General features: G+C 73.3%; 48 protein-coding genes (1 of these 48 running past the window's edge). 35 read left to right on the top strand and 13 right to left on the bottom strand.

What is annotated here, in order from left to right:
- Positions 1-827, top strand: partial view of a DUF4192 domain-containing protein gene (locus AB0P03_RS21945; protein WP_363630333.1) — the 3' portion only. 751 nt of this gene lie to the left of the window's left edge; only the last 827 of its 1,578 coding nucleotides appear in the window; the start codon falls outside the window, past its left edge; its stop codon occupies positions 825-827.
- A 61-nt stretch (positions 828-888) separates the two neighbouring features.
- On the opposite strand, the gene AB0P03_RS21940 is transcribed toward AB0P03_RS21945, so the two are convergent.
- Positions 889-2,202: an alpha/beta fold hydrolase gene (locus tag AB0P03_RS21940; protein WP_363630331.1), complete on the bottom strand. Its 1,314-nt coding sequence runs from the start codon at positions 2,200-2,202 to the stop codon at positions 889-891.
- 765 nt (positions 2,203-2,967) lie between these two features.
- Between AB0P03_RS21940 and AB0P03_RS21935 the strand changes: the two genes are divergently transcribed.
- From AB0P03_RS21935 to AB0P03_RS21905, 7 genes are all read left to right on the top strand, one after another.
- Entirely contained in the window at positions 2,968-5,091 is a 2,124-nt protein-coding gene (locus tag AB0P03_RS21935) for a glycogen debranching N-terminal domain-containing protein (RefSeq protein ID WP_363630379.1), read from the top strand.
- Positions 5,092-5,197: 106 nt separating this feature from the next.
- On the top strand, positions 5,198-5,956 hold the full coding sequence (locus AB0P03_RS21930; protein ID WP_350880113.1) for an NUDIX domain-containing protein: 759 nt from the start codon (positions 5,198-5,200) through the stop codon (positions 5,954-5,956).
- Positions 5,957-6,184: 228 nt separating this feature from the next.
- On the top strand, positions 6,185-7,660 hold the full coding sequence (locus AB0P03_RS21925; protein WP_363630329.1) for an ATP-binding cassette domain-containing protein: 1,476 nt from the start codon (positions 6,185-6,187) through the stop codon (positions 7,658-7,660).
- Positions 7,661-7,663: 3 nt separating this feature from the next.
- Complete coding sequence (locus AB0P03_RS21920; RefSeq protein ID WP_363630327.1) at positions 7,664-8,587, top strand: hypothetical protein; 924 nt, start codon at positions 7,664-7,666, stop codon at positions 8,585-8,587.
- Positions 8,588-8,705: 118 nt separating this feature from the next.
- Entirely contained in the window at positions 8,706-9,638 is a 933-nt protein-coding gene (locus AB0P03_RS21915; RefSeq protein ID WP_363584519.1) for a FadR/GntR family transcriptional regulator, read from the top strand.
- 454 nt (positions 9,639-10,092) lie between these two features.
- Positions 10,093-11,730: an RNA polymerase sigma factor gene (locus AB0P03_RS21910; RefSeq protein WP_363584517.1), complete on the top strand. Its 1,638-nt coding sequence runs from the start codon at positions 10,093-10,095 to the stop codon at positions 11,728-11,730.
- A gap of 171 nt (positions 11,731-11,901) precedes the next feature.
- The gene (locus AB0P03_RS21905; RefSeq protein ID WP_363584515.1) at positions 11,902-12,831 is read left to right on the top strand and encodes a serine protease; all 930 of its coding nucleotides are present in this window, start codon (positions 11,902-11,904) and stop codon (positions 12,829-12,831) included.
- A 193-nt stretch (positions 12,832-13,024) separates the two neighbouring features.
- Here the strand turns inward: AB0P03_RS21905 and AB0P03_RS21900 are convergent, their stop codons facing one another.
- The gene (locus tag AB0P03_RS21900; protein WP_363584513.1) at positions 13,025-13,258 is read right to left on the bottom strand and encodes a hypothetical protein; all 234 of its coding nucleotides are present in this window, start codon (positions 13,256-13,258) and stop codon (positions 13,025-13,027) included.
- A 537-nt stretch (positions 13,259-13,795) separates the two neighbouring features.
- Here AB0P03_RS21900 and AB0P03_RS21895 point away from each other — a divergent pair.
- From AB0P03_RS21895 to AB0P03_RS21870, 6 genes are all read left to right on the top strand, one after another.
- Positions 13,796-15,907: a DNA topoisomerase IV subunit B gene (locus AB0P03_RS21895; protein WP_363584511.1), complete on the top strand. Its 2,112-nt coding sequence runs from the start codon at positions 13,796-13,798 to the stop codon at positions 15,905-15,907.
- 163 nt (positions 15,908-16,070) lie between these two features.
- Positions 16,071-16,556, top strand: a complete 486-nt coding sequence (locus AB0P03_RS21890; RefSeq protein WP_363630326.1) for a CcdC protein domain-containing protein — start codon at positions 16,071-16,073, stop codon at positions 16,554-16,556.
- Between the two features lie 54 nt (positions 16,557-16,610).
- Positions 16,611-17,771, top strand: coding sequence for a histidine kinase (locus AB0P03_RS21885; RefSeq protein WP_363584507.1), 1,161 nt, complete (start codon positions 16,611-16,613; stop codon positions 17,769-17,771).
- A gap of 73 nt (positions 17,772-17,844) precedes the next feature.
- Positions 17,845-18,540, top strand: a complete 696-nt coding sequence (locus AB0P03_RS21880; protein ID WP_363584505.1) for a response regulator transcription factor — start codon at positions 17,845-17,847, stop codon at positions 18,538-18,540.
- 125 nt (positions 18,541-18,665) lie between these two features.
- A complete protein-coding gene (locus tag AB0P03_RS21875) occupies positions 18,666-19,226 on the top strand; it encodes a DUF485 domain-containing protein (RefSeq protein WP_363630324.1) in 561 nt (186 codons plus the stop codon).
- Between the two features lie 32 nt (positions 19,227-19,258).
- On the top strand, positions 19,259-20,980 hold the full coding sequence (locus tag AB0P03_RS21870; RefSeq protein ID WP_363630377.1) for a cation acetate symporter: 1,722 nt from the start codon (positions 19,259-19,261) through the stop codon (positions 20,978-20,980).
- Positions 20,981-21,047: 67 nt separating this feature from the next.
- Here AB0P03_RS21870 and AB0P03_RS21865 read toward each other — a convergent pair whose 3' ends face one another.
- Together AB0P03_RS21865 and AB0P03_RS21860 are read right to left on the bottom strand one after the other, a co-directional pair.
- Positions 21,048-21,737 carry a response regulator gene (locus AB0P03_RS21865; RefSeq protein ID WP_363630322.1) on the bottom strand — a complete coding sequence of 230 codons (690 nt, stop codon included), beginning with the start codon at positions 21,735-21,737 and terminating at the stop codon, positions 21,048-21,050.
- On the bottom strand, positions 21,737-23,332 hold the full coding sequence (locus tag AB0P03_RS21860; protein ID WP_363630321.1) for a sensor histidine kinase: 1,596 nt from the start codon (positions 23,330-23,332) through the stop codon (positions 21,737-21,739). Before AB0P03_RS21860 ends, AB0P03_RS21865 begins: the two co-directional genes overlap by 1 nt.
- 219 nt (positions 23,333-23,551) lie before the next feature.
- On the opposite strand from AB0P03_RS21860, the gene AB0P03_RS21855 reads away from it, so the two are divergent.
- The 3 genes from AB0P03_RS21855 (at position 23,552) to AB0P03_RS21845 (ending at position 26,438) form a co-directional block, all read left to right on the top strand.
- The gene (locus tag AB0P03_RS21855; protein WP_063349366.1) at positions 23,552-24,376 is read left to right on the top strand and encodes an ABC transporter ATP-binding protein; all 825 of its coding nucleotides are present in this window, start codon (positions 23,552-23,554) and stop codon (positions 24,374-24,376) included.
- The gene (locus AB0P03_RS21850; RefSeq protein WP_363584495.1) at positions 24,366-25,241 is read left to right on the top strand and encodes an ABC transporter permease; all 876 of its coding nucleotides are present in this window, start codon (positions 24,366-24,368) and stop codon (positions 25,239-25,241) included. The genes AB0P03_RS21855 and AB0P03_RS21850 overlap by 11 nt, the downstream gene beginning before the upstream one ends.
- 120 nt (positions 25,242-25,361) lie before the next feature.
- A complete protein-coding gene (locus AB0P03_RS21845) occupies positions 25,362-26,438 on the top strand; it encodes an ABC transporter substrate-binding protein (protein WP_350880086.1) in 1,077 nt (358 codons plus the stop codon).
- Positions 26,439-26,589: 151 nt separating this feature from the next.
- On the opposite strand, the gene AB0P03_RS21840 is transcribed toward AB0P03_RS21845, so the two are convergent.
- Both AB0P03_RS21840 and AB0P03_RS21835 read right to left on the bottom strand, forming a co-directional pair.
- Positions 26,590-27,492: a sucrase ferredoxin gene (locus tag AB0P03_RS21840; protein WP_363584493.1), complete on the bottom strand. Its 903-nt coding sequence runs from the start codon at positions 27,490-27,492 to the stop codon at positions 26,590-26,592.
- Positions 27,493-27,587: 95 nt separating this feature from the next.
- Positions 27,588-30,038 carry a DNA topoisomerase IV subunit A gene (locus tag AB0P03_RS21835; RefSeq protein ID WP_363584491.1) on the bottom strand — a complete coding sequence of 817 codons (2,451 nt, stop codon included), beginning with the start codon at positions 30,036-30,038 and terminating at the stop codon, positions 27,588-27,590.
- Between the two features lie 250 nt (positions 30,039-30,288).
- Here AB0P03_RS21835 and AB0P03_RS21830 point away from each other — a divergent pair, with 250 nt between their 5' ends.
- The 3 genes from AB0P03_RS21830 to AB0P03_RS21820 all read left to right on the top strand — a co-directional run bounded on the left by AB0P03_RS21830 (position 30,289) and on the right by AB0P03_RS21820 (position 34,544).
- Positions 30,289-31,650 (top strand): pitrilysin family protein, encoded by a 1,362-nt coding sequence (locus AB0P03_RS21830; RefSeq protein ID WP_363584489.1) that lies wholly within the window; start codon positions 30,289-30,291, stop codon positions 31,648-31,650.
- Between the two features lie 20 nt (positions 31,651-31,670).
- Positions 31,671-33,035, top strand: a complete 1,365-nt coding sequence (locus AB0P03_RS21825; protein WP_350880226.1) for a pitrilysin family protein — start codon at positions 31,671-31,673, stop codon at positions 33,033-33,035.
- A 315-nt stretch (positions 33,036-33,350) separates the two neighbouring features.
- Entirely contained in the window at positions 33,351-34,544 is a 1,194-nt protein-coding gene (locus AB0P03_RS21820) for an RtcB family protein (protein WP_363630319.1), read from the top strand.
- A gap of 62 nt (positions 34,545-34,606) precedes the next feature.
- Here the strand turns inward: AB0P03_RS21820 and AB0P03_RS21815 are convergent, their stop codons facing one another.
- On the bottom strand, positions 34,607-34,888 hold the full coding sequence (locus tag AB0P03_RS21815; protein ID WP_360258304.1) for an HPr family phosphocarrier protein: 282 nt from the start codon (positions 34,886-34,888) through the stop codon (positions 34,607-34,609).
- Positions 34,889-35,121: 233 nt separating this feature from the next.
- Between AB0P03_RS21815 and AB0P03_RS21810 the strand changes: the two genes are divergently transcribed.
- From AB0P03_RS21810 to AB0P03_RS21795, 4 genes are all read left to right on the top strand, one after another.
- Entirely contained in the window at positions 35,122-37,947 is a 2,826-nt protein-coding gene (locus tag AB0P03_RS21810) for a GNAT family N-acetyltransferase (protein WP_363630375.1), read from the top strand.
- A 92-nt stretch (positions 37,948-38,039) separates the two neighbouring features.
- Positions 38,040-38,639, top strand: coding sequence for a DUF5998 family protein (locus AB0P03_RS21805; protein ID WP_063349374.1), 600 nt, complete (start codon positions 38,040-38,042; stop codon positions 38,637-38,639).
- 35 nt (positions 38,640-38,674) lie between these two features.
- Complete coding sequence (locus tag AB0P03_RS21800; protein WP_363623254.1) at positions 38,675-39,862, top strand: nucleotide pyrophosphatase/phosphodiesterase family protein; 1,188 nt, start codon at positions 38,675-38,677, stop codon at positions 39,860-39,862.
- Between the two features lie 61 nt (positions 39,863-39,923).
- Entirely contained in the window at positions 39,924-40,577 is a 654-nt protein-coding gene (locus AB0P03_RS21795) for a thymidine kinase (RefSeq protein ID WP_063349376.1), read from the top strand.
- An 18-nt stretch (positions 40,578-40,595) separates the two neighbouring features.
- On the opposite strand, the gene AB0P03_RS21790 is transcribed toward AB0P03_RS21795, so the two are convergent.
- Positions 40,596-41,336: a VOC family protein gene (locus AB0P03_RS21790; RefSeq protein ID WP_363630317.1), complete on the bottom strand. Its 741-nt coding sequence runs from the start codon at positions 41,334-41,336 to the stop codon at positions 40,596-40,598.
- Positions 41,337-41,518: 182 nt separating this feature from the next.
- Here AB0P03_RS21790 and AB0P03_RS21785 point away from each other — a divergent pair, with 182 nt between their 5' ends.
- Positions 41,519-42,394: a sulfurtransferase gene (locus tag AB0P03_RS21785; protein WP_363630315.1), complete on the top strand. Its 876-nt coding sequence runs from the start codon at positions 41,519-41,521 to the stop codon at positions 42,392-42,394.
- Between the two features lie 90 nt (positions 42,395-42,484).
- On the opposite strand, the gene sepH is transcribed toward AB0P03_RS21785, so the two are convergent.
- Entirely contained in the window at positions 42,485-43,543 is a 1,059-nt protein-coding gene (gene sepH / locus AB0P03_RS21780; protein ID WP_363630313.1) for a septation protein SepH, read from the bottom strand.
- Positions 43,544-44,060: 517 nt separating this feature from the next.
- Here sepH and AB0P03_RS21775 point away from each other — a divergent pair.
- The gene (locus AB0P03_RS21775) at positions 44,061-44,945 is read left to right on the top strand and encodes a hypothetical protein (protein WP_363584475.1); all 885 of its coding nucleotides are present in this window, start codon (positions 44,061-44,063) and stop codon (positions 44,943-44,945) included.
- Here AB0P03_RS21775 and AB0P03_RS21770 read toward each other — a convergent pair whose 3' ends face one another.
- Together AB0P03_RS21770 and AB0P03_RS21765 are read right to left on the bottom strand one after the other, a co-directional pair.
- A complete protein-coding gene (locus AB0P03_RS21770) occupies positions 44,946-46,268 on the bottom strand; it encodes a D-arabinono-1,4-lactone oxidase (protein WP_363630311.1) in 1,323 nt (440 codons plus the stop codon). It abuts the gene before it with no gap.
- 104 nt (positions 46,269-46,372) lie between these two features.
- Positions 46,373-47,641, bottom strand: a complete 1,269-nt coding sequence (locus AB0P03_RS21765) for an MFS transporter (protein WP_363584471.1) — start codon at positions 47,639-47,641, stop codon at positions 46,373-46,375.
- Positions 47,642-47,768: 127 nt separating this feature from the next.
- Between AB0P03_RS21765 and AB0P03_RS21760 the strand changes: the two genes are divergently transcribed.
- Together AB0P03_RS21760 and AB0P03_RS21755 are read left to right on the top strand one after the other, a co-directional pair.
- On the top strand, positions 47,769-48,926 hold the full coding sequence (locus AB0P03_RS21760) for a ferrochelatase (RefSeq protein ID WP_363584469.1): 1,158 nt from the start codon (positions 47,769-47,771) through the stop codon (positions 48,924-48,926).
- 32 nt (positions 48,927-48,958) lie between these two features.
- A complete protein-coding gene (locus AB0P03_RS21755; protein ID WP_363623268.1) occupies positions 48,959-49,777 on the top strand; it encodes an inositol monophosphatase family protein in 819 nt (272 codons plus the stop codon).
- Positions 49,778-49,918: 141 nt separating this feature from the next.
- On the opposite strand, the gene AB0P03_RS21750 is transcribed toward AB0P03_RS21755, so the two are convergent.
- Positions 49,919-50,104, bottom strand: a complete 186-nt coding sequence (locus AB0P03_RS21750) for a hypothetical protein (protein ID WP_030057688.1) — start codon at positions 50,102-50,104, stop codon at positions 49,919-49,921.
- 442 nt (positions 50,105-50,546) lie between these two features.
- Here AB0P03_RS21750 and AB0P03_RS21745 point away from each other — a divergent pair, with 442 nt between their 5' ends.
- The 4 genes from AB0P03_RS21745 (at position 50,547) to AB0P03_RS21730 (ending at position 54,602) form a co-directional block, all read left to right on the top strand.
- Positions 50,547-51,200, top strand: a complete 654-nt coding sequence (locus tag AB0P03_RS21745; RefSeq protein ID WP_188296105.1) for a response regulator transcription factor — start codon at positions 50,547-50,549, stop codon at positions 51,198-51,200.
- A 123-nt stretch (positions 51,201-51,323) separates the two neighbouring features.
- Positions 51,324-52,607 carry a HAMP domain-containing sensor histidine kinase gene (locus AB0P03_RS21740; protein ID WP_363630309.1) on the top strand — a complete coding sequence of 428 codons (1,284 nt, stop codon included), beginning with the start codon at positions 51,324-51,326 and terminating at the stop codon, positions 52,605-52,607.
- A 238-nt stretch (positions 52,608-52,845) separates the two neighbouring features.
- Complete coding sequence (locus tag AB0P03_RS21735; protein ID WP_363630308.1) at positions 52,846-53,829, top strand: acyl-ACP desaturase; 984 nt, start codon at positions 52,846-52,848, stop codon at positions 53,827-53,829.
- Between the two features lie 473 nt (positions 53,830-54,302).
- Positions 54,303-54,602, top strand: coding sequence for a DUF4193 domain-containing protein (locus AB0P03_RS21730; RefSeq protein WP_030057692.1), 300 nt, complete (start codon positions 54,303-54,305; stop codon positions 54,600-54,602).
- Between the two features lie 294 nt (positions 54,603-54,896).
- Here the strand turns inward: AB0P03_RS21730 and AB0P03_RS21725 are convergent, their stop codons facing one another.
- Entirely contained in the window at positions 54,897-55,346 is a 450-nt protein-coding gene (locus AB0P03_RS21725) for a DUF3093 domain-containing protein (protein WP_350880051.1), read from the bottom strand.
- A gap of 138 nt (positions 55,347-55,484) precedes the next feature.
- Here AB0P03_RS21725 and AB0P03_RS21720 point away from each other — a divergent pair, with 138 nt between their 5' ends.
- The 3 genes from AB0P03_RS21720 (at position 55,485) to AB0P03_RS21710 (ending at position 57,400) form a co-directional block, all read left to right on the top strand.
- Positions 55,485-56,063, top strand: coding sequence for a PaaI family thioesterase (locus tag AB0P03_RS21720; protein ID WP_063351415.1), 579 nt, complete (start codon positions 55,485-55,487; stop codon positions 56,061-56,063).
- On the top strand, positions 56,060-56,527 hold the full coding sequence (gene dut / locus AB0P03_RS21715; protein ID WP_363584461.1) for a dUTP diphosphatase: 468 nt from the start codon (positions 56,060-56,062) through the stop codon (positions 56,525-56,527). The genes AB0P03_RS21720 and dut overlap by 4 nt, the downstream gene beginning before the upstream one ends.
- A gap of 69 nt (positions 56,528-56,596) precedes the next feature.
- Positions 56,597-57,400, top strand: coding sequence for a DUF3710 domain-containing protein (locus AB0P03_RS21710; protein ID WP_363584459.1), 804 nt, complete (start codon positions 56,597-56,599; stop codon positions 57,398-57,400).
- Positions 57,401-57,671: the final 271 nt, after the last annotated feature.

The raw sequence follows: 57,671 nt of genomic DNA, 5'->3' as shown, positions 1-57,671 counted from the left end.
CCGACCTGCTCGACCAGGCCTTCGCCGAGTTCGCAGCCGGGGCCCGGGAGCTCGACGAGGAGCGGGCGGCCCGGCTGCTGGTCGCCCTGCGGGACCGCCTCACCCGGGATCGCGGAGTCGAGTACGCCCGGCCCGCCGAGCTCGCGCCCGCCGAGCGGCTCTGGCGCTTCCTCGCCCGGCGCGCCGTGTCGCCCTACGAGGGCTGTGCGGTGGCCCCGCTCACCCTGTTGGCCTGGGCCTCCTGGGTGGCGGGGGACACCGCGACGGCCCGCGTCGTGCTGGGCCACGTCCTCCGGCTCGACCCGTCCTACCTGCTGGCCGAGCTGCTGTACGAGTCGTTGAACGACGGTATGACGCCCGATGCGCTGCTCGCGGCGGTCGAGGCGCAGCGTCGGCGGCGCGAGGCGGGTGGACCCGTGCCGGCGCCCGGTGGCGAACCGGGACCGGCGCCCACCGAGGGCCTGGGTGGTAACCAGGCTGGCCGCGGTGGGCCGTCGGGGCTGCCCGGGCCGGCGGGGGCCTCACGCCGCCGCCGGCCCGCCCGCCGGAAGGCCTCGAAGGCGGCTCAGGCCACAGCGGCGGCGGCCGAGCACGGCCCCGTCGGCCCGGCCGGCCCCGCCGAGCCGGCTCCGCGTCCGGACAGTCCGGGCCCGCTCGCCCTGCTACCGGTGCCCGGGTGCGCTCCGGTGCCCCGGCAGCGGTCCGCCCGGGGTCTGCGGCTCGGCCGGACAGCGGTGTCCCGGGCCGCCGCCGCACCGTCGGCCGCCGGGCGCCACCGGTGCCGGGGCGTCCGCCGGGCGGCGAGGGGAGCCCACCATGCGCGCTGACCTCGCCGGGCGTCCGTCAGGGGCCGTCCGGAGCCTCGCCGCCCGGCCCGGGCGGGCTTCGCTAGGCCTCGCCGTGCGCCAGCTTGATCAGGCGGTCGAGCACCTTGCCGCCGCTCGCCCGAAGGCCGTCGTGCTCCCACTCGTTGGTGATCCAGGTCCGCAGACCGCGCACCGCGCGGGCGGTCGCCAGCGAGTCGGCGGTGTCCACGTACATGTCGTCGTGGTAGACCGCCGCCACGACGGGGACGGTGTTGGCGGCCAGCCGCGCCGGGTCGTACAGGTCGGGCCAGTCGGTGCGGGCGGCCAGCAGGTCCGCGGTCTCCTTCAGCGGGCGCAGCGCCGGGTCGGTGTCGAACATCCAGGGGTAGATCATCTCCCCGGTGAACAGCACCGGTGCGCCGGAGTCCAGCGCCGCCCGGGCGTCGAACTGCGGGAACTCCTTGCGGACCCGATCGGCAGACCAGGCGGTGCCGCCCTGGTCCACCGAGCGCTGGCCGTAGATCGACTCGTGCAGCACGGCGTACAGCGGGCCCTCCGCGAAGGAGAGCTTGGCCTGGACACCGGCCAGGAAGGTGTCGGACAGCTCGGGGCCGGCCGCGCCGTCCACCCAGGCTTCCTCCAGCAGGTAGTGCAGGGAGCCGGAGCCGCTGCCGCCGCCGAGCATCGGTCCGAGGGCCTGGAACGCCTCGACGGTCAGCAGTCCGCCGTCGGGCAGCGTCGCGGGGGCGGCGGCGAGGTGCGCGGCGATCCGCCGTACCGCCTCGACGTCCTGCGGGAACCTGGCGTAGTGGTCCTCGTTCTTGTGGACCACCCGCGGGTAGGCGGCACGGTAGACGTCGTCCGCCGAACTGCCGAGGCCGGACAGACCGCCGGTGATGAAGGCCTCGGTCAGGCCCTCGGGGGCGAAGGAGAGGTAGGTGAGGGTGCAGAAGCCGCCGAAGCTCTGGCCGAGCACGCTCCAGCGCCGGTCCGCGCCGAGCAGCTGGTGGCGGATCAGCTCGGCGTCCCGCACGATCGAGTCCGCGCGGAAGTGCGCCAGGTAGTCCGCCTGCTCCTGGGCACCGCCGCGCCGGGCGAGGGTCTGCCGGGTCGCGGGCGTGGAGCGACCGGTGCCGCGCTGGTCGAGCAGGAGCACCCGGTAGTCGTCGAGGGCGCGTTCCAGCCAGGCGTCGCGGCCGAGCGGGCGGGCGGCCTTGCCGCCGGGCCCGCCCTGGAGGAAGACCAGCCAGGGCAGGTCGGCCTGCTCGCGGCCGGCGGCCACCACCTCGCGGGCGTACACCTCGATCTGCTCGCCCTGCGGGTCGGCGTGGTCGAGGGGGGCCTGGAAGACGTGGTCGGTCGTAACAATCCCGGGCAGCCGGCTGACGGTGGACATGCAACTCCTCGGTCTCTGCTGGTCACAGCGGTCAGGTCGCGGCTCACGGGGTCACCGGGTGCGGGCGCCGCGACCCCCGCACCGTATCCTGACCGCGGTCGGGCACCGGTTCGACGGTCACCGCCCACTCGGCCAGGCATACGATGCCGGGCCGGGGCGGGTTGCACGGCAGGCCGCGGGCCGGGACGCAGCCGCTGCCACCCGACGGCGAGACCGCGCCGCCCTGGTGGCAGCCCGGTGACGGCCCGACCGTGACGGCTCGACGGCTGCGGCACGACCGCCCGGCGGGCCGGGCTCGACGGGCCGCACCCGTCGCCGGGCGTGACCTGGAGGCGGTGCGCGGCGTTCACCCCGGGGGCCCGGCGACCGGCCGACGGCCGTCCGGCGGCAGGTTCCGGGCGGACCGCCCGCCGAGCGGGGCGGCCACGGCACCGGGGCACCGGAGCGTGCGGGGCCCGCTCGGGTCACCTGGCTCGGCCGCCGTCGCGGCCCACGGGTCGGGCGCCACCGGCGGTCCGGGCCACCGGACCTGACGACGCGCCGGGCACCGCGGCGGGCCCGACGCGAAGGTGCGGTGGGCCGGTACCGGCCCGGTACCGCGCACCGCATGGCACGGCCCGGCACCGGGTACGGCCAGACACGGCACACCCGCCGACGGGGCACCCCGCCGGCCCGGCACCATCAGCACGCGATCGAGCGTGCTCGCGGCCCACCGGCCTGACCAGGCCACCGGACCGCCGAGGGGAGGAGAGTCCGGTGACCGCCATGAGGCCACCACAGGCCATGCCGGCCGAGAGCGTGGTCGGCGCGCCGAGACCGGTCGGCCGTCCCGACCAGGTCCAGACGGCCGGACCGGCGGGGGCACCCGTCGGCCCGAGTCGGCTCACGGCCCCGCCAAGGCCGCAGCCCCCCGCCGTCCACCACGCGGTGCTCTGCGTCAACGCCCCCGCGATGGCCGCCTCCGGACCGGACGGCCAGCTGCGCGGCCACGGCCTGCACGGCTTCTACCGCAACGGCGTCCGGGTGCTCGCCCGGATGGAGCTGCGTCTGGGCGGCATGGAGCCGCTGCCGCTCCAGGGCGCCCTGACCAGCACCGCGCAGGCCCGCTTCCTCGGCGCCGTCCGGCTCCCCGGCGACCTCGACCCGGACCCGGCGCTCACCGTCGAGCGGCTGCGTCACGCGGACGGAGTGGAGACCGTCATCGTGCGCAACACCGGCGGCCGGCCCGCCCGGCTGCCGATGGAGATCGCCCTCGGCACCGACCTCGGCCCGGTCGCCGAGATCGCCGCCGGGCACCGCCCGGCCGACCTGCCGGGCCAGGTGCAGTCCGCCGGGCTGCGCTGGGCCGGCCCGGCGCACAGCGCGGTGGTCAGCGCCAAGCCCTCCCCGCACGCGGTGCTGGCCGGGGCCGGGGTGCTCCGGTGGGACTTGGAGGTGCAACCCGGCGCCCGCTGGTCGGTCGAGCTGCGCGCCGAACTGGAGAGCACCGCCCCCGGCCCGCGGCCGCCCGGCGGGCGGGGCACGGGCGTGCCGCTGCCCTGGGCCCAACCGGAGGTCCGCAGCGACGACGCCCGGGCCGCCCTGCTGGTCACCCGCTCCCTGGACGCCCTCGGCGGGCTGCTGTTCGCCGACCCGGACCGCCCGACCGACCTCTACCCGGCTTCCGGCGCGCCCTGGCGCTTCGGCCTCGCCCCGGCCGACGCGCTCTGGGCCGCCCGGCTCACCCTGCCGCTCGGCACCCGGCTCGCCGCCGGCACCCTCCGGGCGCTGGCCCGCCGTCAGCAGCCCGCCGCCGCCCCGGGCCGCACCGAAGGCCTGCTGCCCGGCGCCCTCCGGCACGGCGGCCCCGAGCTGCCGCCCACCTGCACCGCCACCGAGGCCACCCTGCTGTTCGTCACCGTGCTGGCCGAGGCCTGGCGCTGGGGCCTGCCCCGTGCGGAGACCGCCGACCTGCTCCCGGCCGCGGAGCGGGCCCTGGCCGCCCTCCGCGAGGGCCTGGTCGACGGCTTCGTCACCGACCTCAGCCGCCCGGCGGAGGACCGCGCCGCCCACCCGGTGGCTGCCCGGGCCGAGGTCCAGGCGCAGGCCCACCGCGCCGCCCTGCACGGCGCCGAACTGCTGGAGGCCTTCGGCCGCCCCGGCGCCGAGGAGTGGCGCGGCTGGGCCGCCGAACTGCGCGGGTGCTTCCGCGAGCGGTTCTGGATCGACGACCTCTCCGGCGGACGCCCCGCCGCCGCGCTGGCGCCGGGCGGCCAGCCGCTGCCGGCCGTCGCCTCCTGCCTGGTGCACCTGCTGGACACCGGGCTCGCCGCCGACGGCGGCCGGCACGAGAGCCTGCTGGACCGGGAACAGACCCGACTGCTGGCCCAGCGCCTGGCCGCGCCGGAGCTGGACAGCGGCTGGGGCCTGCGCACGCTCAGCGCCAAGTCCCCCCGCTTCAACCCGTTGGGCCACCGCGGCGGCGCGGTGCGGGTCCACGAGACCGCGCTGGCGATCGCCGGGCTGGCCGAAGCCGGCCATGAGAACGAGGCCGGCGCCCTGCTGGAGGGCCTGCTCGCCGCGGCCGCCCACTACGAAGGGCGGCTGCCCGAGATGTACGCGGGGGAGCAGCGGATCCCCGGCTGCCCGCCGGTGCCGCACCCGGCCGCCTGCCGCCCGGCAGCGGTCTCGGCGGCCGGCGCCGCGCACGCGGTGTTCGCGCTCGCCGGGGTCCGCCCCGACGTGCCGGGCGGCCGGGTCCTGGTCCGCCCGGCCAGCACCGCTCCGCTCGGCGAGCTGGAGCTGACCGGCCTGCGGGTCGCCGGCGAGCCCTTCTCGGTCCGGGTGAGCCGGATCGGCGTGGCGATGGTCGAGGAGGCCTCCGCGGAGCTGCAACTGGGCGCCCGCTGACACCCCTGCCCGGGCCCGCCCGGCTCCGGCGACACCTCAGGAGGGCCGGGCGCGGTCCGTGTACAGGCCTGTGCTTATCGTCAGAGAGACGACTATGATCGTCGCCATGTCGCGCTACGATCCGTCGGCCTTCCCCCCGTTCGCTGTCACGGTTGACCTGGTGGTGCTGACGGTGCGCGACCACGCGCTCTGCGCCCTGCTGGTCAGACGCGGCGAGCCGCCGTTCCAGGGGTACTGGGCACTGCCCGGCGGCTTCGTCCGCCCGGACGAGGGCCTGGCCGAGGCCGCCTCCCGGGAGCTGGCCGAGGAGACCGGCCTGCGCGCACACTCCGCCCCCGGCCACGAGGCGGTCGGCCCCGGCGCGGCCGGTGCCCACCTGGAGCAGCTCGCCACCTACGGCCACCCGCAGCGCGACCCCCGGATGCGGGTGGTCAGCGTCGCCTACCTGGTCCTCGCCCCCGACCTGCCGACCCCCCGGGCCGGCGGCGACGCCAGCAGTGCCCGCTGGGCCCCGGTCGGCGAACTGCTCGGCCGGAGCCCGGTCGACGGCGTCCCGCTCGCCTTCGACCACGGGCTGATCCTCGCCGACGGCGTGGAACGCGCCCGCTCCAAGATCGAGTACTCCTCCCTCGCCACCGCCTTCTGCCCCACCGAGTTCACCGTCGGAGAGCTGCGCCGGGTCTACGAGGCGGTCTGGGGCGTGGTCCTGGACCCGCGGAACTTCCACCGCAAGGTCACCGGCACCCCCGGCTTCCTGCTGCCCTCCGGTGGCACGACGACCCGTCAGGGCGGCCGCCCCGCCCAGCTGTTCACCGCGGGCGGCGCGACCGTCCTCAACCCGCCCATGCTGCGCCCGGAGTCCTGACCCGGCCCCGGCCCGCCGTCGACTCCCCCCGACCCGGGAATCGCAGGATCGGATTGTCCCCTGATCGGGTGAGGTGGGTGGCCGACGGGCCCGCGCCGCTCCCGTAATGCCCGGAATCTCCGCCACCGGCCCCTAATGTGCTGGCGCGGGGCCGTGCTGGCACGCGCCAACACACCAGGGGGCGCCCCGCGTCGGGCAGGTCGGCCGAGGGCATGGGAGCAGGCAGCGATGATCCAGATCACCGGACTGACCAAGGTCTACCGCAAGGGCGCGCCGCCCGCGGTGCTCGATCTGACCTTCGACGCCCGGCCCGGCATGGTGACCGCGCTGCTCGGCGCCGAGGGCGCGGGCAAGTCCACCGCGCTGCGGCTGATGCTCGAACTCGAACGCGGCCAGGGCATCACGCTCTTCGACGGTCGCACCTACCGCCGGCTGCGCCGCCCCGAGCGCGAGGTCGGCGTGCTGCTGCCCGGTCCCGGGCCGGGCGCGGCCGCCGTGGCGGGCCACCCGGGCCGCAAGGCGCACGGCCACCTGCGGATGCTGGCCGCGGCGGTCGGCGCCCCCGCACGGCGGGCCGACGAACTGCTGGAGCAGACCCGGCTGGCCGCCGTCGCCGGGCAGCGGCTGCGCAGTTTCTCGCCCGGCATGCACCGCCGGCTGGCCCTGGCCGCGGCCCTGCTCGGCGACCCCGGCACGCTGCTGCTGGACGCGCCGACCGAGGGCCTGTCCCCGCGCAACGTCGAGTGGTTCCACTCCTTCCTGCACTCGTTCGGCGTCGCCGGCGGGACGGTCCTGGTGACCACCCGCACCCCGCAGGAGGCCGCGCAGCTCGCCGACCGGGTCATCACGCTGGACCGCGGCCGGCTGGTGGCGGACCAGCCGGTGGCGGAGTTCCGCCGGACCAGGCTCAGCCCCGAAGTGGCCGTCCGCGGGCCGCAGATGGCGCGGCTGGCCGACCTGCTGGTCAGTCAGGGTGCCGAGGTGCGGCGGGACGGCGGCGCGGGCCTCGCGGTGGCGGGCGTCGACCGTACCGAGATCGGTGAACTCGCCTATCGCCACGGCATCCTGCTGCACGAGCTGGCCGACCGGGTGGTCGAGCAGCCGGCGCCCCGGGTCGCCCTGCCGGTCGCATCGGGCCGCTCCGGCCACCTCCGTGTCCAGTCGGGCCCCACCGCTGCCGAGCCGGGTCCCGAACCCGGCCCCGAACCCGGCCCTGAGCCCGCTCAGGAACCGGCCTCCGACGTCCAAGCCGTCACCGTCCCGCGCCACCGGGGCGCCCGCCGCCCGGAGGCCCGCCCGGTGGCCGCCCACCACCGGGACGAGGCGGCGCTGCCCACCCGCGCCCTGCCGGCCGCCTCGGCCGCGACCGCCCTCTCCGCCCTCGGCGCCACCCCCCGCCAGGCCGAGCCCGCCGAGCCCACCCCGACCGTCGTCGTGGAGCGGCTGTTCCGTGGCGGCCCCGGCGCCCTGGCCAGATCCGCGTCGGCCCTCGCCCCGGCCCCCGACCCCGACCCCGGCCCCGCTGTCGGCGACGGGAGGCCCGCGCCCGACCCGACCAGGGGCCGCCGCGAGAGCGCCGCCGACCTGCTGACCGACGACACCGTCCGGCTCGGCCGCCCGGCCGGGGCCCAGGTTCCGGCCGCGACCCCGGCCCCCGGCGGTCCCGTCAGCCCCGCCACCCCCGACGACCACCGGAGCGAGTGAACCGTGCGTGTCCTGGTCTACGAGCTGCGCCGCCTGCGCGGCCTGCGTTCCACCTGGCTGCTGCTCGCCGCCGTGCTGCTGTGCGACGCCGTCACGGCCGCCGTCCTGGCGAGCCAGGCCCCGGCCGGCCCGCTGGCCGTCCCGGCCGGGGTGCGGCTGCTGACCGCCGCCGTACCGCTGATCCCGCTGCCGTTCGCCGCGCTCGGGGCCGGCGTGCTGGGCGCGCTCTCGTACGGGCACGAGGTGCGACACCCGGGGCTGCCGGCCTCCCAGGTGTCGTACCCGCGGCGGGTGCGACTGCTGCTGGCCAAGCTGCTGGTGGTCGGTCCCGTCGCGGGGCTGCTGGCGCTGGCGACCCTGCTCCTCGACGCGGTGGCGGTGCAGCTGGCGCTGCCGGGAGGGGTGACGGTGGCCGCCTGGGCGGAGTCCTCGGCCTTGTCGGACCAGGTGTCGCAGGCGCTGGCCGCCACCGGGCTGTCAGGCCTGGCCGACCTGCCGGGCCTGACCGACCTGCCGGGCGTGTTCGCCCCGGTGGCGCTGGCGGCCGGCCACGGGGCGCCGGCGGCCCTGCTGGCCTTCGTCCTGCTGACCGTCGTGGCGGGCTGGACCGGGGTGCTGACGGCGTCACTGACCCGCAGCGCCTCGGTCGGGGTGCTGCTGTTGTGCGCGCTGCCGCCGCTGCTGGAGTCCGGTGTGGCGCTGCTGCTGCGGGAGACCGGCAGGCCGTGGCCGACCCGTGCGGCCGAGCTGCTGCCGTTCCAGTCCGGCGTCGAATGGGCCTACGGCTGGGTTTACCGCGGGGAGCACGAGGCGGTGGCTGGGAGCGCGGCGCTGACGGATCCGGCTCTGCTCGCGGCGGTGGCGGCGCCCGCGGCCGTCCTGCTGCTCGCGGCGCTCCTGGTGCAGGTCCGGCGGCGCGCGCTCTGACGCCGGGCGCCGAGGGGGCGGCCGCGCCGAAGCATCAAGATCGACCAGCAGTGACCGTAATGCGCGGTTCTTCCTGATAAGAAGTCAATTATCCAGTCGCGGTCGATCACCCTTTCGTGTGCTTTTCACGAGAATTCTCAAGCTGCGCCCGCCGATCGCCGACAAAGGAGCTGTGAGTACCCTTGCGCACCCCACCATGACCCCCGCCCGTTCCGCCGACGGACCCATCCACGGCCCCGGCGATCTGGACCGCTTCTCGTACGCCGACCGGCCGACTCCGCCGGCGCCCCGTTGGGAGGGCGCCGAGTCCGATCTCGCCCGGGTCGGCCGCAAGACCACCAGTAGTCGCGGCCGCGGTCTGCACGGCCAGCTGGTCCAGCAGCTCGGCCAGATGATCGTCTCCGGCGACCTGGGCGCCGACCGTCCGCTCGTGCCCGAGGAGATCGGCCAGCGGTTCGAGGTGTCCCGCACAGTCGTCCGCGAGTCGCTGCGCGTCCTGGAGGCCAAGGGCCTGGTCAGCGCCCGGCCGAACGTCGGCACCCGGGTCCGTCCGGTCGCCGACTGGAACCTGCTGGACCCGGACATCATCGAGTGGCGCGCCTTCGGCCCGCAGCGGGACGAGCAGCGCCGGGAGCTGTTCGAGCTCCGCTGGGCGATCGAGCCGCTGGCCGCCCGGCTCGCCGCCGGCCACGGCCGGGAGGACGTCCAGCAGCGGCTGGTCGAGCTGGTCGAGATCATGGGCCACGCCGCCGCCCAGGCCGACCTCTCCACCTACGCCCGGGCCGACGCCGAGCTGCACGGCCTGATCCTCCAGATGGCCGGCAACCGGATGCTGGAGCACCTGTCCGGGATCGTCGCCGGCGCGCTGCAGGTGTCGGGCGGGCCGGCCATCTCCTGCGAGCGCGCCTCCGAGTCCTCGGTCAGCCTGCACGCCAGGCTGGTGGATGCGCTGGGCACCGGCGACGGCACCGCGGGGGAGGCCGCGATGCGGGCGCTGCTCACCGTCCACCCCGAGATCGAGCCGTCCGTCCCCGCCCCTCGGGAGCACTGAGCGGGCCGTTCCGGTGAGCGGGCGCCCCGTCCGTCCTCCGTTCCTCCAGGGCCCTCCGGCCGCACCCGCGCGGCGCAGCCGGAGGGCTTCTGCATGTCGGCGGTCCGACCCGAACGTTTGATGCCCCGTCCATGACAACGGGTTTCGGTGCGAGTGCGCGATGATGGATTCCGGCCCCGTGGCCGCGGGCGCCGAGTGGTGTGACCCGCGACACGAAGGCCATGCGTAACACTTGACGAGTAGCAGCGATGTCTCCTGAGCGGGAGCAGCTCCGGAATACTTCAACATGTCACAATGCTGTGTTGGTCCGCGGCGCTGCTGCCGTCCTGCAAACCCAGTCCTCAAGCCCGAGTCGGTCGGAATCGACACCGCGCGCCCGACGCGCGATTTCCTTCCCCGCCCGCTCGGGCGGCCGGTACGGGTTCGAGTCCACTCATCGTCCGAGAGGTTGTTCGTGTCGGCCAGCACATCCCGTTCGCTTCCCCCCGAGATCGCCGAGTCCGCAGCTCTGCTGGCGCTCATCGAGCGGGGCAAGGCCCAGGGGCAGATCGCCGGTGACGACGTGCGCCAGGCGTTCGAGGCGGACCAGATCCCGGTCACCAAGTGGAAGAACGTCATGCGCAGCCTCAACCAGGTGCTGATTGAGGAGGGGGTGGACCTCATGGTCAGCGCGGCCGAACCGGCCGGCGCCAAGCGCAAGAGCGTTGCTGCCAAGAGCCCCACCAAGCGCACCGCCACCAAGGCTGTCACCACCCGGAGCCCGGCCGCCCCCACGGCCCCGACCAAGCCGCCCGTGCGGATCGCGCCCGGTGCGCCCGTCGCGGCCCCGGCCGTGGCGGCCGCCACGGCGTCCGCCCCCACGGTGTCCGCCGAGATCACCTCGGAGACGACCGGGGTCGCCTCCGGGCTGAAGGCGGTCGCGGCGAAGAAGGCCGCCCCTGCCAAGAAGGCCGCGGCCAAGAAGACCGCCGCGCCGGCCAAGAAGACCGCCGCCAAGAAGACCGCCGCCAAGGCGGGCAAGGGCGACGAGGAGCTCATCGGCGAGGAGGAGCTGCTCGAGGACGTCGCGCTGCCCGGCGACAAGGCGGGCGAGGAGGCGGAGCCCGAGGAGGAGTCGCAGGGCTTCGTGCTCTCCGACGACGACGAGGACGACGCGCCGGCCCAGCAGGTCGCCGTCGCCGGTGCCACCGCCGACCCGGTCAAGGACTACCTGAAGCAGATCGGCAAGGTCCCGCTGCTCAACGCCGAGCAGGAGGTCGAGCTCGCCAAGCGCATCGAGGCCGGTCTGTTCGCCGAGGACAAGCTCTCGGCCGCCGACAAGCTCGCCCCCAAGCTCAAGCGCGAGCTGGAGATCATCGCCGAGGACGGCCGCCGCGCCAAGAACCACCTGCTGGAGGCCAACCTCCGCCTGGTGGTCTCGCTGGCCAAGCGCTACACCGGCCGCGGCATGCTCTTCCTGGACCTGATCCAGGAGGGCAACCTCGGTCTGATCCGTGCGGTCGAGAAGTTCGACTACACCAAGGGCTACAAGTTCTCCACCTACGCCACCTGGTGGATCCGCCAGGCGATCACCCGCGCCATGGCCGACCAGGCCCGCACCATCCGCATCCCGGTGCACATGGTCGAGGTCATCAACAAGCTGGCCCGGGTCCAGCGCCAGATGCTCCAGGACCTGGGCCGCGAGCCCACCCCGGAGGAGCTGGCCAAGGAACTCGACATGACCCCCGAGAAGGTCATCGAGGTCCAGAAGTACGGCCGTGAGCCGATCTCGCTGCACACCCCGCTCGGCGAGGACGGCGACAGTGAGTTCGGTGACCTGATCGAGGACTCCGAGGCGGTCGTCCCGGCCGACGCGGTCTCCTTCACCCTGCTCCAGGAGCAGCTGCACTCGGTGCTGGACACCCTCTCCGAGCGCGAGGCCGGCGTGGTCTCGATGCGCTTCGGCCTGACGGACGGTCAGCCGAAGACGCTCGACGAGATCGGCAAGGTGTACGGGGTCACCCGTGAGCGCATCCGCCAGATCGAGTCGAAGACCATGTCGAAGCTGCGCCACCCGTCGCGTTCCCAGGTGCTGCGCGACTACCTGGACTGATCAGGCCGGTACGGCAAGCGTGTGACGAAGGCCCGGAGCCCCACGGCTCCGGGCCTTCGCCGCTGTCCGGGCCCGGGCGGGTCAGCGTCCGGGTGGCCGTTGTCCCTCGTCCGGGTGGCGGTGCGACGGGAAGCGGTCGCACCGCGTAGTCGATCACCTACGCTGTGGCGGTTGCCTGCTGCCGAGCCGACTGGAGTCACGGTGCTGCCCAACCCGGACCGCGCTGCCCTGCCGACCCCCGCCCCGCCCCCGGCGAGCCCGGCGGCCGCCCGTGCGGGCCGCCGCCGACGGGCCGCCGTACTGGCGCTGCTGGCCGCCGTCCCCGTCCCGCTGGTCGCGCTCGGCGCGGCCGGTCCGGCCGGGGCGCAGCGCCGGGTGGTCGGCGGCACCGCCGAGACCACCGTCGACCACCCGTGGGTGGTGGCGCTGTCCAGCCGCCAGCAGTTCGGCAGCGGCCGCTCCGGCCAGTTCTGCGGGGGAGCGCTGGTCACGCCGACCAAGGTGGTGACGGCCGCGCACTGCTTCTACGACGAGTCCAGGGGCGCCAAGGTGGACCGGCCGGGCCTCAAGGCCGTCATCGGCCGGGACGACATGCGCAGCTCGGCCGGCCGCGAGGTGCCCGTCCGGTCGGTGTGGATCCACCCCGACTACTCCTTCACCGCCAACCTGAACGACGTCGCCGTGCTCACCCTCGCCGACCCCCAGGACTCCCGGCCGGTGATCGACCTGGTCGGCCAGGGCGAGACCGAGCCGTACGCGGCCGGGACCGCCGCGCGGGTCTTCGGCTGGGGCGACACCACCGGGCGCGGTGACTACTCGCCCACGCTGCGCGGGGTGGAGGTGCCGATCATCGCGGACCAGACCTGTGCGCAGGCCTACCCGGGCGGGCCGGACGGCAAGTTCGACGCCCGGGGCATGGTGTGCGCGGGTGAGGAGAAGGGTGGCAAGGACGCCTGCCAGGGCGACAGCGGCGGCCCGCTGGTCGTCGGCGGCCGACTGGTCGGCCTGGTCTCCTGGGGGACGGGTTGCGCCGAGGCGGCCCACCCGGGCGTCTACACCAGGGTGGCGTCCGTCGCGGACGCGGTGCGCTCGGTGCTGTGAGGGCCGCCCGGGCCGTTGCCGGTGGCCAACTGGTCACTTTCTGACGTCACATCGCTGCGGAGCGTGCCGGTCTCCGGGAACAGCAGAGCCGGGCGACCGGTTCCCGAGGGGACCTGTCGCCCGGCTCACCGGTCGCGCGGAGTGCGCGACCGGATACACAGCTCGACGCCGACTGCTGGTGTGGCGCCTTGGATCAGCGCTCTTCTTCGGCGGCCGTGGCGTTGGCGGTGCCGCTGAGACGGCCGCTCTCGTCCTGTATCTCCACGGCGATCTTCTTGAGCTCGGGCTCGAACTTCCGGCCGTGGTGGGCGCAGAAGAGCAGCTCTCCGCCGCTGGCGAGTACGACGCGCAGGTAGGCCTGGGCGCCGCAGCGGTCGCAGCGGTCAGCCGCGGTGAGCGGGCTCGCAGGTGTCAGAACAGTAGTCACGTCGCCTCTTCTCTAGCTCGACGAGCTGTCGTACCAGGGTCAACATCCAACCAGGCCGAAAACGTTCCCGCTCGTGGCTTTTCTTCTCTGAGGATTCTGCTGTGTTGATGAGGACGTGCCCCGGGGGCCGGTGGTTCATGCGTACCGAATCCCAGGATCCGCCCGTCCCTCGAACGCCCGATCGGGACCGGGTGCGAGGTCCGCGTAGCATAATCCTCTGCCGGGTTGGAGCATAAGCCCCGCCCCGGGCCCCGGTAGCCTGCATAACGGCAGTTCCGGAGCCTGTGCCAGGCCCCACGATCCGCCAGGACCGGTGGTACCGGGAGGAGATGGCGCCCCGGGGGCCGGATACCGGAGCGGTCCTTGTTCGCGCAGCGCGTACAAGCTGCGCGGGAGCGGCCCGCCGTGCTGTGCACCCAGCGGAGGGGTGCGAGCACACCGGGCGACGGCTGTCGGTGCGGCGTGCTGCACTGGCGGATGGTCCGGATGCGTCCGGATGTGACCGATGAGACAGAACTTCACCGAGGAGAGTGCCGCGTGAGTGCCGAAACGACCGTGCCGTCCGCACTGCTGGCCGGCGACGACGGTTCCAACTACACCGCTCGGCACCTGCTCGTCCTGGAGGGCCTGGAGGCGGTCCGCAAGCGCCCCGGCATGTACATCGGCTCGACGGACAGCCGCGGCCTGATGCACTGCCTCTGGGAGATCATCGACAACTCCGTCGACGAGGCGCTGGGCGGTTACTGCGACCGCATCGAGGTCCTGCTGCACCCGGACTCCTCGGTCGAGGTCCGCGACAACGGGCGCGGCATCCCGGTCGACGTCGAGCCCAAGACCGGGCTGTCCGGCGTCGAGGTCGTGATGACCAAGCTGCACGCCGGCGGCAAGTTCGGCGGCGGCTCCTACGCGGCCTCCGGCGGCCTGCACGGCGTCGGCGCCTCCGTGGTCAACGCCCTCTCCGCCCGGCTGGACGTCGAGGTCGACCGCAGCGGACACACCCACGCGATCAGCTTCCGCCGCGGCACCCCCGGCATCTTCACCGAGGCCAGCCCCGACGCGCCCTTCGAGCCCGCCAACGGCCTGACCAGAGCCCGCAAGGTGCCCAAGGCCCGCACCGGCACCAGGATCCGCTACTGGGCCGACCGGCAGATCTTCCTCAAGGACGCCCGGCTCTCCCTGGAGCACCTGCACAGCCGCGCCCGGCAGACCGCCTTCCTCGTGCCCGGCCTGACCATCGTCGTGCGTGACGAGCGGCTCACCGAGAGCGAGCAGGTCGAGGAGTCGGTCTTCCGCTTCGACGGCGGCATCGCCGAGTTCTGCGAGTTCCTGGCGCCCGACAAGCCGGTCTGCGACGTGCTGCGGCTGCGCGGAGAGGGCACCTTCAAGGAGACGGTGCCCGTCCTGGACGAGCTCGGCCACATGACCCCCACCGAGGTCACCCGGCAGCTCGGCGTGGACATCGCGCTGCGCTGGGGCGCCGGTTACGACACCACCCTGCGCTCCTTCGTCAACATCATCGCCACCCCCAAGGGCGGCACCCACATGACCGGCTTCGAGCGCTCGCTGGCCAAGACCGTCAACGAGGCGCTGCGCGCGGCCAAGCTGCTGCGCGTCGCCGAGGACGACATCACCAAGGACGACGCCACCGAGGGCCTCACCGCGGTGGTCACCGTCCGGCTCGCCGAGCCGCAGTTCGAGGGCCAGACCAAGGAGGTGCTCGGCACCTCGGCGGCCAACCGGATCGTCGCCGCCGTCGTCGCCAAGGAGCTCAAGGCCTTCCTCACCTCGGCCAAGAAGGACCAGAAGCTCCAGGCCCGGGCCGTGCTGGACAAGGTCGTCGCGGCCGCCCGCACCCGGGTCGCGGCCCGCCAGCACAAGGAGGCCCAGCGCCGCAAGACCGCGCTGGAGACCAGCTCGCTGCCGGCCAAGCTGGCCGACTGCCGCAGTGACGACGTCGACCGCAGCGAGCTCTTCATCGTCGAGGGCGACTCCGCGCTCGGCACCGCCAAGCTCGCCCGCAACTCCGAGTTCCAGGCGCTGCTGCCGATCCGCGGCAAGATCCTCAACGTGCAGAAGGCCTCGGTGAGCGACATGCTCAAGAACACCGAGTGCGCCGCGATCATCCAGGTGATAGGGGCCGGTTCGGGCCGCACCTTCGACATCGACCAGGCCCGCTACGGCCGGGTCATCTTCATGGCCGACGCCGACGTCGACGGCTCGCACATCCGCACCCTGCTGCTGACGCTGTTCCACCGCTACATGCGGCCGATGGTCGAGCAGGGCCGGGTCTTCGCCGCCGTGCCGCCGCTGCACCGGATCGAGCTCACCAGCCCCAAGCGCGGCCAGGAGAAGTACCACTACACCTACTCCGACGCCGAACTGCGCTCCACCCTGCTGGAGTTCCAGCGCAAGGGGCAGCGCTGGAAGGAGCCGGTGCAGCGGTACAAGGGCCTGGGCGAGATGGACGCCGACCAGCTGGCCGAGACCACCATGGACCCGCGCCACCGCACGCTGCGCCGGATCAACCTGGGCGACCTGGAGCAGGCCGAGCGGATCTTCGACCTGCTGATGGGCAACGACGTCGCCCCGCGCAAGGAGTTCATCGTGGACTCGGCGGCCACCCTGGACCGCTCCCGCATCGACGCCTGAGGCCTTCGGATCCTTCCTGCACGAGGGCCCTCCACCCACGGGTGGAGGGCCCTCGTGCTGCCGGTTCCACCTGTGGTCCACCCCGGCGCCGATCAACCGGGGGCGCCGGATCCGTAGCGTCGGAGAGGTCAGTACAAGCCTCCTGTCGGGACGGAGAAGTCCGATGACCGCCCTCGTCAACATCGTCGTGATCATCGCGGTGATGGTCCTCGTGGTCCAGCGCCAGATGCGCGCCCAGCGCCTGGACACCGAGCGTCGTTTCTGGCTGCTGCCGCTGATCCTCGGCGTGCTCGCACTGCGCGACCCGCAGCTCATCGACCACCAGCACACCGCGCTGTCCGCCGCCCTGGTCGGGTGCGGCCTGGCGGCGGTGGTCGCGATGGGCTCCGTCTGGGGCTGGACCGTGCGGCTGTGGCGGGCCGGGGACGGCTCGGTCTGGGCCAAGGGCACCAAGGCCACGGTGGCCGCCTGGGTCGGCATGCTCGCCATCCGGCTCGCCCTGTACGGCATCGGCGCGGCACTGCACGTCCACCAGGCGGGCAGCGCGCTGCTGCTGGGACTGGCGGTCCTGCTGCTGACCCGCTCGTTCGTGGTGAACTGGCGGGCACGGGCCCTGGACCTGCCGCAACAGGCCGCCGTACCGCGCTGACCGCCCTGCCGGGGCCTGCCGGGCCCGCTGTCCGAGAACGTCGAGGAGGCACCTGTGGTCGAGTGGTACTGGACCCGCTGGCCGTCCCGCGAGGGGCTGGAGCGCGAGGTCGGGAGATGGCCGCGGCGGGCCCTCTCCCTGCTCGGCCGCACCGTCCTGCTGGTCGTCGTCTGCTGGGGGACGTTCTCCGGCGGCAAGTACGCGGGCTGGGCGGTGGTGGTCGTGGCGGCCGGACTGCTCGGGGTCGCCGCCCTGGCCACCGGCTACCTCTACGCCACCCGGGAACAGCGCCTGGCGCTCTCGCTGGGCCTGGCCGTCGCCCTGCTCGGCAGCGCCTGGCTGGCCAACTGGGGGCAGGCCTACCTGCTGGCCGACTTCGTCTGGTGCGGGCTGGCCGTGGTCGGGGTGGTCCGGCTGCCGCCCGCGCCCGGCCTGCTCACCGCGGCGGCCGCGCTGGGCTCGTACACCGCCGCCAGCTGGGCGAGCTGGGTGAGCATCTTCGCCACCATCGGCGGGCTCGGCCTGCTCGGCTACCTGCTGCGGCTGGACGTCGAGGCCCGCGGCACCGCCCGCCAGCTGCTCACCCAGGAGCGCGCCGCCCGGGCCGCCGAGGCGGAGAGCGCGGCGCTCGCCGAACGGGCCAGGATCGCCCGGGAGATCCACGACGTGCTCGCGCACAGCCTCTCCGCGCAGCTCGTCCACCTGGAGGCGGCCCGGCTGATGCTGGACGCCGGCACCGACCGCGGGCAGATCCGCGAGCGGGTCGTCGCCGCCCGGCGGATGGCCCAGGACGGGCTGGTCGAGACCCGGCAGGCGCTGTCCGCGCTGCGCGGCGAGCTCACCCCGGTCGGTGAGTTCCTGGTGGAGCTGACCGGGCGGGAGCGGGCCGCGCTCACCGTCACCGGCACGCCCCGACCGCTCGCCGCCGAGGCCGCTCTTGCGGTGCGGCGCACCGCGCAGGAGGCGGTGACCAACGTCCGCAAGCACGCGCCCGGCGCCCGGTGCACCGTCGAACTGCGCTACCTGACGGAGGCGGTGGAGCTGGAGGTGCGCAACTCCCGCCCTCCGCGCGGCGAACCGTCCGGGGAGCTGGCGGCCAGCGGCAGCGGGTACGGTCTGCTGGGGATGCGCGAACGCGCGGAACTGCTCGGCGGCACCCTGCTGGCGGGCCCCGAGGACGGAGGGTGGCGCGTGCTGCTGCAGGTGCCGGCATGAGCGAGCGCGGCGAGCTCATCATCAGCAGGTGCGGATTTCGCGAAGCGACTGCCGAGCGAAGCGGGGCGGGCGCATGAGCGAGGCAGAAGTCACCAGGGTGCTGGTGGTGGACGACCAGACGGTGGTGCGCGAGGGCATCGTGATGCTGCTGGGGCTGCTGCCCGGCATCGAGGTGGTCGGCGCGGCGGCGGACGGGGAGGAGGCCGTCGCCCTGGTGGAACGGTGTCACCCGGACGTGGTGCTGATGGATCTGCGGATGCCGCGCGTCGACGGCGTCGAGGCGACCCGGCGGATCCGGGCCGCGCACCCGCAGACCGAGGTCGTGGTGCTCACCACCTACGCCGACGACGACTCGCTCTTCCCCGCTCTGCAGGCCGGGGCGCGCGGCTACCTCACCAAGGACGCCGGTGGCGAGGAGATCGCCCGGGCGATCGCGGACGTCCGCGCGGGGGCGGCCGGGCTCTCGCCGCAGATCCAACTCCGTTTGCTGGAAAGGCTTTCAGGGCCTGCGGCCGGATCCGCGCCGGGGGCCGGGAAGCCGGCCGGGCGGCCGGGGGAGCTCCCGGACGGGCTGACCGCCCGGGAGGCGGAGGTGCTGGCGCTGATCGCGGAGGGGCTCTCCAACACCGAGATCGCCCAGCGGCTGTTCGTCAGCCAGGCCACCGTGAAGACGCACATCAACAACCTGTTCGCCAAGACCGCGGTACGGGACCGGGCGCAGGCGGTCTCGTACGCCTTTCGACACGGGATCACCGGTACGCAGCAGTAGTCGGATGAGTGTCTGTCGGATGATCGATCACCTCATCGAGTGAAGGTATCGGCAATGGTCAGAGGGGCTGTCCGGCGGCCACCATCATGGTTGGGGTCAGAGTGCCCGCCGGTCCAGGAGCAGTTGTGCCACAGCAGCAGACGAGCAGTCCCGGACAGGGGCAGCGATTTGACTGGTGGGCCGCTCCGGCCGCCACCGCCGCCGACCGGCCGGACGTGCCCGGCCAACCGGCGGTACCGGCCCAGTCGGCCCCCACCCGCGCGGTCCAGCCGGTACCGGCCGAGCGGGCGCCCGTCCGGGCCGCCGCTGCCCCCGCCGCCCAGCCCGCCGTCGAACCGGCGACCGCCCCCCGGGCCCTGGTGCCCGCCACCGACAGCACCGAGGTGTACCGGGCGGTCCAGCGCAGCGACGCCTTCCAGGACATCCGCCGCAGCTACCGGTCGTTCGTCTTCCCGGTCAGCGGAGCCTTCCTCGGCTGGTTCCTGATGTACGTCGCCGCGCAGGCCGCCGCCCCCGGCCTGATGCGCAGCCAGGTGGCCGGCCCGCTCAACGTGGCCTGGCTGCTCGGCCTGCTGCAGTTCGCCTCCACCTTCCTGCTCACCTGGCTCTACGCCCGCAACGCCCGGACCAAGCGCGACCGCGCCGCCCTGGGCCTGCGCTGGGACACCCAGGACCAGCTGCGATGACGACCACGATCACGACCGCGGTGACGACCGCGATGACGACCGCCACCCCGCCCCCCGTGGCCCCCACCGGCGACCACCACGACCTCGCGATCGCTCTGTTCGCCGTCGTCGTCCTGGTCACCCTGGCGATCACCCTCTGGGTCGGCCGCCGGGGCAGCGCCACCGAGGACTTCTACGCCGGCGGCCGCGACTTCACCCCGCTGCAGAACGGCTTCGCGCTCTCCGGCGACTACCTCTCCGCCGCCTCCTTCCTCGGCGTCGCCGGGCTGATCGCGCTGTACGGCTACGACGGCGTGCTCTACAGCATCGGCTTCCTGGTCGCCTGGCTGGTGGTGCTGATGCTGGTCGCCGAACTGGTCCGCAACGCCGGCCGGTACACCCTCGCCGACGTGCTCGCCCTGCGGCTGCGCCGCCGCAAGGTCCGGGCCGCGGCCGGTGGCGCCAGCGTCGTCGTCACCCTGCTCTACCTGGTCGCCCAGATGGTCGGCGCGGGCTCGCTGGTCGCCCTGCTGCTCGGCACCAACAGTGCCCAGGCCCGGACCTGGACCATCGTCGCCGTCGGCGGACTGATGATCGTCTACGTCACGATCGGCGGGATGCGGGCCACCACCTGGATCCAGATCGTCAAGGCCTTCCTGCTGATCGCCGGCTCGGTGCTGCTCACCGTGCTGCTGATGGTCCGCTTCCACGGCGACGTCGGCGAGCTGATGCGCCAGGCCGCCCAGCACAGCGGCGCCGGGCGGCGCTACCTCGAACCCGGCCTCAAGTACGGCGCCACCTTCACCAGCCGGCTCGACTTCTTCAGCCTGGGCCTCGCCCTGGTGCTCGGCACCGCCGGACTGCCGCACATCCTGTCCCGCTTCTACACCGTGCCCACCGCGCGGGCCGCCCGCCGCTCCACGATGTGGGCGATCGGCCTGGTCGGCGGCTTCTACCTGATGGCCATCGCGCTCGGCCTGGGCGCGACCGCGCTGGTCGGCTCGGCGGAGGTGCGGCACGCCAACTCGGCCGGGAACACCGCCGTCCCGCTGCTCGCCCTGGTGCTCGGCGGCGGCAACGGCAGCACCGGCGGGGTGGTGCTGTTCGCGCTGATCTCGGCGATCGCCTTCGCCACCATCCTCGCCGTGGTCGCCGGGCTCACCCTGGCCTCCTCGGCGGCCTTCGCCCACGACATCTGGGCCGGTGCCTGGCGCGGCCGGCCGCGCCGGCGCCCCTTCCGGCGGCGTGCCGCCGTCCCGGCCTCCCGGCCGGGGGAGGCGGGGGATGCGGGGGACGTGGCGGAGGCCGAGCCGACGGGCGAGGCCAGCGAGCGCCAGGAGGTCTGGGTGGCACGGTTCGCGGCCGTCGGGATCGGCGCGGCCGCGATCGCGATCAGCCTCTACGCCCAGCAGCTGAACGTCGCCTTCCTGGTCGGCCTGGCCTTCGCGGTGGCGGCCTCCAGCAACCTGCCCGTCCTGCTGTACAGCCTGTTCTGGTCGCGGTTCACCACCCGCGGCGCGGTCTGGTCGGTGTACGGCGGGCTGGTCCCGGCGATCGTGCTGGTCGTCTTCTCCCCGGTGGTCTCCGGCACCAAGGTGGCGCTCTTCCCCGGCGTCGACTTCCACTGGTTCCCGCTGGAGAACCCCGGCATCATCTCCATCCCGCTCGGCTTCCTGGCCGGCTGGATCGGGACGATCACCTCGCCCGAGCCGGCCGACGAGGACCGCTTCGCCGAGCTGGAGGTGCGCGCCCTCACCGGTGCGGGCGCGGCCTGAGCGCCGCGCCCCGGGGAACCCCGGCGGGCCTGGGGCCGCCGGGGTTCCCCCACGTCCGGGCGTGGTTTCAGGCCCGGACCGCCAGGCCGTAGCGGTGCTCGGGGCGGCCGGTGTCGCCGTAGCGCAGGGTCAGCCGCAGCCGGCTGTTCCGCTCCAACTGCTTGAGGTAGCGCTGCGCCGTCGAGCGGCTGAGCCCGGTGGCGTCCGCGACCTCCTGCGCGGACAGCGGGCGGCCCGCCTGGCGCAGCACCCCCAGCACCAGGTCGGTGGTGGGCGCCGAGTGCCCCTTCGGCAGCGGGCCGGCCGGGGCGGCGGCGCTGCGCAGGGTGGCGAACAGCCGGTCCACCTCGTCCTGGCCGGCCTCCCGGGCCGCCGGGCCGGCCAGCGCGTGCCGCAGCTGCGCGTACGCGACCAGCTTGTCCCGCAGGCCGGCGAAGGTGAACGGCTTGACCAGGTACTGCAGCGCGCCGTGCTGCATCGCGGCGTGCACCGTCGACACGTCCCGGGCGGCCGTCACCATCATCACGTCGCAGGCCACCTGCCGCTCCCGCAGCCGGCGCACCAGCGCCAGGCCGGTCTCGTCCGGCAGGTGGTGGTCGAGCAGCAGCAGGTCCACCGGGCGGCGCTCCAGCGCGGCCAGCGCCTCCCCGGCCGAGTGCGCGGTACCGGTCACCCGGAAGCCCGGCACCTTGGCCACGTACGCGGCGTGCACGTCCGCGACCCGGAAGTCGTCGTCCACCACGAGTACGTCGATCATCAGGCCTCCACGAGCTGAGGGGTGAGCAGGGCCTCGGGCAGCTCGACCGTGAACCGGGCGCCGCCGAGCGGTCCCGCGTCGAGCACGATCCGGCCGCCGGTCCGTTCGACCAGTCGCCGCACCATCGCCAGCCCCAGCCCGCGCGGACGGTGCGCGGGCGCGTCCTTGCTGGTCCACCCCTCCTCGAAGACCTGCTCGCGCAGCTCCTCCGGCACGCCCGGGCCGCTGTCCGCGACCTGGAGCAGCAGTGTGGAGCCGGCCGCCGCCAGCGTCACCTCCAGCCGGCCGCCCCCACCCGCCGCGAGCGCGTCCACCGCGTTGTCGATCAGATTGCCGAGCACCGTCACCAGCGCCCGCGCGTCCACCACCGCGTCCGGCAGGTGCGCCGCCGGGGCCAGCGCCAGCCGCACCCCGCGCTCGCCCGCCACCGCCGTCTTGCCCGCCAGCAGCGCCGCGACGTGCGGATCCTGCACCTGCTCGGCGATCCGCGCCGCGACCACCGCGTGCGAACCGGACTGCTCCGAGATGAACGCCACCGCCTGCTCGTGGCGGCCCAGCTCCAGCAGGCCCAGCAGGGTGTGCATCCGGTTGGCGTGCTCGTGGTCCTGGGCGCGCAGTGCCTCGGTCAGGCTGCGCGTGGTGTCCAACTCGCGGACCAGCGACTCCAGTTCGGTCCGGTCGCGGAGCGTCACGACCGCGCCGCCCTCGGCCGTGCCCATCCGGTTGACCACCAGCACCCGGTCGTCCCGGACCGCCGGCAGGTCGGCGCCGGTGATCCGCCCGGTCAGCACGTCCGCCAGCCGGCCCGGCGGCAGCACCGCGTGGATCGGCCGCCCGGTGCAGTCCTCCGGCAGGCCGAGCAGCCGCACCGCCTCGTCGTTGGCCAGCCGGATCCGGCCGCGCTCGTCCAGCGCCACCATGCCCTCGCGGATGCCGTGCAGCATCGCCTCCCGCTCCACCAGCAGCGCCGAGATGTCGGCCAGCGCGATGTTGTGGGTGCGGCGCTTCAGCCGCCGGGCCAGCGCCAGCGTGGCGACCGTCCCCGCGGCCAGGCCCGCGCCCGCGCACAGCAGGATCCCGGTGAGCATCTTCAGCAGCCGGCGGCGGATCGAGTCGTCGCTGATGCCGACCGACACCTCGCCGACGATCCGGCCGTCCGCGACCCGCAGCGGCACCTTGCCGCGCGCGGTTCGGCCCAGCGTGCCCTGCTGCATCGCGGTGACGCTGAGCCCGCTGAGCGCCGGCTCCGGATCGGTGCTGACCCGGTGGCCGATCCGCTCCGGGTCGGTGTGCGAGAGCCGGATCCCGTCCAGGTCGGTGACCACCACGAAGCTCGCGCCGGTGGCCAGCCGGATCTGCTCGGCGTTGCGCTGCGCGGTCGCCGAGTCCCGGGTGTCGGCGGCGCGGGCGATCGCCTCGTCGGTGGCGGTGGCCTGGGCGATCGACAGCGCCCGCTGCATCGCGTCGTGGTCCAGCTCGCTGCTGACCGGGGCCAGGAACAGGCCGGCGGTCACGGTGGTGACACCGACGGTGACGACGGTCTGGCTCAGCAGCAGTTGCGCGAAGACCCGGCGGGGCCAGCGGGGCAGCTTCATCCGGGCCTCCTCTCGGCGGCTGTGGGGGCGGGTACGTCAGGGTCGGGACACCCTACGTTTCCGGCGTGTTTCTGTCAGCCGCGTCCCCGCAGTTGTAGCGGAAGCAAAAGGAGCAGAACACCCCTCAATGCGGAGAAACCGCAGTACGCCGAGAAGGCTCCCGCCCGGGCCCGGCCCGCTCCTACCTTTCCGGGGCAAGCACAGACCCGGGAGGATCGAATGAGCACAACCCCGGCGATCGAGCTGACTGGCGCGACGAAACGGTTCCGCACCCCGTCCGGGGCCCTGCACACCGCCGTCCGTGATCTCGATCTGACCGTCGCCCAAGGCGAGTTCGTCGCCGTCGTCGGGCCCACCGGCTGCGGCAAGTCCACCACGCTGACCCTGGTCAGCGGCCTGGAGGAGCCCACCGAGGGTGAGGTCCGGGTGGACGGCGAGCCGGTCCGCGGGATCCACCCCAAGGTCGGTTTCGTCTTCCAGCAGGACGCCGTCTTCCCCTGGCGCACCGTCCTGTCCAACGTGATGGCCGGGCCGCGCTTCCGCGGCGTGCCCACCGCCGAGGCCAGGGAACGGGCCCGGGACTGGCTGGGCCGCGTCGGCCTCGCCGCCTTCGAGGACCGCTACCCGCACCAGCTGTCCGGCGGCATGCGCAAGCGCGTCGCGCTCGCCCAGACCTTCGTCAACGACCCGGACATCCTGCTGATGGACGAGCCGTTCTCGGCGCTGGACGTGCAGACCCGCGCCCTGATGTCCGACCAGTTGCTGGAGCTGTGGGCCGGGACCAGGTCCTCCGGGAACGCCGCGTCGGTCGTCTTCGTCACCCACGACCTGGACGAGGCCATCGCGCTCGCCGACCGGGTCGTCGTCATGACGGCCGGACCGGCCACCGTCAAGGAGATCTTCACCGTCGACCTGCCACGACCGCGCACCGTGGAGGCCGTCCGGCTGGAACCGAGGTTCGTCGAGCTGTACCGCGAGATCTGGGCCTCGCTCGGCGAAGAGGTGCGCATCACCCGGGAGAGAGGAGCGGGTCGTGCCGCTTGAGACCGCGTCGGCCGTCGCCGACAAGCCCCCGGCGGCCACCCCCGCCAGCCGTACCGAGGCCCGCGAACGGGCCGCCCGCAACCGGAGGCTGACCGTCTACGGGGCCCGGGTCGCGGTCCTGGTCGCCTTCCTCGGACTGTGGGAGGTCTGCGCCCGCACGGACGTCATCGACCCGTTCAACTTCTCGCAGCCGTCGAGGATCTGGGACCAGATCTGGCAGTGGATCACCCACGGCACCGCGCAGGGCTCGCTCGGCGAACAGATCGGCTACACCCTCTACGAGGCCCTCACCGGCTGGGTGATCGGCGTCATCTGCGGTGTGCTGCTCGGCATCGCGCTCGGCCGGGTCCGCTTCCTGGCCGACGTGTTCGGGCCCTACATCAAGGTGCTCAACGCCATCCCGCGGATCGTGCTCGCCCCGATCTTCCTGATCTGGTTCGGCCTCGGCCCGGCCTCCAAGGTCGCCTCCGCCGTCGTCCTGGTGTTCTTCCCGGTGTTCTTCAACGCCTTCCAGGGCGCCCGCGAGGTGGACCGCAACCTCGTCTCCAACGCCCGCATCCTCGGCGCCGACGGCCGCAAGGTCACCCTCCAGGTGGTCATCCCCGCCGCCACCACCTGGATCTTCACCAGCCTGCACGTCAGCTTCGGCTTCGCCCTGATCGGGGCCATCGTCGGCGAGTACATCGGCGCCACCAAGGGTCTCGGCCTGCTCGTCGCCGCCGCCCAGGGCACCTTCAACGCGGCCGGCGTGTACGCCGCCATGACCATCCTCGCCGTCGTGGCGCTGCTCACCGAGGGGCTGCTGACCTTCGCCGAGACGAAGCTGTTCCGCTGGAAGCCCGCAGACACGGGCGACGGCCGCTGAACCCTTCTGCGTCGCTGAACCCCATCCCCTGCGTCGCGAACCCCCTGCGTCGCGAACCCCCCGCTTCGCTGAACCCCCTGCGCCGCTGATCCCCCCTCGCAGAGAGAGGCACCCCCACCCATGCGCCCGAACCCGATCGGCAGACCCGCCGCGGCCGCCCTCGCCGCCGTCCTGCTCCTCCCGCTCTCCGCCTGCGCCAACGACGCCGCCACGACCACCCACGGCGCCGCCGCCCCGGCCGGCCGGCAGGTCGACGGGCCGAAGGTCAAGATCATGGTCGGTGGCCTGGACAAGGTCATCTACCTGCCCGCGATGCTCACCCAGCGGCTCGGCTTCTTCGCCGACGCGGGCGTCAACGTCGAGCTGATGAGCGAGCCCGCCGGCGTCAACGCCACCACCGCGCTGCTCGCCGGCGACGTCCAGGGCGCCGTCGGCTTCTACGACCACACCATCGACCTCCAGGCCAAGGGCAAGATCGTCGAGTCCGTGGTGCAGTTCTCCCAGGCCCCCGGCGAGGTCGAACTCGTCTCCACCAAGCAGGCCGACGCCATCAGGTCCGGCGCCGACTTCAAGGGCAAGAAGCTCGGCGTCACCAGCATCGGTTCCTCCACCGACTTCCTCACCAAGTACCTCGCCGTCAAGAACGGCACGGCCGTCAGCGAGTTCAGCCCGATCGCGGTCGGAGCCGGCCAGACCTTCATCGCCGCGCTCCAACAGGGCAGCATCGACGGCGGGATGACCACCGACCCGACCGTCGCCAACGTCCTCGACAAGGGCCTCGGCAAGATCCTCTACGACATGCGCACACCCGAGGGCTCCCGCGAGGCCCTCGGCGGCCTCTACCCGTCGTCCTCGCTCTACATGAACACCGACTGGGTGGAGAAGAACAAGGACACCACCCAGAAGCTCGCCAACGCCTTCGTCAAGACCCTCAAGTGGATGTCCACGCACAGCCCCGAGGAGATCGCCGCGAAGATGCCCGCCGACTACGCGCAGGGCGGCGCCGAGCAGTACGCGGCCGCGATCAAGGCGACCCTGCCGATGTTCACCACCGACGGCGTGATGCCGGCCGACGGCCCCAAGACCGTCCTCGCCGTGCTCGCCGCCTTCCACCCGGACGTCAAGGGCAAGGAGGGCACCATCGACCTCTCCCGCACCTACACCACCGAGTTCGTCGGCAAGGCCGTCACCGGCTGAGCCGACACCCGACGTGACGGCCCCGCGCGCCTCCGTGGACAGCAGGCGCGGGGCCGCCCGCGCGCTCCGGTCCCGCGCTCACCCCCACGGGCGCGGGGCCGCCCGCGCGCTCCCGACCTGCTGATGACCCTGCCGGCGCGCTTCCGTCCCGCTACCGACCCCGCACCGAGAGCACGTCCATCCGCGACGGCGTCCCCGCCGCCTTGCCGCAGCTCTCCGGACGCGCCGGCTCGCTCACCGCCTCGATCACGTCCACCTCCCAGGCCCGGCCGTCCTGGTGCAGCACCGAGACCAGCCAACGGCCCGCGCCGTCCGGCCGCTGGGCCAGCGTCAGCGCGTCCACCCCGGTCTCCCCGGTCGCCAACCGCACCGCGTGCTCGGCCGCCTGACCCGGACGCTCCCAGCCTGAACAGCCCCGTGACCAGGCCGGCACCATGTGCCCGGCCGCCGTCGCCGCCAGCACCTCCTTGGCCGCCTCCGCCGTCAGCCGCCCGTACGCGTAGCCGTACGGCAGCACCAGCATCGTGGGGGAGAAGCGGTGCCCGCCCAGGTGCGTCACCTCCCACACCTCGCTGTGCCCGGCCGCCGCCAGCTCTGCCGCCAACGGTCGGCCCAGCAGCGCGCAACAGCGGTCCCGCCGCCCGTTGGTGCACACCAGCGCCAACGGGCCGCCGACGTGCTCCACCCCGAAACCGCCGTGGTCACCGACGCCCAGCGCCGCGAAGTCCAGCTCCAGCAGCTCCGCCGGATCGGCCACCTCCGCCCGGCGCACCCAGCCGCGACCCGGCACCGTGTGCGCCACGACCACCTCGTGCCGCGCCGTCGGCAGGCAGTCCGCGTGCCGCCCCGGCCGCCGGATCAGCGCCACCCGCACCCCGGTGCCCGCCGCGGCCGCGTCCAGCGCCCGCCCCGTCGCCGGGTCCAGGTGGCTCTCCCCGAGCGCCTTCGCGCCCCACGGCCCGTTCTGCTCCACCAGCAGCCAGGTGGTCGCCACCGCGGCGGTGGCGGTCAGCGGCTCCGACAGTTCACGCGACAGCGTCGCACAGGTGCTCACCCGGGTAAGGCTACCCTCGGCACCCGCCGCGCCCCGGAACGACGAAGGAGGGGCGCCGGACGGCTCCGGCACCCCTCCTCCACCACGCTCGCGCCCTACGCCGGGCCGGCCACCACCGCGATCGGAGCCGTCACCGGCGTGCCCGAACCGTCACGGCGCGGGTCGCGCTCCGGCAGGTCCACCGGCGCGCCCTTGTCGGACGCCGCCCGGGCCGGGGCCACGCCCGCCCAGGCGAACGTCAGACCGTCCTCACCGCGCAGGAACCGCTGGCAGCGCACACCGCCCGTCGCCCGGCCCTTGCGCGGGTACTGCTCGAACGGCGTCACCTTCCACGACGTCTGCTCCTCGCCGCTCAGCGTCCCCGACGCCCCCGCCACCGAGACCACCACTGCGTCCGACGCCGGATCCACCGCCGTGAACGACAGCACCCGCGCCCCGTCGGAGAGCTTGATCCCCGCCATGCCGCCCGCCGGACGGCCCTGCGGGCGCACCTGCCCCGCCGGGTAGCGCAGCAGCTGCGCGTCCGAAGCGATGAAGACCAAGTCCTCCTCGCCGGTGCGCAGTTCGACCGCGCCCACCAGCTCGTCACCCTCCTTGAGGGCGATCACCTCGAACTCGTCCTTGTTCGCCGGCCACTCCGGCACCACCCGCTTCACCACGCCCTGCGCCGTGCCCAGCGCCAGCCCCGGAGAGGACTCGTCCAGCGTGGTCAGCGCCAGCGCCCGCTCCCCGGCCTCCAACCGCAGGAACTCGCCCACCGCCGCCCCGCCGGCCAGCGTCGGCGACGGCGTCGGCGGCAGAGCCGGCAGATCGATCACCGGCAGCCGCAGCACCCGGCCCGCCGACGTCACCACACCCACGTCCGCCCGCGCCGTCGCCGGCACCGCCGACACGATCACATCGTGCTTCGACCGCTTCTCCGACAGCTCGAACGGCTCCCCGTCCGCCGTCCGCGCCAGCAGGCCCGTCGACGACAGCAGCACCCGGCACGGGTCGTCCGCCACCTCCAGCGGCACCGACAGCGCCGCCGACGGCGCCGCCCCCGCCTCCAGCAGCACCGTCCGCCGCTCCGTCCCGAACTGCTTCGCCACCGCGCCGAGTTCGGACGACACCACGCTGCGCAGCCGGGAGTCCGAGTCCAGGATCTCGGTCAGCTCCGCGATCTCCGCGTTCAGCTTCGCCTTCTCCTGCTCCAGCTCCACCCGGTCGAACCGGGTCAGCCGCCGCAGCGGAGTGTCCAGGATGTACGCCGTCTGCGTCTCCGACAGCGAGAAGCGCTCCATCAGGCGCTCCTTCGCCTGCCCCGCGTTGTCACTCGACCGGATGATCGCGATGACCTCGTCGATGTCGAGCAGCGCGACCAGCAGACCGTCGACCAGGTGCAGCCGCTCCTCCCGCTTGCGCCGGCGGAAGTCGCTGCGCCGCCGCACCACGGTGAACCGGTGGTCGACGTAGACCTCCAGCAGCTCCTTCAGTCCCAGCGTCAGCGGCTGTCCGTCCACCAGCGCCACGTTGTTGATGCCGAAGGTCTCCTCCATCGGCGTCAGCTTGTACAGCTGCTCCAGCAGCGCCTCCGGCACGAAGCCGTTCTTCACCTCGATCACCAGCCGCAGCCCGTGCTCGCGGTCGGTCAGGTCCTTGACGTCCGCGATGCCCTGCAGCTTCTTCGCGTTGACCAGGTCCTTGATCTTCGAAATGACCTTCTCCGGGCCGACGTTGTACGGCAGCTCGGTCACCACGATGCCCTTGCGGCGCGCCGTCACCGCCTCGACCGTCGTGGTCGCCCGGATCTTGAACGTGCCGCGGCCCGACTCGTACGCGTCCCGGATCCCCGACAGGCCCACGATCCGCCCGCCCGTCGGCAGGTCCGGACCGGGCACGAACCGCATCAGCGTGTCCAGGTCCGCGGTCGGGTGCTTGATCAGGTGCCGGGCCGCCGCCACCACCTCGGACAGGTTGTGCGGCGGCATGTTCGTCGCCATGCCGACCGCGATGCCCGTCGCGCCGTTCACCAGCAGGTTCGGGAACGCCGCCGGCAGCGCCAACGGCTCCTGCTCGCTGCCGTCGTAGTTCGGACCGAAGTCGACGGTGTCCTCGTGGATCGACTCCACCATCGCCATCGACGCCGCCGTCAGCCGCGACTCCGTGTAGCGCATCGCCGCCGGCGGGTCGTCGTTGCCCAGCGAACCGAAGTTTCCGTGCCCGTCGATCAGCGGCAGCCGCATCGAGAACGGCTGCGCCATCCGGACGACCGAGTCGTAGATCGACGCGTCGCCGTGCGGGTGCAGCCGGCCCATCACCTCGCCCACCACACGGGCGCACTTCACGTGCGCGCGGTCCGGCCGCAGGCCCATCTCATTGGCCTGGTACAGGATCCGGCGGTGCACCGGCTTCAGACCGTCCCGCGCGTCCGGAAGCGCACGCGAGTAGATCACCGAGTAGGCGTACTCCAGGAAGGAGCCCTGCATCTCGTCCACGACGTCGACATCGAGGATCCGCTCCTCGAAGTCTCCGGGCGGCGGGGTCTGCGAACTGCGGCGGGCCATCGCGGCGGGGCTCCCTTACGTCTCGCTTGCTGTGTCTCGGTCAGTCTCTGACGTCCATCCGCCGACCCTCGTCAACAGGGCTCGGCGCCCCCATTGTGGACCCTCGCGCCGACACTCCCGGCCAGCGCCCCTCTTCCGCCCCTGGCGAACGCCCTGTCTGCGCGGGACACGAACACGCCCCCCGCGCGTTGCACCACAATGGGGGACGCCACACGAACCCCGACATCGACGACGGGAAGGACCCGAGCGCATGGCCAACCCGGCCCCCGCATCCGCCTCCACCGGAGGACATGGCGCTGCCATCGCCATCACCGAGCACCGCCTGGCCAACGGCCTGCGCGTCGTCCTCTCCGAGGACCACCTCACCCCGGTCGCCGCGGTCTGCCTCTGGTACGACGTGGGCTCCCGCCACGAGGTCAAGGGCCGCACCGGCCTCGCCCACCTCTTCGAGCACCTCATGTTCCAGGGCTCCGCCAACGTCTCCAACAACGGGCACTTCGAGCTCGTCCAGGGCGCCGGCGGCTCGCTCAACGGCACCACCAGCTTCGAGCGCACCAACTACTTCGAGACCATGCCAGCCCACCAGCTGGAGCTCGCCCTCTGGCTGGAGGCCGACCGCATGGGCTCGCTGCTCGCCGCCCTCGACGAGACGTCCATGGAGAACCAGCGCGACGTCGTCAAGAACGAGCGCCGCCAGCGCTACGACAACGTCCCCTACGGCACCGCCTTCGAGAAGCTCACCGCGCTCTCGTTCCCCGACGGCCACCCGTACCACCACACCCCGATCGGCTCCATGGCCGACCTCGACGCCGCCACCCTCGACGACGCCCGCGCGTTCTTCCGCACCTACTACGCGCCCAACAACGCCGTTCTCACCGTCGTCGGCGACATCGACCCCGAGCAGACCATCGCCTGGGTCGAGAAGTACTTCGGCAGCATCCCCGCCCACGACGGCAAGCAGCCGCCGCGCTCCGGCGAACTCCCCGACACCATCGGCAGCGAACTGCGCGAGCACGTCCGCGAGGACGTCCCCTCCCGCGCCCTGATGGCCGCCTACCGCCTCCCGCACGACGGCACCCGCGACGCCGACGCCGCCGACCTCGCCCTCACCATCCTCGGCAGCGGCGAGTCCAGCCGCCTCTACAACCGGCTCGTCCGCCGCGACCGCACCGCCGTCGCCGCCGGCTTCGGCCTGCTCCGCCTCGCCGGCGCCCCCAGCCTCGGCTGGCTCGACGTCAAGACCTCCGGCGACGCCACCATCGAGCAGATCGACGCCGCCGTCGACGAGGAACTCGCCCGCTTCGCCGCCGAAGGCCCAACCCCCGAGGAACTCGAACGGGCCCAGGCCCAGATCGAGCGCGAATGGCTCGACCGGCTCACCACCGTCGCCGGCCGCGCCGACGAACTCTGCCGCTACGCCGTCCTGTTCGGTGACCCCAAGCTCCTCAACGACGCCCTCCCCAAGGTCCTCGACATCACCGCCGAGGAGGTCCAGGCCGTCGCCAAGGCCCGGCTCCACCCCGACAACCGGGCCGTCCTCGTCTACGAGCCCACCACGGCCGACGACACCGACGCCCCCGCCGCCACCGATGAGGAGGGTGCCGCCGCATGAGCACCGACTACGTCCCCGCCATGACGTTCCACCCCCAGCCCGAGCCCGGCACCCCCGGCCCCTGGGCCTTCCCCGCCCCCGAGCGCGCCGCCCTCGGCAACGGCATCACCGTCCTGCACTGCCACCGGCCCGGCCAGCAGCTCGTCGCCGTCGAGGTCCTCCTCGACGCCCCGCTCGCCGCCGAACCCGACGGCCTCGACGGCATCGCCGCCATCCTCGCCCGCGCCCTCAGCGAAGGCACCGACACCCTCACCGCCGAGGAGTACGCCGCCGAACTCGAACGCGCCGGCGCCACCCTCGACGCCCACGCCGACCACCCCTGCATCCGCGTCTCCCTGGAGGTCCCCGCCTCCCGCCTGCAGCGCGGCCTCTCGTTGCTCGCCGACGCCCTGCGCGCCCCCGCCCTCCCCGAGGACGAGATCGAGCGCCTCGTCGCCAACCGCCTCGACGAGATCGTCCACGAGCAGGCCAACCCCGCCCGGCGCGCCGCCAAGGCCCTCTACGCCGAGCTCTTCGACGGCGCCGACCGCCTCTCCCGGCCCCGCAGCGGCACCGCCGACACGGTCAAGGCCATCGACCGGGCCGCCGTCAAGGCCTTCTACGACGCCCACGTGCGCCCCGCCACCGCCACCGTCGTCGTGGTCGGCGACCTCACCGGCACCGACCTGCCCGCCCTCCTGGAGAGCACCCTCGGCACCTGGACCGGCAACACCGCCGAAGCCTCCGCCCACGCCCCCGTCACCGCCGACGACCGCGGCCGCGTCGTCATCGTCGACCGCCCCGGCTCCGTCCAGACCCAACTCCTCATCGGCCGCATCGGCCCCGACCGCCACGACCCCGTCTGGGCCGCCCAGATCCTCGGCACCTACTGCCTTGGCGGCACCCTCACCTCCCGCCTCGACCGCGTCCTGCGCGAGGAGAAGGGCTACACCTACGGCGTCCGCTCCTTCGCCCAGCCGCTGCGCTCCGCCGCCGACGGCAGCGGCCGCTCGCTGCTCGCCATCAGCGGCTCGGTGGACACCGCCTCCACTGCCCCGGCGCTCGCCGACACCTGGACCATCCTGCGCACCCTCGCCGCCGAGGGCCTCACCGACGCCGAGCGCGACGAGGCCGTGCAGTTCCTGGTCGGCGTCGCACCGCTGAAGTACGAGACCGCGGGCTCGGTCGCCGGCACCCTGGCCGACCAGGTCGAGCAGTACCTCGCGGACGACTACCAGGCCGAGGTCTACCGGCAGCTCGCCGAACTGCCCACCGCCGCCGCCACCGAGGCCGTCGTCGCCGCCTTCCCGCCGGACCGCCTGGTCACCGTGCTGGTCGGCGACGCCGCCGTCATCGCCGACGACGTGCGGGCCCTCGGCATCGGCGAGGTCACCGTCGTCAGCTGACCCGGCGTTTCCCGTACGGCCCGGTGGAGCACCCGCTCCGCCGGGCCGTCGCGTTGTTAAATCCGTTGCGGGCCAGCGGCGTTCCGTGGATAGATATCCCCGGCACACACGGACGAACGACGATGAACGACGGCGAACGAAGGGAGGCGGTCACCATGCGGGTCGAGCGAGCCATACGCCGACGCTCCCCGAGGCCGTCCTCCCCCTGTGCCCAGGGCGCCTGAGCCCCACCCCCGAACTTCCCCGAGCCGCACCGGGCTTCTTCGCGCGGCACCCCCTTCCCCGAACCACCCGACCGCTGGAGGTCGTTCGACCATGACGTACACCGAGGTGCCCGGAATCCGGGTCCCGATCCGGATGTGGACCGACCCGGCCACCGTCGAGGGCCAGGCCCTGCAGCAGCTGCGCAACATCAGCTCCCTGCCCTGGCTGCACGGCCTCGCCGTGATGCCCGACGTCCACCTGGGCAAGGGTGCGACCGTCGGCTCCGTCATCGCCATGAAGGGCGCCGTCTGCCCGGCGGCGGTCGGTGTCGACATCGGCTGCGGAATGAGCGCGGTGAAGACCTCCCTCACCGCCAAGGACCTCCCCGACGACCTGTCCCGCCTCCGCTCCAAGATCGAGCAGGCCATCCCGGTTGGCGCTGGCGTTCACACAGAACCGGTTGACCCGACGAAGCTCTACGGCTTTCAGGCGGCTGGCTGGAACGGCTTCTGGCAGCGCTTTGAGAGGGTCGCTCCGGCGGTGCATTGGCGGCGTGAGCGGGCCATGCAGCAGATAGGAACGCTCGGGCGCGGCAACCACTTTTCGGAAGTGTGCCTAGATGGGACCGGTTTTGTTTGGTTGATGTTGCATTCTGGATCGCGCAATATCGGCAAGGAACTAGCCGAGCACCACATGGAGGTGGCACGGTCTCTTCCTCACAACCAGGGTCTTATCGACCGGGACCTCGCGGTCTTCATCGCGGAGACCCCGCAGATGGCTGCTTACCGACAGGACCTCTTCTGGGCCCAGGAGTACGCCAAGAACAATCGCGCGGTGATGATGGCGCTGTTCCAGGACGTTGTCCGTCGCGAGTTCACCAAGGCGAAGGTCACCTTCGACGAGGTCATCAGCTGCCACCACAACTACGTGGCGGAGGAGACGTACGACGGTGTCGACCTGCTCGTGACCCGCAAGGGCGCGATCAGGGCCGGCACGGGCGACTACGGGATCATCCCGGGGTCCATGGGCACCGGCTCCTACATCGTCCGCGGTCTCGGCAACGAGGCGGCGTTCAACTCGGCCTCGCACGGCGCCGGCCGCAAGATGAGCCGTAGCGCCGCGAAGAAGCGGTTCTCCACGCAGGACCTGGTGGAGCAGACCAAGGGTGTGGAGTGCCGCAAGGACAGCGGTGTCGTGGACGAGATCCCGGGCGCCTACAAGTCCATCGAAAAGGTCATCGAGCAGCAGAAGGACCTCGTCGAGGTGGTCGCCCACCTCAAGCAGGTCGTCTGCGTCAAGGGCTGATCAACGTCGACAGGGGTGCCGCCACACCGTGGCGGCACCCCTGTCGGGTTGGTCGAGTCGGCTCAGGCCGCGGCCGGGAGCTCGTCGAGGCCTTCCTGGACGAGCTTGGCGAGGCGGTCGAGCGCGTCGTCGGCGTTCTCGGCGTCGGAGGCGAGGACGACCTCGTCGCCGCCCTGGGCGCCGAGGGCGAGCAGGCCGAGCATGGAGGCGGCGTTGACGGGGTTGCCGCCGGGCTTGGCGATGGTGATCGGCACGCCGGTGGCCGTGACGGCCCGGACGAAGACGGAGGCGGGACGGGCGTGCAGGCCCTCGGCCCAACCGATGGTGACGCGGCGCTCAGCCATGAGACGTGCCTTTCCGGTGAAGCTGGTTACGGCCGTGCTCGGGGAAGCGGCCATGTTGTCTAGACCAGTGTTGCACGCAGGCGGTCCCTGCGAGCCGCTGCGTTCGGGACTTGTGATTGTTTCTTTTCGGGGCATAAGGCCCGGCCGGCGGCCCTGCCCACCCTGCAGCCAGTGTGCACCCGGCGCCATTCGGCTCACTGCCGGATAACCTGACGAATGTGGACGACTCCGCAGTGGCGCAGCCCGAGCAGAACCCCGGTGACCGGCGGGAATCCGGACCGGATTACCCCCAGCACTGGGAGGCCGACATCCTGCTGCGGGACGGCGGTACGGCCCGCATCCGGCCGATCACGCCGGAGGACGCGGAGCGTCTGGTGGAGTTCTACGCACAGGTGTCGGACCAGTCCAAGTACTTCCGTTTCTTCGCCCCCTACCCCCGGTTGTCGGAGAAGGACGTCCGCCGTTTCACCCACCACGACTTCGTGGACCGGGTGGCGCTGGCGGTGGTGGTCCGGGACCGTTTCATCGCGACCGTCCGCTACGACCGGATCGACGCGCAGGGCCGTCCGTCCGAGGCCGGGACGGACGCCGAGGTGGCGTTCCTGGTGCAGGACGCCCATCAGGGCCGCGGGGTGGCGTCGGCGCTGCTGGAGCACATCGCGGCGGTGGCGCAGGAGCGCGGGATCCGCCGGTTCCAGGCGGAGGTGCTGCCGGAGAACCGGAAGATGGTGAAGGTCTTCACCGATGCCGGCTACACGCAGCGACGCAGTTTCACCGACGGTGTGGTGCACCTGGAGTTCGATCTTGAGCAGACGGACCGTTCGCTGGCGGTGATGCGGGCGCGCGAGCACCGGGCGGAGGCGAAGTCGGTGCAGCGGCTGCTGACCCCGCGGTCGGTGGCGGTGATCGGGGTGTCGCGCAACCCGCAGACGGTGGGCCGGGCGATCCTGCGGGACCTGCTGGGCAGTGCCGACGACACGCGCCCGGTGTACGCGGTGAACCGCAACGCCCCGCCGGGCACCGAGCTGGACGGCGTCCCGGTGCACCGTTCGGTTCTGGACATTCCGGGGCCGGTGGATCTCGCGGTGATCGCCGTCCCGGAGGGGGCCGTCCCGGCGGCGGTCGCCGAGTGCGGTGCGCACGGGGTGCAGGGCCTGGTGGTGGTGACCGCCGGGTACGCGGAGACCGGCCCGGAGGGCCGGGACCGCCAGCGCGCGCTGGTGCGCCAGGCGCGGGCGGCGGGGATGCGGGTGATCGGCCCGAACGCCTTCGGCCTGATCAACACCGATCCGGACCGCCCGTTGAACGCCTCGCTGGCTCCGCAGCTGCCGCGCCGGGGCGGGTTCGGGATCTTCTGCCAGTCCGGTGCGATCGGGGTGGCCCTGCTGGAGTCGGCGCACCGCAGGGGCCTGGGAGTTTCCTCCTTCGCCTCGGTGGGCAACCGGTCGGACGTCTCCGGGAACGACTTCCTGCAGTACTGGGCGGAGGACGAGGCCACCGAGGTGGTGCTGCTCTACCTGGAGTCCTTCGGCAACCCGCGCAAGTTCACCCGGATCGCGCGCCGGCTGGCCGCGGTGAAGCCGGTCGTGGTGGTGAAGGGCGCCCGGCACACCGGCAGCCTGCCGCCGGGCCACGCGGTGCCGGCGACCGCGACGGGGCTGCGCGACGCGACGGTGGACGCGCTGTTCGAGCAGGCGGGCGTGATCAGGGTGGAGACGATCACCGAGCTGTACGACACCGGGGAGCTGCTGGCCCTGCAACCGCTGCCGCCGGGGGACCGGGTCGCGGTGGTCGGCAACTCGGACTCGCTGGGCCTGCTGACCTACGACGCCTGCCTGAGCGCGGGCCTGCGGCCGCGCACCCCGGTGGACCTGACCACGGCCGCGACGGGCGAGAACTTCCGGATCGCGCTGGACGTGGCGCTGGCCGATCCGGCGGTGGACGCGGTGATCGCGGTGGCGATCCCGCCGATCGGCACGTCCGCGCACGCCTTCATGGGCGGCCGGCTGACCGGCCCGGACGATCCGGAGATGGGTTCGGACGATCCGGAGATCGCCGACGCACTGCTCGAAGCCAGCCGAAGGGCAAGGGAGTTGGGCAAGCCGCTGGTGCTCGCCCATCTGGCGTTGACCGATCTGCCGGTCCGGCTGCGCCCGGGGGGCGTGCCGGCGTTCGCGGCGCCGGAGCGGGCGGTGCGGGCGCTGGCGCACGCGGTGCACTACGCGCAGTGGCGGCGCCGGACGGCCGAGGCGGAGGAGACGGCCCGGGTGCCCGAGCTGGACCGGATCGACGAGCCGGGCGCCCGCGCGCTGGTCGAGGCGGCGTTGAGCACCCGGACGGCGATTGCCGCGCGGACGCAGCCGGGCGGCGCCCGGATCACCCTGCCGGACGCCGGGGCCCGCGAGCTGCTGGCCCGCTACGGCATCGACGTCTTCCCGGCGCTGCCGGCCCCGGACGAGGAGGCGGCCGTGCGGGCCGCGGCGACGCTCGGCTACCCGGTGGCGTTGAAGGCCACCGCCCCGCATCTGCGCCACCGCCCGGACCTGGGCAGCGTGCGGCTGGATCTGACCGGCGAGCCCGGGCTGCGCCGGGCGCACCGCGAGCTGGACGCGCTGCTGGGCGGTGCGGCGCAGGCGGAGCTGGTGGTGCAGCGGATGGCGCCGCGCGGGGTGGACACCGTGATCGGTGCCACGGTGGATCCGGCGGTCGGCGCGATCCTGTCGTTCGGCCTGGCCGGGGCGCCCGCCGAGCTGCTGGGCGATGTGGCGCACCGGTTGGTCCCGGCGACCGACCAGGAGGTGGCCGGGCTGGTCCGGGAGGTGCGCGCGGCGCCCCTGCTGTTCGGTTGGCGGGGCGCGGAGGCGGTGGACACCGACGCGCTGGAGGAGTTGCTGCTGCGGGTGTCGCAGTTGGTGGACGACGTGCCGGAGATCGCCTCGGTGGATCTCGAACCGGTGGTCGTGGCCCCGTACGGGCTGGCGATCCTGGGGGCGCGGGTGCGGATCGCGCCGCTGCCCGTCCGCAGCGATCTGGGCCCGCGCGCGATGAGCACCCTGTAACCTTCCTTGGTTGCGCCTGCCTGTGGGCGCTGTTGTCCGAAGCTCGGCGCCGTGCCGCCCGCTTCGTCGGCGGACCATGCCAGGATGGAGTTATGGCGAAGACCGGTACCACCAGCACTCAGGACCTGCGCTCGGCGATCGAGCGCAGCGGTTACTACCCGGCCCTGGTGTCCGAGGCGGTCGAGGCCGCGGTGGGCCCGGAGCCGATCAGCTCCTACCTGGTGCACCAGGAGACGACCTTCGACGCCAACGAGGTGCGTCGGCACGTGACGGTGCTGGTGCTGACCCCGACGCGGTTCGTGGTGAGCCACACCGATGAGCAGTCGGGGGACGCGGGCAGCCCGGCGGTGCCGTTCGCGACGACGTCGACGGAGAGTGTCCGGCTGGACCGGATCGGTTCGGTCGTGCTGAGCCGGATGGTCGCGAACCCGGAGACGTACACGCCGGGGACGCTGCCGCGCGAGGTGGTGCTGACGATCGGCTGGGGTGCGGTGCAGCGGCTGGATCTGGAGCCCGCGGGCTGTTCGGACCCGAACTGCGAGGCTGACCACGGCTACACCGGTTCGGCGACGGCTGACGATCTCTCACTGCGGGTGAGCGAGGCCGGTGACGGCCCGGAGACGGTGGCCCAGGCGCTGGTGTTCGCCCGCGCTCTCTCCGACGCGACGATCAGCAACGGCCCGCGGGTCTGAGCGCCGCCGCCTTCGACTGCTACGAATCCGGTTTCATGTCCTTCGCACCCTCCGGCGGCTTCGACGCCTTCGAGATCCTCGACCCGGCCGCGGCTCCCGCGCCCCCGTACGGCAGTGGTTCGCTCTGCGACCTGTTGCCCTCGGTGGCGGCGGGCCTGGGCGTCCCGGGCTTCACCGCGACCCTGCCGATCGCCCCGGCGGACCGGGTGGTGGTGTTCCTGGTGGACGGCCTGGGCTGGGAGCTGCTGCTGCGGCACCCGGAGTACGCGCCGTTCCTGTCCTCGCTGGCCGGGAGTTCGATGGGTGGTTCGGGCCGCCCGCTGACCGCTGGTTTCCCGTCGACCACGGCGACTTCGCTGGCCTCGGTCGGCACCGGCACGCCGCCGGGGCTGCACGGCCTGGCCGGGTACACGGTCGCGGTGCCGGGCGCCGGTTATCTGATGAACCAGCTGCGCTGGCAGCCGCACACCGACCCGCACGTCTGGCAGCCGTACCCGACGGTCTTCGAGCGGACGGACGCCGCCGGGGTGGCGACCGCGCAGGTGTCCTCTCCGCTGTTCTCGCAGACGCCGCTGACCAGGGTGGCGCTGTCCGGCGGCACCTTCCTGGGCCGGACGACGGGCGAGGAGCGGATGGACCTGGCGGCCTCCTGGCTGGCCGAGCACGACCGGGCGCTGGTCTACACGTACGTCAGCGAGCTGGACGGTGCGGGCCACCGCTTCGGGGTGGACTCGGACGAGTGGCGGATGACCCTGGACGCGGTGGACCGGCTGGCCCGCCGACTGGCCGAGCGGCTGCCGCCGCGTTCGGCGATGTACGTGACCGCTGACCACGGCATGATCGACATCGCGCCGGAGGACCGGATCGACTTCGACGAGGACTGGGAGCTGGGCGCCGGCGTGGCCCTGCTGGGCGGCGAGGGCCGGGCCCGGCACGTGTACGCGGTGCCCGGTGCGGCGGCCGACGTGTTCGCGGTCTGGAGCGAGGTCCTGGGCGACCGGATGTGGGTGGCCACCCGGGACCAGGCGATCGCGGCGGGCTGGTTCGGTCCGGCCGTGGACGAGCGGGTGTACGGGCGGATCGGCGACGTGGTGGCCGCGGCGCGGGACGACATCGCGATCACGGCCTCCCGCAACGAGCCGGGCGAGTCCGCGATGATCGGTCTGCACGGTTCGATGACCCCGGTCGAGCAGTTCGTGCCGCTGCTCGAAGTTCGCGGCTGAGCCGGGTCCTTGACTCTTCTGTGCCCGAACTCCCCTGATGTGAAAGGCCTTTGCTCCACCCATGGCTGAACTGGTGTTCTTCTCGGGCACGATGGACTGCGGCAAGTCGACGCTGGCGCTGCAGATGGACCACAACCACTCCGCCCGCGGCCGGCAGGGCCTCATCCTGACCCGCCACGACCGCGCCGGTGCGGCGACCATCTCCAGCCGGCTGGGCCTGCGGGCGGACGCGGTCGAGGTGACGGACGACTTCGACTTCCACGCGTACGTGGTGCACCGGCTCTCGGCGGGCGGCCGGGTGGACTACCTGATCTGCGACGAAGCGCAGTTCTTCGCCGCCGAGCAGGTCGACCAGTTGGCCCGGGTGGTGGACGAACTCGACATCGACGCCTACACGTTCGGGATCACCACGGATTTCCGCACCCGGCTGTTCCCCGGCTCCCAGCGGCTGATCGAGCTGGCGGACCGGGTGGAGGTGCTCCAGGTCGAGGCGCTGTGCTGGTGCGGTGCGCGGGCGACGCACAACGCCCGGACGGTGGGCGGGGTGATGGTGGTCGAGGGCGCCCAGGTGGTGGTCGGCGACATCTCGGTGAACGAGGACGAGGTCGGGTACGAGGTGCTCTGCCGCCGGCACCACCGCCGCCGGCTGACCGCCGCGACGGCCCGGGCCTCGGTGCTCTCGCCGGACGTGCTGCCCTTCGAGCAGCAGGTCTGAGTCCTGCTCCCGGGCGCGTTAACGGAGTTCCAGCACCGAGAAGTGCCCGCCCTGCGGGTCGGACAGCCGGGCGGCGCGGCCGCGGGCGGTGTCGTGCGGTTCGACCAGGATGCGGCCGCCGAGTCCGACGGCGTGCCGGGCGGTGGCGTCGGCGTCGCGGACGGCGAAGTGGACCCGCCAGCGGGGCGGATGGCCGCGCAGTTCGGCGCGGTGCCGGATGCCGGCGACCGGTCGCCCGTGCACGAGTAGCGTGGACTCGTCGTCGGCGTTCCGGACGGGGCGGTCGAGTACCGCGGTGTAGAAGGCGACGGCGCCGTCGGTGTCGGGGGTGAGCAGTTCGGTCCAGGCCGGTCCGCCGGGTTCGGGCCCGGCCTCCCGGCCGGTGTGCTCCTCGCCCTGCCAGAGGCCGAAGACGGCGCCGGAGACGTCGGCGGCGATGGCCATCCGCCCGGCGCGTTCGGCCTGGAGCGGCCCGACGGCCACGGTTCCGCCGCAGGCGCGCACCAGTTGGGCGGTGTGGTCGGCGTCGTCGACGGCGAAGTAGCTGGTCCACTGCACCGGGAAGCCGGTGGCGGTGGAGACGCCGAGGCCGGCGACCGGTGCCCCGTCGAGTTCGGCGCGGACGTAGGCGCCGAGCTGGCCGGGGCCCGGGGTGTAGGTCCAGCCGAGCAGGTCGGCGTAGAACGCGCGGGCGCCGGCCAGGTCGTCGGTCAGCAGGCTGACCCAGCAGGGGGTGCCCTGGGCCAGTCGGAGTTCCACCGCGGGCAATGCGGGCCCCCTCATGGGTGGTTGGCGCAACGGGTGGTTGGCGCACGGAAATCCTCGCGCGCGAGGGTGATGCTTCCACTCTGGCGCGCGTCGAACCCTCGGGCCGCGCGGAAATTCCGGCAAAGACCGCACAAAGAGCGGCGGGGTGGCGGCGCTGCGCGACAATGGCCGCCATGACCACCTACAACGACGGTTCCCCGCTGATCTCCGCGGCCGGGCTGGCGCAGGCGCTCGCCTCCGCGCTCCCGCCGGTGCTGTTGGACGTGCGCTACCGGCTGGTCGGTGCCGCGCAGTCCGGCCCGGCCGCCGTCGAGGAGTACCGGGCCGGGCACCTGCCCGGCGCCCGCTTCGTCGACCTGGACCGGGACCTCGCGGCCCCGCCGGGCGCCCCAGGCCGGGGCGGCCGCCACCCGCTGCCGGACCCGGAGGAGTTCGGCGCGGCGATGCGCCGCCTGGGGGTGGACTCCGACCGCCCGGTGGTGGTGTACGACGGCGCGGCCTCGCTGGCGGCGGCCCGCGCCTGGTGGCTGCTGCGCTGGGCCGGGCACCGGGACGTCCGGGTGCTGGACGGCGGGTACGCGGCCTGGTCGGCGGCCGGACTGCCGGTGACGGCGGAGGTCCCGGCGCCGGCGGAGGGTCATTTCAAGCCGGTCCCGGGGCAGTTGCCCGTGGTGGACGCGGACGGTGCGGCGGCCTGTGCGCGCGGTGCGCTGCTGCTGGACGCCCGGGCGGGGGACCGCTACCGGGGCGAGAGCGAGCCGGTGGACCCGCGCGCCGGGCACATCCCGGGTGCGGTGTCGGCGCCGACGGCCGAGAACGTGGCGGCCGACGGGCGGTTCAGGTCGGCCGCGGAGCTGGCGGCGCGGTTCCGCGCGCTGGGCGCGGGTGAGCGGGAGACGGCGGTGTACTGCGGCTCGGGGGTGACGGCGGCGCACCAGATCCTGGCGCTGGAGGTGGCGGGCCTGCCGGCGACGCTGTACCCGGGGTCGTGGAGCGAGTGGTCGAGCGCCGAGGCCCGCCCGGTGGCGGTGACCGACCAGCCGGGCTGAGCCGGGGGCGGTCTGAGGCGGGATTTCCTGACGCGCACAGAGTGATACGGGGCGCCGGCTCAGCCGGCGCCCCGTATCACTCTGTTTCTGCTACTCCTGCTTCTTGCGCCGGCTGCCGAAGACGATCTCGTCCCAGCTGGGCACGGTGGCCCGGCGGCCGGGCCGGACGCCGTCCGCCTCGGCCTGGCGGTCGGTGGTGCCGACCAGTCGTTCGCGGTGCGGGGCGACGGCCCGCGGCATCAGGATGTCGGCGTAGGCCGAGCCCGCGCCGACCGCCGGTGCGGCGGCCGCGGCCGCCTCCTCGCTCTCCTCGGCGACCTCTGCGGGCACCGGTTCGATCGGGGCGGGGCCGACGGCGAGGTCGCCGCGGAAGGCGGGGACCACGTCGAGCAGGCTGGTCAGGGAGTCCCTGGACTCGGCGGTGGCCTCGCGGGCGGACATGATGCGGTCGGCGGAGGGCCGGTCGATCATCGGGCGGGGCGGCCGGTCCTGGGGGAGCCGGGCGATCCGCGGGATGAACGGGAAGACCGACTCCTCCTCGCGCTCGACGTTCTCGCCGATCAGCGCGCGGGCCTCGTCGTCGTTGGGCTGGACCAGGCGCCGGGGCGGGTCGTACGTCCAGGAGGCGCTGCGGCCCTCGCCGTCGGCACGGTAGGCGAGGATGACCTCCCAGGTGCCGTCGTCGCGCCGCCAGGAGTCCCAGCGTTCGGTGTCCTTCTCGGCGCCGCGCAGCGCGAGCCGCTCGGCGACGGCCTCGCCGAGCTGGGGCCCGGTGGATTCGCCGTTGCGGCGGATGGCGGTCTTTCGGGCGCGTTCGGCCATGAAGGCGCGCTCGGCGAGGACCGGACCCTCGAAGCGGCGGACCCGGTCGACGGAGATGCCGGCGGCCTGGGCGACCTCCTCGGCGGAGGCACCGGCTCGTATCCGGGCCTGGATGTCCCGGGGCCGCAGATGGCTCTCGACTTCGATCTCGATCTGGCCGAGGCGCGGACGATCCCCACGGATGGCGGCGCGCAGCCGCTCGTCGATGGGAAGGGTGTACTCCGTGCTGTCGGCAGCCTTGAGCACCAGCCGTGTGCCGTCGTTGCTGACGGCCACAACCCGCAGTTCGGGCACGGTTACCTCCCGGGTGGTGCCTGCCGACGTCACCTGCGTCGCTGCTCCCGTACTGAGTGTGGCCTGCCCGCTCGCGACTGGCCACAACCTTGCTGAGTTCCCCGGCGTGTCGGGCGTACGCCCGGTCACGCCGCTGTGGCACGGTTGCCTTTTTGCCACGCCATCCGTCGACGTCGCGCCTGGGTGCCCCGGCCGTCCTCGCACGCGGAGTGTTCGCGACGGTCCGGGACGGGCGTCGCCGTGCGTGCCTGTTCCGTGGCTCTTCGTCAAGCTACCGGTGTGGGCGCAGTCGACAAGTCGACCCAAGGCTCAGGCTTTACGAACAGTACTCCATTCGTGGCATCCGAAGGGGCGGCTCGCCGCTCAAGTCTCCCGCGATTCACGGGAATCTCAAGAGCGCATGCCCCCAACGGCGGACCACCGGCGGGTGAACGGTGATCATCTTCACATATATCGGGGCCGGAGAACCGCATTTTCGTCCCTTGTGTCCTTCTTTGGGCAAGATGGAGTGACTTGTTCGAGGAACAGTCGTACGGACCGAGGGATGTTGATGCCGGAGCGGAGCCCCGCCGAGGAGGGCGGCAAGAAGGAGCGCAAGCGGATCGATCTGAGCGTGGCTCAGGTCGCTGCGAGTGCGCTGGCCACGGTGGTGGGGGCGCTGCTCGCCTCCGAACTCGGCGTGTACGGAACGATCCTGGGTGCGGCGGTGGTCAGTGTCGGGGCCACCACCGGCGGTGCGGTGTTCCAGCACGTCTTCCGGCGCACCGGCGAGCAGCTGCGCGAGGCGGTGGTGGAGCGGGGGCCCGGCCACGCCGCGAACGGGCTGCGCCAGGTGCCGGAGCGTCCGGTGGAGCCGGCGCCGTCGGCGATCTCCTCGGAGTGGAACGAGCCGCAGGTGGTCCGGGCGCGTCGGCGGTGGACGTGGAAGACCTACGCGGCGGTGTCGGGGCTGGTGTTCGTGGTGGCGATGACGCCGATCCTGGCGTTCGAACTGGCCACCGGGCAGCCGGTGTCGGCGACGGTGAAGGGCGAGTCGGGCAACGGCACCTCCTTCGGCGGCGTGGTGAGCCCGAAGTCCTCCACCCCGCGGGAGACGCCGCCGACGGAGCGGCCCTCCACCGGCGGCGGGCGCGGCTCGGAGCCCTCGCCGTCCGGCGGTGCCTCGGCCCCGCCGACGACGCGGCCGAGCCGGGAGCCGAGCACCGGCCCGAGCGCGGGCCCGAGCGGTGGGGCCGGTGAGCACGGCGGAGGTACGGCCTCGCCCTCGGCGGGCCCGAGCATGACGCCGTCGGCCGGTTCGTCACCGACCGCGGACGGCGGGAAGCCCTCCGGCACCTCCGGCGGGGCGAGCCCGCAGCCGCCGGTGCCGAGCAACGCCCCCGCCTCCGTGGCCCCGCCGCAGCCCGCGGCGCCGACCCAGGGCGCCACCCCGTGATCAGGCGCCGAGGACCCGGCGCAGGTAGTCGTTGCCGAACACGCGCTGCGGGTCGACCTCGTCGCGCAGGGCGGTGAAGTCGCCGAAGTGCAGGTAGGCGCCGGACAGGTACTCGGCGTCCCGGGTGTGCAGCTTGCCCCAGTGCGGGCGGCCCTGGTGGGCGCACATCAGCTGCTCGACGCCGGTGAAGTAGCCCTGGTCGGCGGTGCCCCGGTAGAGGTGGACGGCGATGTAGGCGCTGTCCCGGCCGGAGGCGGTGGAGAACCAGAGGTCGTCGGCGGGGGCGAAGCGCACCTCCACCGGGAAGCCGACCTTCCAGTCGGAGCGCTCGACCAGGGCCTTCAGCTCGCGCAGCACTCCGGCGACGGCCGCGCGCGGCACCGCGTACTCCATCTCCACGAAGCGCACCTTGCGCGGGCTGGTGAACACCCGGTGCGCCGTGTCGGTGTAGCTGCGGTCGGACCAGGCGCGGCTGGCCAGCGAGGCGATGGCGGGGATGCTGGCGGGGAAGCGCCGGCCGACCCGGCAGGCGCCCTCCCAGACGGTGTTGGAGAGGAAGTCGTCCTCCAGCCACTCCTTGAACCGGGGCAGCGGGGCGGCCGGGCCCTGGCTGCGGTTGTTGCGTTTGGTGGCGCAGCGGTCGGTGTGCGGGAACCAGTAGAACTCGAAGTGCTCGTTGACCGCGGTGAGGTCGTCCAGCCGTTCCAGCACCTCGTCGAAGGCCATCGGCTGTTCGTGCGCGGTGAGCAGGAAGGCCGGTTCGACGGCGAAGGTCAGCGCGGTGATCACGCCGAGGGCGCCGAGGCCGAGCCGGGCGCCCTGGAAGAGCCGGGGGTGCTCGGTGGGGGAGCAGCGCCGGACGCTGCCGTCGGCGAGGACGATCTCCAGGGCGCGGATCTGGGCGGCGAGCGAGCCGGAGTCGCGGCCGGTGCCGTGGGTGCCGGTGCTGGTGGCGCCGGCCACGGTCTGCACCTCGATGTCGCCCATGTTGGTGAGGGAGAGGCCCTCGGCGGCGAGGATCCGGTTGAGCCGGGCGAGCGGGAGGCCGGACTCGACGGTGATGGTGCCGGCCTCGCGGTCGATCTCGCGGACGGCGGTGAGCGCGTGCGGGTGGAGCAGGACGCCGTCGCCGGCGGAGGCGATCGAGGTGAAGGAGTGGCCGGAGCCGACGGCCTTGACGGTGCGGCCCTGTTCGGCGGCGCGCAGGATCTCCTTGGCCAGTTCCTCCGCGGTGCCGGGGGTGGCGGCCCGGGTGGGCCGGGCGCTCTGGTTCCCGGCCCAGTTGGTCCACCGGGTGGGGGTCGCGGTACTGGCCTGGGGCATGGCGCCGCCTCCTGCTCCGTGGCCGACCGGGGTCGGCGCGGTCCGGGGCGGTGGGGGCCGCCCTACCCGCGGGTAGGCCCGTGGGTAGGGAGAGATTAGTCAGTTCACCGTTCGAGGTCTACGGTCTGTTCGGCCGCTTCGGCGGGCTCGTCGGCGGTCTGCTCGGAGGCGAGCCCGGCGCGCAGGCGGCCGAGCCCGGCGAGCGCGGTGACCACGCCGAAGACCCCGGCGGTCAGCGGCACCCAGTAGCCCGCGGCGGAGCCGGCGGCGTCCACCACCCAGCCGCCGGCGGAGGAGCCGACGGCGACGCCGAGGGCGAGCCCGGTGGTCGTCCAGGTCATGCCCTCGGTCAGCTGGGCGGCCGGGACGAGCCGTTCGACCAGGGCCATCGCGGTGATCAGGGTGGGGGAGATGGCGATGCCCGCGATCAGCAGCGCGCCGCCGACCGCGATCAGGCCGCCGACTCCGTGCACCGACTCGGCGACCAGCAGCAGTGGCGCCATGCTGAGCGCCATGAACAGGACGCCGGCGAAGAAGCGGCCGGCCATCGAGCCGGTGAGCTTGAGGGTGCCGAAGACCACGCCGGCCAGGCAGGAGCCGAGCGCCCACAGCGCGAGGATCACGCTGGCGATGGACTTGTGCCCCTGGGTCTCGGAGTAGGCGACGGTGACGACCTCGACGGAGCCGAAGATCGCGCCGGTGGCGACGAAAGTGAGGATCAGCACCTGGAGGCCGCGGTTGAGGATCACCGAGCCGCCGACGTGCCGGGCGCCCGGGTGGACCGGCGGTTCGGTGGCGCGCTGCCCGGCGAACAGCAGGACGCCGACGGCGAGGAAGACCCCGGCGAGCAGGACGCCGGCCTCGGGGAAGACGGAGGTGGCCAGGCCGATCGAGAGGATCGGGCCGACGATGAAGCAGACCTCGTCGACGACGGCCTCGAAGGAGTACGCGGTGTGCAGCTTGGGGGCGTCGTCGCGGTACAGGTGGGCCCAGCGGGCGCGGACCATCGCGCCGGTGCTCGGCATGACGCCCATCCCGGCCGCGAAGACGAAGAGCGTCCAGTCCGGCGCCTTGAACCGGGCGCACAGCAGCAGGCCGACCACGGCGACGATGGTGAGCGCCATGGCCGGGACGATTATTCGGCGCTGCCCGTGCCGGTCCACCAGCCGGGAGACCTGCGGGCCGAGCAGCGCGGCGGAGATCGCCAGGGTCGCCGACACCAGGCCCGCCACCCCGTAGGAGCCTCTGAGCTGGGAGAGCATGGTCACGATGCCGATGCCGGTCATGGAGATCGGCAGCCGGGAGACGAAGCCGGTGGTGGAGAAGGCCAGACTGCCGGGGGAGGCGAATATCTGGCGGTAGCTGGACAGCACGGGAGCTCCGCGGGGGTAAGGAACGAGGCTGGTCAACACAGCTTACGTACCTTGGCAAACAGTATTTTCCGGACACCCTCGCAGCCCCGACGGGGGTCTCCGGCCCCTCAATGGCAGGATCGGTGCCATGTCCGACGCGCGCAAACCCTCACCGTCCGGCGCCGCCCCGGCAGCGCCGCAGCCGTACGACGCCCTGCTGCTGCTCTCCTTCGGCGGGCCCGAGGCCCCCGAGGACGTCGTCCCGTTCCTGGAGAACGTGACCCGGGGCCGCGGCATCCCCAAGGAGCGGCTGAAGGAGGTCGGCAAGCACTACTTCCTGTTCGGCGGGGTCAGCCCGATCAACGAGCAGAACCGCGAACTGCTCGCCGCGCTGCGCAAGGACTTCGCCGAGCACGGCCTGGACCTGCCGGTCTACTGGGGCAACCGGAACTGGGCGCCCTACCTGGTGGACACTCTGCGCGAACTGGCCGCCGACGGCCACCGCCGCGTCGCCGTCCTCGCCACCAGCGCCTACGCCGGCTTCTCGGGCTGCCGCCAGTACCGGGAGAACCTGGCCGACGCGCTGGCCGCCCTCGCCGCCGAGGGCCTGCCCGAGCTGCGGGTCGACAAGTTGCGGCACTTCTACAACCACCCCGGCTTCGTCCAGCCGATGATCGACGCCACCCTGGCAGCCCTGGCGCGGCTGCCCGAGGACGTCCGGGCCGGCGCCCGGCTGGCGTTCACCACCCACTCCATCCCGGACACCATGGCCGAGACCTCCGGTGCCCCGGACGACCCGGCCCGCGGCCGCCCCGGCGGCGCGTACGTCGCCCAGCACCTGGACGTCGCCCGGCTGATCGCCGGGGCCGTCGCCGAACGCACCGGCGTCGCGGACCGGCCCTGGGAGCTGGTGTTCCAGAGCCGCAGCGGCGCCCCGCACACGCCGTGGCTGGAACCGGACATCTGCGACCACCTGGAGGCCCAGCACGCCGACGGCGCGCCCGCCGTGGTGATGGTCCCGATCGGCTTCGTCTCCGACCACATGGAGGTCAAGTACGACCTCGACACCGAGGCCGTCGCCAAGGCCGCCGAACTCGGCCTGCCGGTGGCCCGCGCCGCCACCGTCGGCGCCGACCCGCGGTTCACCGCCGCGGTGCGCGAACTGGTCCTGGAACGGGCCGCCGCCGAGCGCGGCGAGCCGGTGAACCGCTGCGCCCTCGGCGCGCTCGGCCCCAGCCACGACGTGTGCGCCGTGGCCTGCTGCCCCAACCCGCGAGCCCCCCGCCCGGCCGCCGCCGAGCGCTGACCGTCCGTCCCGCTTTCCCGGAGGAGAGACCCGTGCCCACTCCCGCCCTGCCCGACGACCGGCTCCTCGACGACCTGCTGGAGGTCGCCCTGGACGCGGCCCGGCAGGCCGGCGCCCTGCTGCGTGACGGCCGGCCCGCCGACCTCGGCGTGGCCGGCACCAAGAGCAGCCCGGTCGACGTGGTGACCGAGATGGACCTCGCCTCCGAGAAACTCGTCCTGGAACTGATCACCGAGCGCCGCCCCGAGGACGGCTACCTCGGCGAGGAGGGCGCCGAGCGGCCCGGCACCAGCGGGGTGCGCTGGGTCGTCGACCCGCTCGACGGCACGGTCAACTACCTGTACGGGCTGCCCTCCTGGGCGGTCAGCGTGGCCGCCGAGCTGGACGGCCGGGCGGTCGTCGGCGTGGTGTTCGCGCCGGCCCGCGGCGAGCTGTTCCACGCCGTCCTCGGGCGCGGCGCCCGGCTCGACGGCCGGCCGCTCTCCACCCGCCCGGCCCCGCCGTGGGGCCAGGCGCTGATCGGCACCGGCTTCAACTACGTCCAGTCGGTGCGGACCCGACAGGCCGAGGTGCTGCTGTCCCTGATGCCCGAGGTGCGGGACATCCGCCGGGGCGGGGCCGCCGCGGTGGACCTGTGCGACGTCGCCGCCGGGCGGCTGGACGGCTACTACGAGCGCGGCCTCGCCCCCTGGGACCGCGCGGCCGGCTGCCTGATCGCCGCCGAGGCCGGGGCCCTGGTCGGCGGCCGTCCCGGGCACGGCCCGGACGGCGAGCTGACCGTGGCCGCCGCGCCGGGCGTGTACCAGCCGTTGCAGGAGCGACTGGCCGCACTGCGCGCCTGGGCGGACTGAGGACACGCCCTGGGCCCTTGGACGGTCCTGGACAGCGAAGAGCCCTGGCATACGGGGGATGCCAGGGCCTGGGATTTTCGCACGACCCCCGCAGGGCCGCTGGTGCCGGAGGTCCGGCGTCGGGTCGGAAGGTCGGGTGGATCAGGCGGCGGTGCGGTGGCGCTCCAGCACGGTGTCCACGCCGTGCTCGGCGGCGAGCCGGCGGAGGTCGTCCAGCTCGGACTGCTCCACCTCGGCGAGGAACTCGTCCCCGGCCTCGATCGCGCGGTGCAGATCCTGCTCGGCGTTGGCTATGCGCTGCAGGATTCCGGCCTTGAAGGCGTCCATACGGGCCCCCTTACTGTGTCGGACGTGCACGGTCGTACGTTCTCCGCCCCGAGGAGGTGTGGCCAGCGGCAGCGCCCCGTCCGGCAGATCGTGAATCTCCGGTCGAGCGCGGAGACGGCCTTCGGCCGCTCCCGGTGACGTCCCAGCCCCAGGGCCGGCGCGGATGAACGCACGGCGGGTGGGTGCGATCGGCCAACAGCCAGATCGCGGGTGTGAAGCTGTCCTCCCCGCCGGGGAGATGGGGAAACCTTCCGGCCCGAGAAAGTTGCCTGTGTCACAGTCCAACCGGACTGGTCCCGACACGAACGGTCATCACCCGCTGCCAACGCTCCGTGCCTGAGCGGCAGCTTATCGCTGCTTTACCGGCGGACCAGGCAGGATGGGGGCACCGTCGGAGCCGCGCGTCCGCTTCCGGGGCCGGCCTGGAGAAGGGACAACGATCGTGCGGGTTCTCGTCGTCGAGGACGAGCAGCTGCTCGCCGAGGCTGTCGCCACCGGCCTGCGCCGCGAGGCGATGGCCGTCGACGTGGTGTACGACGGGGAGGCCGCGCTCCAGCGCATCGCGGTCAACGACTACGACGTCGTGGTCCTGGACCGCGACCTCCCGCTGGTCCACGGCGACGACGTCTGCCGCAAGGTGGTCGAACAGGGCCTGGCCACCCGGGTGATCATGCTGACCGCCTCCGGCGACATCAGCGACCGGGTCGAGGGCCTGGAGATCGGCGCGGACGACTACCTTCCGAAGCCGTTCGCCTTCAGCGAACTCGTCGCCCGGGTAAGGGCGCTGGGCCGCCGCGCGACCGTTCCGCTGCCCCCGGTGCTGGAGCGGGCCGGCATCTCGCTCGACCCGGGCCGCCGCGAGGTGATCCGCGAGGGCCGCACCGTCCAGCTCGCCCCCAAGGAGTTCGCCGTCCTGGAGGTGCTGATGCGGGCCGGCGGCGCCGTCGTCTCCGCCGAGCAGCTGCTGGAGAAGGCCTGGGACGAGCACACCGACCCGTTCACCAACGTCGTGCGCGTCACCGTGATGACGCTGCGCCGCAAGCTCGGTGACCCGCCGGTGATCATCACCGTCCCGGGCTCCGGCTACCGGATCTGACCGGATCTGACCGGACGCGCCGGACCACCTGACCGGATCCGAGCGGACCGGATCCGTTCGCCGGACCCGGTCGGGCTCCCCCCACCCCGCGCCCGCCCCGGCGGACGCCCCGAGAGGACCATCATGACCACCCCGCCCCCGGCCGGCGGGCCCTCCGGCGCGCCTGCCGGCGGCCCGCGCGCCGTACCGCCCAAGCCCCAGCACCCCCCGCGCGCGCCCCAGTCCGGACGCTACGCACCCGGCGACGGCATGCTCGCCTGGCTGCCCTTCCGGCCGACCATCCGGATGCGGCTCACCCTGCTCTACGGCGGCATGTTCCTGATGGCCGGCGTGGTCCTGCTGCTGCTGATGTACGTGTTCTTCCAGGACGCCGTGAACAACCTGGCGCCGCGCACGTTCCAGTTCGACGGCAGCCTGCGGGTCAACGGTGTCCCGATGAACAGCGCGCAGTTCAACCAGGAGCAGGCCGGCGACTACCTGCTGCGCTCCAACTCGGCGCTCAACACCCTGCTGCGCAAGTCGCTCACGATGCTGGTCTGCCTCGCCGTGATCGCCTTCGCGGCCGGCTACGCGCTGGCCGGCCGGGTGCTGCGCCCGCTCGGCCGGATCACCCGCACCGCCCGCGACGTCGCCTCCTCCGACCTGCACCGGCGGATCGAGCTGGACGGGCCGGACGACGAGCTCAAGGAACTCGCCGACACCTTCGACGACATGCTGGACCGGTTGGACCGGTCCTTCGACTCCCAGCGCCGCTTCGTCGCCAACGCCTCGCACGAACTGCGCACCCCGCTGGCGATCAACCGCACCCTGCTGGAGGTCCAGCTCTCCGACCCGGCCGCCTCGCCCGACCTCCAGCAGCTCGGCAAGACCCTGCTGGCCACCAACGAGCGCAGCGAACAGCTGGTGGAGGGCCTGCTGCTGCTCGCCCGCAGCGAGAACGAGCTGACCGACCGCCGCCCGGTGGAGCTCTCCGAGGTGGCCACCCGAGCCCTGGAGCAGACCAGGGCCGAGGCGGACCGGCGCGAGGTCGAGCTGCGCTCCAAGCTCGCTCCGGCCGTGGTCGCGGGCAACGGCGTGCTGCTGGAGCGACTGGCGCTCAACCTGCTGCAGAACGCCGTCCGGTACAACACCCCCGGCGGCTGGGTCGAGCTGGCCACCGCCGAGGTGCCCGGCGGCGGCGAGCTGGTGGTGTCCAACACCGGCCCGGTGGTGCCCGGCTACGAGCTGGAGCACATCTTCGAGCCGTTCCGCCGGGTCAAGGGCGCCGACCGCACCCGCAGCGACAAGGGGGTCGGGCTCGGCCTGTCCATCGTCCGCTCGGTGGTGCGCGCCCACGGTGGCACCATCGAGGCCACTGCGCGCTCCGGTGGCGGCCTCACCATGCGGGTCCGGATCCCCAACCCCTGACCCCGCCCGCCGGGCCCCTCCCGGGCCCGCCGCGCCCTCCCCGCCGCCGCGCTCCGTAAGCGACCGTTCACCGCCGCCCCGTCAGGCCCGTCAAGACGACATAAGGCCTGGCGGGGGCGGCTTGTCATTTCCCGCCCGGGCAACTTACGGTGTCGTAACCTACGGAACCGTAAGTGCGTCGCAGACGTGCCCGCCCAACGCGCCCGTCCCGCGCGTGCCGTCCCCCAGGAGCAAGACCGTGACCATCGCCCCTGTGCAGAGCAGCGCCTCCCTCGGATCGACCGGCTGGACCGACGCCCGGCTGATCCTGGCCCTCGAAGAGGTCGTGGAGAAGGAGCTCAACCGCCACCTCGCCGTGGCCAAGGAGTGGATGCCGCACGAGTTCGTGCCGTGGAGCCAGGGCCGTGACTTCGACGGCGTGCTGGGCGGCGACGCCTGGGCCGTCGAGCAGTCCCAGGTGACGCCGCTCGGCCGGGTGTCGCTGGTGGTGAACCTGCTGACCGAGGACAACCTCCCCAGCTACCACCACGAGATCGCCAGCATGTTCGGCCGCGAGGGCGCCTGGGGCACCTGGGTGCACCGCTGGACCGCCGAGGAGGGCCGGCACGGGATAGCGATTCGCGACTTCCTGCTCGCCACCCGGGCCGTCGACCCGGTGGAGCTGGAGCGGGCCCGGATGAGCCACATGTCCGAGGGCTTCGAGTCCGACAACGCGCACAGCATGCTGCAGTCGGTCGCGTACGTGGCCTTCCAGGAGCTCGCCACCCGCATCTCGCACCGCAACACCGGCAAGTACGCCGGCGACCCGCTCTGCGACCAACTGCTGGCGAAGATCGCCAACGACGAGAACCTCCACATGGTCTTCTACCGGAACCTGCTGAAGGCCGCCCTGGAGATCGCCCCCGACCAGGCCATGCGGGCCGTGGCCGACGTGGTCACCGACTTCCGGATGCCCGGCCACGGCATCCCCGGCTTCGAGCGGGCCGCCGCGCAGATCGCCCTCGGCGGGGTCTACAACCTGCGCATCCACCACGACGACGTGCTGCAGCCGGTGCTGCGCCACCTGCGCGTGATGGAGATCGGCGGCCTCGGCCCGGAGGGCCTGCTGGCGCAGAACGAGCTCGGCGTCTTCCTGGACGAGCTGGACGGCCAGGCGCGCAAGTTCGAGGAGCGCCAGGCCGCGATCCTGGCCCGTCGGGCCGCGCGCCGGAGCACCGACTAGGGTGTTCGACGGAGCAGCCGAAGTGGGTGGATTTTCCGTGGTTTGCCCTGGAAGATTCTGAACGTGACCAAGCTCACATCGTGTCGCTCCGTGACTTCACCCGACCTCGGAGAGTGATCACCCGAACTGGGGTGCCGATCGCAGTCCGTGACCGGATTTCAGGTCCGCACCCGGCCGGATGATTGGCCGGCACCCCAGGTGGGCAAGGGAACGGACGAGCATCAGTGCGGCCCGTGCTCACTGTGAGTGGCCGCTGAGCGGATGCTGGAGGAGGCTGGCGATGGCCCAGCGTGAGGCCTCCCGCAGCCTGGTGGATCACCCCAACGGACCCCTGGCTGAGTGTCGATTGAGTAACAGGGCTTGAAGTAAGGCAAAATCTCCGCCTCGGGTCGGGCACAAGACCGACCCCCCATGCGTTACGTGCGCTGGAGATACCGCACACACCGCACAAACCCGGAGGGGGAGAGCGAACAATGGCAACGGACTACGACACCCCACGCAAGACCGACGACGAGCTCAACGAAGACAGCATCGAGGAACTCAAGGCTCGGCGGAACGACAAGGGCGGCGGCTCTGTCGACGTCGACGAGTTCGATGCGGCCGAGGGCATGGAGCTCCCGGGCGCGGACCTCTCGAACGAGGAGCTCGCGGTCCGGGTGCTGCCGAAGCAGGCCGACGAGTTCACCTGCATGAGCTGCTTCCTGGTGCACCACCGCAGTCAGCTGTACAGCGAGAAGAACGGCAACCCGATCTGCCGGGACTGCGGCGCCTGAGCACCGCGGCGGACAGGGCCCGGCACCCGCGGCTTCCGCGGGGCCGGCACAGCGCCCCTTCCGGCCCCGGGCAGCGGGGCCGGACGGCAGGTCCGGTCGCCGTCCTGACGGACGGCACCGGGAGGACGGGGTCGGCCATGAGCACGTCGGCCGGCACAAAGTCGTAGGGACGGTCCCGCATCAGCGGAACCGTCCCTCTCCGTTTTTTCGGGCCTGTGCGCGTTCCGGGGCTGCCCCAGGTGTGCGCGGGTCCCTCCGCCAGGTGCTGTCCCGGCAGGGTCGGCCGGACAGGCCCTAGGTGCGGGCGCCGCGACGGGCCTCCTCCAGCGCCTCCGCCAGCTTCATCGGCGAGCGGGTCGACAGGTAGAGGTAGGGCGTCGGGTCGGACGGGTCGGTCACCTCGATCCGCAGCGCCGTCGGGACGTAGCTGCGCAGCAGCATGAAGGCGCGCGGGTTGGCCTTCGGCCCGCGCCAGGCCACCGCCTCGGCGGGGCTCAGCGGGTGCGCGGTGCCCAGGGCGTCCACCGGGATCCGGGCCGGCCCGGCCACCAGCGAGCCCTGCACCACGCGGATCCGGACCGAGCCGTAGCTGCTGATCGCGACCGCGCCGGCGGCGATGCCGACCACCAGCCCGACCAGCGCGGCCAGACCACTGACCCGCAGCAGGATCAGGGCGAGCGTGAGCCCGGTCGCGACCGGGAGCAGCCACCAGGAGCGCGGCACCGTGAGGCGTTCGTCGTACATGCCCCCATTGTGGGCGCCCTGACGCCGGTAGCGGGACGCCACCCCCACCGGCCGCGCGCCTACCCCTGGGTAGGCTGGGGCCCCGTGACCGGTTCGACCACCCCCACCGCCCCCGCCGACCGGCCGGCGCCCGCCGCGCTGCCGCCGTCCCCGACCACCCCGCCGCCGGACGCCGTACTGCCGCCGCGCGCCCCCGAGGCGCCCGCCCCCGGCACCCGGCTCGGCTCCCACTACGAGCACTGCTTCGGCTGCGGACCGCAACACCCCGGCGGGCTGCGGATCGACGCGGTCGCCGGCGAGGGACTCGACGTCACCGCCGAGTTCGCCGTCCGGGACGTCCACCAGGGCGGTCCGGGCCTGGCCCACGGCGGAGTGCTGACCACCGCCATGGACGAGACCCTCGGCACGCTCAACTGGCTGCTGCACGCCCCCGCCGTCACCGGCCGGCTGGAGACCGACTTCCTCTGCCCCGTCCCGGTCGACTCGGTGCTGCACCTGCGCGCCTGGGTCACCGGCGTCCACGGCCGCAAGATCTACAGCGCCGCCGAGGCGCGCATCGGCGGCCCCGACGGACCGGTCGCGGTGCGTGCGCAGGCGCTCTTCATCCAGGTGAAGCTGGAACACTTCACCACGCACGGTCGTCCCGAGGACATCGAGAAGGTCCTCGACGACCCGGATCTGATGAAGCGCGCACGAGCCTTTGAGGTGAACCCTTGAGCAACACCCCCCGCCCGCCGCTGGACGTCCTGATCAGGCGCACCGACCCCGAGTTGCCGCTGCCCGCCTACGCGCAGCCCGGCGACGCGGGAGCCGATCTGCGCACCACCGTGGACGCCGAGCTGGCCCCCGGTGAGCGGGCCGTCCTGCCCACCGGCATCGCGATCGCCCTCCCGGACGGCTACGCGGCCTTCGTCCACCCCCGGTCCGGGCTGGCAGCTCGTTGCGGAGTTGCTCTCGTGAACGCCCCGGGGACGGTCGATGCCGGGTACCGTGGAGAGATCAAGGTGATCGTCGTCAATCTGGACCCGCGCGAGGGGGTCAGCTTCCGCCGAGGGGACCGGATCGCCCAGCTGGTGATCCAGCAGGTCGAGAAGGCCCGCTTCCACGAGGTGGCCGAGCTGCCTGGGTCGGCACGTGCCGAGGGCGGGTTCGGGTCGACCGGCGGCCACGCCGCGGTCTAGCATTCCCGCGGCCTCGCAGGAAGCCGAGCAGGTATTCGCATCGGTCTTGGACCGGGAAGGACAGTGACCGTGTTCCGTCGTCGCCAGAAGAGCGAGGACGCTGTCGAGCAGCTCGCCGACGACGCCATCAGCGCCGACGAGACGGCCGATGACGTCGAAGGTTCCGCCGAGAGCGAGAACGTGACCGAGCTGGACCCGTCCGACAAGGTCGGCCTGCCGCCGGCCCCGCGGCCGGACGGTCCGTGGGACCACTCCGAGCTGGAGAACCCCGAGGAGGGGCGAGTGGACCTCGGGGGTCTGCTGGTCCCCGGCGTCGAGGGCATGGAGCTGCGGGTGGAGGTCGCCGGTGACGCGATCGTCGCCGCGACCCTCGTCCTCGGCAACAGCGCCATCCAGCTGCAGGCCTTCGCCGCTCCCAAGTCGGAGGGCATCTGGGGGGAGGTCCGGGAGGAGATCGCCAACGGCATCACCGCGCAGGGCGGCCTCATCGAGGAGGAGGAGGGCCCGCTCGGCTGGCACCTCCGTGCGCAGGTCCCGGTGCAGCTGCCGGACGGCACCCAGGGCGTACAGCTGGTGCGCTTCGTCGGTTGCGACGGCCCGCGCTGGTTCCTGCGGGGTGTGATCTCGGGCCAGGCCGCCGTGCAGCCGGAAATGGCCGGGATCCTGGAACAGGTCTTCCAGCAGACGGTCGTCGTCCGGGGCGAGAGCCCGATGGCGCCCCGCGACCCGATCGTGCTGAAGCTCCCCGAGGACGCCCAGATGGTCGCCGACGGCGGCGGTACGGCTGCGGCGGCCGGCGAGGGCGACAACCGTTTCGGCAGCGCGGCCCTCGACCCGTTCGCCCGCGGTCCGGAGATCACCGAGGTCCGCTGACCTGGTCCGCGTCGCACTGATCGCCCCTGCCCGGGACCCCGGGCGGGGGCGATTTGCATGTGGCGGTCCTGTCCCCGTACAGTTCCGGAGTCGCCGCGAGAGAGCGGGGGCAAGCGGAAAGCGAATTCCGATGAATGAAACTCCGGAAAACGGAGCGGAAAACATCTGATAAGCTTGAAACACGAAAGAACGAAGCGCCCGGAGGGCCCGCTGGAAGGCGGTCCGAAGGAAGTGTCCGTTCCTTGAGAACTCAACAGCGTGCCAAAAGTCA

Origin of the sequence: Kitasatospora sp. NPDC088779 (assembly GCF_040685395.1) — a bacterium.
Classification (GTDB): domain Bacteria; phylum Actinomycetota; class Actinomycetes; order Streptomycetales; family Streptomycetaceae; genus Kitasatospora.
This window is presented reverse-complemented; position numbering and strand designations above follow the sequence as displayed.

Coding starts and splice junctions, on each gene's coding strand:
- AB0P03_RS21925 (WP_363630329.1), top strand. CDS start 6,185: ATGATCCAGATCACCGGACTGACCAAGGTCTACCGCAAGGGCGCGCCG.
- AB0P03_RS21770 (WP_363630311.1), bottom strand. CDS start 46,268: ATGCCCCAGGCCAGTACCGCGACCCCCACCCGGTGGACCAACTGGGCC.
- AB0P03_RS21725 (WP_350880051.1), bottom strand. CDS start 55,346: ATGTACGACGAACGCCTCACGGTGCCGCGCTCCTGGTGGCTGCTCCCG.
- AB0P03_RS21845 (WP_350880086.1), top strand. CDS start 25,362: ATGCGCCCGAACCCGATCGGCAGACCCGCCGCGGCCGCCCTCGCCGCC.
- AB0P03_RS21860 (WP_363630321.1), bottom strand. CDS start 23,332: ATGAAGCTGCCCCGCTGGCCCCGCCGGGTCTTCGCGCAACTGCTGCTG.
- AB0P03_RS21760 (WP_363584469.1), top strand. CDS start 47,769: ATGTCCGACGCGCGCAAACCCTCACCGTCCGGCGCCGCCCCGGCAGCG.
- AB0P03_RS21935 (WP_363630379.1), top strand. CDS start 2,968: ATGAGGCCACCACAGGCCATGCCGGCCGAGAGCGTGGTCGGCGCGCCG.
- AB0P03_RS21890 (WP_363630326.1), top strand. CDS start 16,071: ATGACCGCCCTCGTCAACATCGTCGTGATCATCGCGGTGATGGTCCTC.
- AB0P03_RS21880 (WP_363584505.1), top strand. CDS start 17,845: ATGAGCGAGGCAGAAGTCACCAGGGTGCTGGTGGTGGACGACCAGACG.
- AB0P03_RS21835 (WP_363584491.1), bottom strand. CDS start 30,038: ATGGCCCGCCGCAGTTCGCAGACCCCGCCGCCCGGAGACTTCGAGGAG.
- AB0P03_RS21815 (WP_360258304.1), bottom strand. CDS start 34,888: ATGGCTGAGCGCCGCGTCACCATCGGTTGGGCCGAGGGCCTGCACGCC.
- AB0P03_RS21775 (WP_363584475.1), top strand. CDS start 44,061: ATGCCGGAGCGGAGCCCCGCCGAGGAGGGCGGCAAGAAGGAGCGCAAG.
- AB0P03_RS21830 (WP_363584489.1), top strand. CDS start 30,289: ATGGCCAACCCGGCCCCCGCATCCGCCTCCACCGGAGGACATGGCGCT.
- AB0P03_RS21740 (WP_363630309.1), top strand. CDS start 51,324: ATGACCACCCCGCCCCCGGCCGGCGGGCCCTCCGGCGCGCCTGCCGGC.
- AB0P03_RS21750 (WP_030057688.1), bottom strand. CDS start 50,104: ATGGACGCCTTCAAGGCCGGAATCCTGCAGCGCATAGCCAACGCCGAG.
- AB0P03_RS21805 (WP_063349374.1), top strand. CDS start 38,040: ATGGCGAAGACCGGTACCACCAGCACTCAGGACCTGCGCTCGGCGATC.
- AB0P03_RS21825 (WP_350880226.1), top strand. CDS start 31,671: ATGACGTTCCACCCCCAGCCCGAGCCCGGCACCCCCGGCCCCTGGGCC.
- AB0P03_RS21855 (WP_063349366.1), top strand. CDS start 23,552: ATGAGCACAACCCCGGCGATCGAGCTGACTGGCGCGACGAAACGGTTC.
- AB0P03_RS21865 (WP_363630322.1), bottom strand. CDS start 21,737: ATGATCGACGTACTCGTGGTGGACGACGACTTCCGGGTCGCGGACGTG.
- AB0P03_RS21930 (WP_350880113.1), top strand. CDS start 5,198: ATGTCGCGCTACGATCCGTCGGCCTTCCCCCCGTTCGCTGTCACGGTT.
- AB0P03_RS21785 (WP_363630315.1), top strand. CDS start 41,519: ATGACCACCTACAACGACGGTTCCCCGCTGATCTCCGCGGCCGGGCTG.
- AB0P03_RS21870 (WP_363630377.1), top strand. CDS start 19,259: ATGACGACCGCCACCCCGCCCCCCGTGGCCCCCACCGGCGACCACCAC.
- AB0P03_RS21730 (WP_030057692.1), top strand. CDS start 54,303: ATGGCAACGGACTACGACACCCCACGCAAGACCGACGACGAGCTCAAC.
- AB0P03_RS21940 (WP_363630331.1), bottom strand. CDS start 2,202: ATGTCCACCGTCAGCCGGCTGCCCGGGATTGTTACGACCGACCACGTC.
- AB0P03_RS21795 (WP_063349376.1), top strand. CDS start 39,924: ATGGCTGAACTGGTGTTCTTCTCGGGCACGATGGACTGCGGCAAGTCG.
- AB0P03_RS21800 (WP_363623254.1), top strand. CDS start 38,675: ATGTCCTTCGCACCCTCCGGCGGCTTCGACGCCTTCGAGATCCTCGAC.
- AB0P03_RS21820 (WP_363630319.1), top strand. CDS start 33,351: ATGACGTACACCGAGGTGCCCGGAATCCGGGTCCCGATCCGGATGTGG.